Annotated in this window: 48 protein-coding genes and 1 other RNA gene (1 of these 49 running past the window's edge); 27 read left to right on the top strand and 22 right to left on the bottom strand. The window is 64.7% G+C overall.

Annotated features, from left to right (window positions below; all coding sequences use genetic code 11):
* A partial coding sequence (gene rbbA, locus JJ959_RS07500) for a ribosome-associated ATPase/putative transporter RbbA (RefSeq protein WP_292881608.1) occupies window positions 1-2,496 on the top strand: 2,496 nt, incomplete at its 5' end.
* A gap of 5 nt (window positions 2,497-2,501) precedes the next feature.
* Window positions 2,502-3,623 carry an ABC transporter permease gene (locus JJ959_RS07505; protein WP_292881610.1) on the top strand — a complete coding sequence of 374 codons (1,122 nt, stop codon included), beginning with the start codon at window positions 2,502-2,504 and terminating at the stop codon, window positions 3,621-3,623.
* Window positions 3,624-3,636: 13 nt separating this feature from the next.
* Here JJ959_RS07505 and JJ959_RS07510 read toward each other — a convergent pair whose 3' ends face one another.
* The 3 genes from JJ959_RS07510 to JJ959_RS07520 form a co-directional block, all read right to left on the bottom strand.
* Window positions 3,637-4,497: a carbon-nitrogen hydrolase family protein gene (locus tag JJ959_RS07510; RefSeq protein ID WP_292881612.1), complete on the bottom strand. Its 861-nt coding sequence runs from the start codon at window positions 4,495-4,497 to the stop codon at window positions 3,637-3,639.
* Window positions 4,498-4,520: 23 nt separating this feature from the next.
* Window positions 4,521-4,787 carry a glutaredoxin 3 gene (grxC, locus tag JJ959_RS07515; RefSeq protein WP_292881615.1) on the bottom strand — a complete coding sequence of 89 codons (267 nt, stop codon included), beginning with the start codon at window positions 4,785-4,787 and terminating at the stop codon, window positions 4,521-4,523.
* A gap of 92 nt (window positions 4,788-4,879) precedes the next feature.
* Window positions 4,880-5,620 carry a ComF family protein gene (locus JJ959_RS07520; RefSeq protein WP_292881616.1) on the bottom strand — a complete coding sequence of 247 codons (741 nt, stop codon included), beginning with the start codon at window positions 5,618-5,620 and terminating at the stop codon, window positions 4,880-4,882.
* A 91-nt stretch (window positions 5,621-5,711) separates the two neighbouring features.
* On the opposite strand from JJ959_RS07520, the gene JJ959_RS07525 reads away from it, so the two are divergent.
* A complete protein-coding gene (locus JJ959_RS07525) occupies window positions 5,712-6,656 on the top strand; it encodes a methyltransferase domain-containing protein (RefSeq protein WP_292881618.1) in 945 nt (314 codons plus the stop codon).
* On the opposite strand, the gene can is transcribed toward JJ959_RS07525, so the two are convergent.
* From can to JJ959_RS07555, 6 genes are all read right to left on the bottom strand, one after another.
* Window positions 6,653-7,303: a carbonate dehydratase gene (gene can, locus JJ959_RS07530; RefSeq protein ID WP_292881620.1), complete on the bottom strand. Its 651-nt coding sequence runs from the start codon at window positions 7,301-7,303 to the stop codon at window positions 6,653-6,655. The two genes, JJ959_RS07525 and can, sit on opposite strands and share 4 nt — an antisense overlap.
* A 79-nt stretch (window positions 7,304-7,382) precedes the next feature.
* Window positions 7,383-8,216 carry a sugar phosphate isomerase/epimerase family protein gene (locus JJ959_RS07535; RefSeq protein WP_292881621.1) on the bottom strand — a complete coding sequence of 278 codons (834 nt, stop codon included), beginning with the start codon at window positions 8,214-8,216 and terminating at the stop codon, window positions 7,383-7,385.
* A gap of 105 nt (window positions 8,217-8,321) precedes the next feature.
* On the bottom strand, window positions 8,322-9,887 hold the full coding sequence (locus JJ959_RS07540; protein ID WP_292881624.1) for a DUF3369 domain-containing protein: 1,566 nt from the start codon (window positions 9,885-9,887) through the stop codon (window positions 8,322-8,324).
* The gene (locus tag JJ959_RS07545) at window positions 9,880-12,498 is read right to left on the bottom strand and encodes a PAS domain S-box protein (RefSeq protein WP_292881626.1); all 2,619 of its coding nucleotides are present in this window, start codon (window positions 12,496-12,498) and stop codon (window positions 9,880-9,882) included. The genes JJ959_RS07540 and JJ959_RS07545 overlap by 8 nt, the downstream gene beginning before the upstream one ends.
* Window positions 12,499-12,781: 283 nt before the next feature.
* Window positions 12,782-13,351 (bottom strand): YceI family protein, encoded by a 570-nt coding sequence (locus tag JJ959_RS07550; protein WP_292881628.1) that lies wholly within the window; start codon window positions 13,349-13,351, stop codon window positions 12,782-12,784.
* Window positions 13,352-13,393: 42 nt separating this feature from the next.
* Window positions 13,394-13,951 carry a cytochrome b gene (locus JJ959_RS07555; RefSeq protein ID WP_292881631.1) on the bottom strand — a complete coding sequence of 186 codons (558 nt, stop codon included), beginning with the start codon at window positions 13,949-13,951 and terminating at the stop codon, window positions 13,394-13,396.
* 215 nt (window positions 13,952-14,166) lie between these two features.
* On the opposite strand from JJ959_RS07555, the gene JJ959_RS07560 reads away from it, so the two are divergent.
* The 6 genes from JJ959_RS07560 to JJ959_RS07585 all read left to right on the top strand — a co-directional run bounded on the left by JJ959_RS07560 (window position 14,167) and on the right by JJ959_RS07585 (window position 19,837).
* Window positions 14,167-14,922 (top strand): glucose 1-dehydrogenase, encoded by a 756-nt coding sequence (locus JJ959_RS07560; protein ID WP_292881633.1) that lies wholly within the window; start codon window positions 14,167-14,169, stop codon window positions 14,920-14,922.
* 29 nt (window positions 14,923-14,951) lie between these two features.
* Window positions 14,952-16,112, top strand: a complete 1,161-nt coding sequence (locus JJ959_RS07565; RefSeq protein ID WP_292881635.1) for a M20 family metallopeptidase — start codon at window positions 14,952-14,954, stop codon at window positions 16,110-16,112.
* A gap of 98 nt (window positions 16,113-16,210) precedes the next feature.
* The gene (locus JJ959_RS07570) at window positions 16,211-16,831 is read left to right on the top strand and encodes an NAD(P)H-dependent oxidoreductase (RefSeq protein WP_292881637.1); all 621 of its coding nucleotides are present in this window, start codon (window positions 16,211-16,213) and stop codon (window positions 16,829-16,831) included.
* Window positions 16,831-18,705 carry a monovalent cation:proton antiporter-2 (CPA2) family protein gene (locus JJ959_RS07575; protein ID WP_292881639.1) on the top strand — a complete coding sequence of 625 codons (1,875 nt, stop codon included), beginning with the start codon at window positions 16,831-16,833 and terminating at the stop codon, window positions 18,703-18,705. Before JJ959_RS07570 ends, JJ959_RS07575 begins: the two co-directional genes overlap by 1 nt.
* 98 nt (window positions 18,706-18,803) lie before the next feature.
* Window positions 18,804-19,376, top strand: a complete 573-nt coding sequence (locus JJ959_RS07580) for a nitroreductase (protein WP_292881641.1) — start codon at window positions 18,804-18,806, stop codon at window positions 19,374-19,376.
* Window positions 19,373-19,837, top strand: coding sequence for a GNAT family N-acetyltransferase (locus JJ959_RS07585; RefSeq protein WP_292881643.1), 465 nt, complete (start codon window positions 19,373-19,375; stop codon window positions 19,835-19,837). The genes JJ959_RS07580 and JJ959_RS07585 overlap by 4 nt, the downstream gene beginning before the upstream one ends.
* On the opposite strand, the gene JJ959_RS07590 is transcribed toward JJ959_RS07585, so the two are convergent.
* The gene (locus JJ959_RS07590; RefSeq protein WP_292881646.1) at window positions 19,825-20,733 is read right to left on the bottom strand and encodes a homocysteine S-methyltransferase family protein; all 909 of its coding nucleotides are present in this window, start codon (window positions 20,731-20,733) and stop codon (window positions 19,825-19,827) included. The genes JJ959_RS07585 and JJ959_RS07590 overlap by 13 nt on opposite strands.
* Window positions 20,734-20,881: 148 nt before the next feature.
* On the opposite strand from JJ959_RS07590, the gene JJ959_RS07595 reads away from it, so the two are divergent.
* The 3 genes from JJ959_RS07595 to JJ959_RS07605 all read left to right on the top strand — a co-directional run bounded on the left by JJ959_RS07595 (window position 20,882) and on the right by JJ959_RS07605 (window position 25,103).
* Complete coding sequence (locus JJ959_RS07595; RefSeq protein ID WP_292881648.1) at window positions 20,882-21,850, top strand: TAXI family TRAP transporter solute-binding subunit; 969 nt, start codon at window positions 20,882-20,884, stop codon at window positions 21,848-21,850.
* 64 nt (window positions 21,851-21,914) lie between these two features.
* Window positions 21,915-23,714 carry a TRAP transporter fused permease subunit gene (locus JJ959_RS07600; RefSeq protein ID WP_292881650.1) on the top strand — a complete coding sequence of 600 codons (1,800 nt, stop codon included), beginning with the start codon at window positions 21,915-21,917 and terminating at the stop codon, window positions 23,712-23,714.
* A gap of 39 nt (window positions 23,715-23,753) precedes the next feature.
* Window positions 23,754-25,103: an adenylosuccinate lyase family protein gene (locus JJ959_RS07605; protein WP_292881653.1), complete on the top strand. Its 1,350-nt coding sequence runs from the start codon at window positions 23,754-23,756 to the stop codon at window positions 25,101-25,103.
* Window positions 25,104-25,106: 3 nt separating this feature from the next.
* Here JJ959_RS07605 and JJ959_RS07610 read toward each other — a convergent pair whose 3' ends face one another.
* On the bottom strand, window positions 25,107-25,865 hold the full coding sequence (locus JJ959_RS07610; protein WP_292881655.1) for a phytanoyl-CoA dioxygenase family protein: 759 nt from the start codon (window positions 25,863-25,865) through the stop codon (window positions 25,107-25,109).
* 110 nt (window positions 25,866-25,975) lie between these two features.
* Between JJ959_RS07610 and JJ959_RS07615 the strand changes: the two genes are divergently transcribed.
* From JJ959_RS07615 to JJ959_RS07630, 4 genes are all read left to right on the top strand, one after another.
* Window positions 25,976-26,620 (top strand): bifunctional 4-hydroxy-2-oxoglutarate aldolase/2-dehydro-3-deoxy-phosphogluconate aldolase, encoded by a 645-nt coding sequence (locus tag JJ959_RS07615; protein ID WP_292881657.1) that lies wholly within the window; start codon window positions 25,976-25,978, stop codon window positions 26,618-26,620.
* Window positions 26,617-27,537: a sugar kinase gene (locus JJ959_RS07620; protein ID WP_292881659.1), complete on the top strand. Its 921-nt coding sequence runs from the start codon at window positions 26,617-26,619 to the stop codon at window positions 27,535-27,537. Before JJ959_RS07615 ends, JJ959_RS07620 begins: the two co-directional genes overlap by 4 nt.
* A gap of 110 nt (window positions 27,538-27,647) precedes the next feature.
* A complete protein-coding gene (locus JJ959_RS07625) occupies window positions 27,648-29,084 on the top strand; it encodes an inorganic phosphate transporter (RefSeq protein WP_292881661.1) in 1,437 nt (478 codons plus the stop codon).
* A gap of 82 nt (window positions 29,085-29,166) precedes the next feature.
* Entirely contained in the window at window positions 29,167-30,183 is a 1,017-nt protein-coding gene (locus JJ959_RS07630; RefSeq protein ID WP_292881662.1) for a hydroxyacid dehydrogenase, read from the top strand.
* A 6-nt stretch (window positions 30,184-30,189) separates the two neighbouring features.
* Here the strand turns inward: JJ959_RS07630 and JJ959_RS07635 are convergent, their stop codons facing one another.
* From JJ959_RS07635 to JJ959_RS07645, 3 genes are all read right to left on the bottom strand, one after another.
* Window positions 30,190-33,330, bottom strand: coding sequence for an efflux RND transporter permease subunit (locus JJ959_RS07635; RefSeq protein ID WP_292881663.1), 3,141 nt, complete (start codon window positions 33,328-33,330; stop codon window positions 30,190-30,192).
* The gene (locus tag JJ959_RS07640) at window positions 33,327-34,451 is read right to left on the bottom strand and encodes an efflux RND transporter periplasmic adaptor subunit (RefSeq protein ID WP_292881665.1); all 1,125 of its coding nucleotides are present in this window, start codon (window positions 34,449-34,451) and stop codon (window positions 33,327-33,329) included. The genes JJ959_RS07635 and JJ959_RS07640 overlap by 4 nt, the downstream gene beginning before the upstream one ends.
* A 131-nt stretch (window positions 34,452-34,582) precedes the next feature.
* Window positions 34,583-36,004, bottom strand: a complete 1,422-nt coding sequence (locus tag JJ959_RS07645; protein ID WP_292881669.1) for a M20 family metallopeptidase — start codon at window positions 36,002-36,004, stop codon at window positions 34,583-34,585.
* Between the two features lie 233 nt (window positions 36,005-36,237).
* Between JJ959_RS07645 and JJ959_RS07650 the strand changes: the two genes are divergently transcribed.
* Window positions 36,238-37,068 carry an isocitrate lyase/phosphoenolpyruvate mutase family protein gene (locus JJ959_RS07650; RefSeq protein WP_292881671.1) on the top strand — a complete coding sequence of 277 codons (831 nt, stop codon included), beginning with the start codon at window positions 36,238-36,240 and terminating at the stop codon, window positions 37,066-37,068.
* Between the two features lie 25 nt (window positions 37,069-37,093).
* Here the strand turns inward: JJ959_RS07650 and JJ959_RS07655 are convergent, their stop codons facing one another.
* From JJ959_RS07655 to JJ959_RS07675, 5 genes are all read right to left on the bottom strand, one after another.
* A complete protein-coding gene (locus tag JJ959_RS07655) occupies window positions 37,094-37,909 on the bottom strand; it encodes a TIGR00282 family metallophosphoesterase (protein ID WP_292881672.1) in 816 nt (271 codons plus the stop codon).
* A 3-nt stretch (window positions 37,910-37,912) separates the two neighbouring features.
* Window positions 37,913-38,530: a 5-formyltetrahydrofolate cyclo-ligase gene (locus JJ959_RS07660; RefSeq protein WP_292881674.1), complete on the bottom strand. Its 618-nt coding sequence runs from the start codon at window positions 38,528-38,530 to the stop codon at window positions 37,913-37,915.
* 28 nt (window positions 38,531-38,558) lie between these two features.
* Window positions 38,559-38,714: non-coding RNA, 6S RNA (gene ssrS, locus JJ959_RS07665), on the bottom strand.
* A gap of 13 nt (window positions 38,715-38,727) precedes the next feature.
* Window positions 38,728-39,060, bottom strand: a complete 333-nt coding sequence (locus JJ959_RS07670; protein WP_292881676.1) for a cell division protein ZapA — start codon at window positions 39,058-39,060, stop codon at window positions 38,728-38,730.
* A gap of 4 nt (window positions 39,061-39,064) precedes the next feature.
* Window positions 39,065-39,286, bottom strand: coding sequence for a hypothetical protein (locus tag JJ959_RS07675; RefSeq protein WP_292881679.1), 222 nt, complete (start codon window positions 39,284-39,286; stop codon window positions 39,065-39,067).
* Window positions 39,287-39,557: 271 nt separating this feature from the next.
* On the opposite strand from JJ959_RS07675, the gene tkt reads away from it, so the two are divergent.
* The 4 genes from tkt to thiE all read left to right on the top strand — a co-directional run bounded on the left by tkt (window position 39,558) and on the right by thiE (window position 44,312).
* Window positions 39,558-41,576, top strand: coding sequence for a transketolase (gene tkt / locus JJ959_RS07680; RefSeq protein ID WP_292881682.1), 2,019 nt, complete (start codon window positions 39,558-39,560; stop codon window positions 41,574-41,576).
* 66 nt (window positions 41,577-41,642) lie between these two features.
* Window positions 41,643-42,650, top strand: a complete 1,008-nt coding sequence (gap, locus tag JJ959_RS07685; RefSeq protein ID WP_292881685.1) for a type I glyceraldehyde-3-phosphate dehydrogenase — start codon at window positions 41,643-41,645, stop codon at window positions 42,648-42,650.
* 24 nt (window positions 42,651-42,674) lie between these two features.
* Window positions 42,675-43,604 carry a class I fructose-bisphosphate aldolase gene (locus JJ959_RS07690; RefSeq protein ID WP_292881688.1) on the top strand — a complete coding sequence of 310 codons (930 nt, stop codon included), beginning with the start codon at window positions 42,675-42,677 and terminating at the stop codon, window positions 43,602-43,604.
* A 72-nt stretch (window positions 43,605-43,676) separates the two neighbouring features.
* Window positions 43,677-44,312: a thiamine phosphate synthase gene (thiE, locus tag JJ959_RS07695; protein WP_292881691.1), complete on the top strand. Its 636-nt coding sequence runs from the start codon at window positions 43,677-43,679 to the stop codon at window positions 44,310-44,312.
* A 12-nt stretch (window positions 44,313-44,324) separates the two neighbouring features.
* On the opposite strand, the gene JJ959_RS07700 is transcribed toward thiE, so the two are convergent.
* The gene (locus tag JJ959_RS07700) at window positions 44,325-46,541 is read right to left on the bottom strand and encodes an EAL domain-containing protein (RefSeq protein WP_292881693.1); all 2,217 of its coding nucleotides are present in this window, start codon (window positions 46,539-46,541) and stop codon (window positions 44,325-44,327) included.
* Window positions 46,528-48,321 carry a sensor histidine kinase gene (locus JJ959_RS07705; RefSeq protein ID WP_292881695.1) on the bottom strand — a complete coding sequence of 598 codons (1,794 nt, stop codon included), beginning with the start codon at window positions 48,319-48,321 and terminating at the stop codon, window positions 46,528-46,530. The genes JJ959_RS07700 and JJ959_RS07705 overlap by 14 nt, the downstream gene beginning before the upstream one ends.
* Window positions 48,322-48,717: 396 nt before the next feature.
* Between JJ959_RS07705 and efp the strand changes: the two genes are divergently transcribed.
* From efp to JJ959_RS07735, 6 genes are all read left to right on the top strand, one after another.
* Window positions 48,718-49,284, top strand: a complete 567-nt coding sequence (gene efp / locus JJ959_RS07710; RefSeq protein WP_292881698.1) for an elongation factor P — start codon at window positions 48,718-48,720, stop codon at window positions 49,282-49,284.
* Window positions 49,285-49,343: 59 nt separating this feature from the next.
* A complete protein-coding gene (locus JJ959_RS07715; protein ID WP_292881701.1) occupies window positions 49,344-50,147 on the top strand; it encodes an inositol monophosphatase family protein in 804 nt (267 codons plus the stop codon).
* Window positions 50,148-50,333: 186 nt separating this feature from the next.
* Window positions 50,334-52,283, top strand: coding sequence for a methyl-accepting chemotaxis protein (locus tag JJ959_RS07720; protein ID WP_292881704.1), 1,950 nt, complete (start codon window positions 50,334-50,336; stop codon window positions 52,281-52,283).
* A gap of 105 nt (window positions 52,284-52,388) precedes the next feature.
* Window positions 52,389-53,480, top strand: coding sequence for an OmpA family protein (locus tag JJ959_RS07725; RefSeq protein ID WP_292881705.1), 1,092 nt, complete (start codon window positions 52,389-52,391; stop codon window positions 53,478-53,480).
* A 133-nt stretch (window positions 53,481-53,613) separates the two neighbouring features.
* Window positions 53,614-54,750, top strand: a complete 1,137-nt coding sequence (locus tag JJ959_RS07730) for a MotA/TolQ/ExbB proton channel family protein (RefSeq protein ID WP_292881708.1) — start codon at window positions 53,614-53,616, stop codon at window positions 54,748-54,750.
* A 12-nt stretch (window positions 54,751-54,762) separates the two neighbouring features.
* Window positions 54,763-56,355: a peptidoglycan -binding protein gene (locus JJ959_RS07735; protein ID WP_292881711.1), complete on the top strand. Its 1,593-nt coding sequence runs from the start codon at window positions 54,763-54,765 to the stop codon at window positions 56,353-56,355.
* Between the two features lie 124 nt (window positions 56,356-56,479).
* Here the strand turns inward: JJ959_RS07735 and JJ959_RS07740 are convergent, their stop codons facing one another.
* Window positions 56,480-57,671: the 3' portion of a hypothetical protein gene (locus JJ959_RS07740; protein ID WP_292881714.1), read on the bottom strand. It continues 398 nt past the right edge of the window; the window shows 1,192 of its 1,590 coding nt (coding positions 399-1,590); the start codon falls outside the window, past its right edge — the gene reads right to left on this strand; the stop codon is at window positions 56,480-56,482.

Here is a 57,671-nt window from a genome sequence, read left to right on the forward strand (position 1 = left end):
AGCCGCATCGCCTATATGCCGCAGGGCCTTGGTAAAAACCTCTATCCCACACTCTCCGTCGCCGAGAATCTCGACTTCTTCGCCCGCCTCTATGGTCAGGACGAGGGCGAACGGCAACGCCGGGCGGATGAGCTGCTCCGTGCGACCGGTCTCGCGCCCTTCCGCGATCGCCCGGCGGAGAAACTGTCCGGCGGCATGAAGCAGAAACTGGCGCTCTGCTGCGCCCTGGTCCACGACCCGGACCTGCTGATCCTCGACGAGCCGACGACAGGTGTCGATCCGCTCTCGCGGCGCCAGTTCTGGGAGCTTATCGACCGCATCCGGGGCCGCCGCCCCTGGATGACGGTCATCACCGCCACCGCCTACATGTCCGAGGCCGAGCATTTCGACCGCCTGATCGCACTCTATGACGGCGTGATCCTGGCCGACGGCACGGCAGCGGAGCTGAAACACCAGACCGGCACCGACGACATCGAGGACGCCTTCCTCGCCCTGCTTCCGGAAGGCCGGGACAAGACCCGGTTTACCCCGCGCCCGAAGCCGGATCGCGGAGCCTCGGAGGCGGATATCGCCGCGATCGAGGCCCACGGCCTGGTCATGCGCTTCGGCGACTTTACCGCGGTCGACGCCGTCGACTTCCGGATCGAGCGCGGGGAGATCTTCGGCTTTCTCGGCTCCAACGGCTGCGGCAAGACGACGACGATGAAGATGCTGACCGGCCTCCTCACCCCGAGCGAGGGCGAGGCCCGCATCTTCGGCGAACGGATGAACGGCGGCGGCATGGAGATGCGCCGCCGCGTCGGCTACATGTCCCAGTCCTTCTCGCTCTACTCGGAATTGACGGTCGGGCAGAACCTCGACCTGCATGCCGGCCTGTTCCGCATCGAGGGCGCCGCCAAGCGCGACCGTATCCGCGAGCTCGCGAACCGCTTTGAACTCGCCAGCGTCATGGACATGCGGCCGGATGCGCTGCCGCTCGGCATTCGTCAGCGCCTGCAGCTTGCGGTCGCGGTGCTCCACAGGCCGGAGATGCTGATCCTGGACGAGCCGACCAGCGGCGTCGATCCGGTCGCCCGCGACGGGTTCTGGAACCTGCTGACGGAGCTCTCGCGGGACGAGGGCGTCACGATCTTCATTTCCACCCACTTCATGAACGAGGCCGAGCGCTGCGACCGGATCTCGCTGATGCATGCCGGCAAGGTGCTGGCCATGGGTGAACCGGAAAGGCTCGTCGCCGACTCCGGCTGCGAAACTTTGGAAGAGACCTTCATCCGGCTCCTCGAGGAGAAGACGGAGAACGGCGTCGAGTCCCCGGCCGGGCGCACCCCGGCTCTCGACGGCAAGGCCGCCGCGATCGGCGCGCCGGCCTGGTTCTCGGCGGCACGACTCTGGGCCGTGGCACGGCGGGAGAGCTTCGAGCTGGTCCGCGACCCGATCCGTCTCGCCTTCGCCCTGTTCGGCCCCCTCATCCTCATGCTCGCGATGGGATACGGCATCACCTTCGACGTCGAAGACATGCGCTATGCCGCCTTCGACCAGGACCGCAGCCGGGAAAGCCGGGCGCTGCTGCGCCAGTTCGAAGGCTCGCGCTATTTCTCCGCGGCACCCGAGATTACAAGCATGTCCGCGCTGGAGCAGCGGATGCAGAAGGGAGAGATCGGCCTCGCGCTGGTGATTCCGCCCGGCTTCGGCCGCGATCTCGCCGCTGGACACCGCCCGGAACTGTCCGCCTGGCTCGACGGCGCCATGACCAGCCGCGCGGAGACGACGCGCGGCTATGTCGAGGGTGCCTTCCGGGCTTTCCTCGCGGAACTGGCAAGAGAGGAGGGCGCGCTGGAAAGCAGCCCCGTGCTGGCCGGGATCGAGACCCGCTTCCGCTACAACCAGGGCTTCACCTCGCTCGAGGCGATCCCGCCCGGCATCCTGATGATGCTGATGATCATGATCCCCTCGATGCTGACGGCGCTGGGCGTGGTGCGCGAGAAGGAGCTCGGCTCGATCACGAACCTGCACGCGGCCCCGGCCACGCGGTTCGAGTTCCTGGCCGGCAAGCAACTGCCCTATGTCGGCGTCGCCCTGGTCAGCTTCCTGACCATGCTGGCGATGATGATCCTGCTGTTCGGCCTGACGCCGAAAGCCAGCCTGCCGATGCTCTTCGTCGGGGCCGTGCTCTACGCGTGGGCCGCGACCGGCTTCGGACTGCTGGTCTCGACCGTCGTCACGTCGCAGGTTGCGGCGATCTTCGCGACCGCCATCATCGTTCTGATCCCGACCATCAACTTTTCGGGCATGCTGCATCCGGTTGCCACGCTCGACGCGACCGGGCGCACGATCGGCCGGTCCTTTCCCGGCGCCTATTTCCAGGAGATCAGCGCCGGTGTGTTCAACAAGGGCCTGAGCGCCGCCGATCTGCTTCCGAACCTGGGCGCGCTGGCGCTCTTCTGTCTCGTCTACTGGGCACTCTCCTCGGCCGCCCTGCCGAAACAGGCACGGTAGCTGCCATGCGCGCCCTGCTCATTATCCTCCGTCTCGGAATCAAGGAGATCTACAGCCTCGCCCGCGATCCGGTCCTGATGGGACTGATCGTCTACACCTTCAGCGTCAGCATCTACACGGTGGCGGACGGCGTGGAGACGGAGCTTCGCGACGCGGCGGTCGCCATCGTCGACGAGGACGATTCCGCGCTCTCCCACCGGCTGCGCGGCGCCTTTCTGCCGCCCTACTTCAAGCCGCCGGCGATCATCGGCATCGACGAGGTCGACCGGGCCCTCGACAAGGGGCTCTACACCTTCGTGGTCGACATCCCGGCGAATTTGGAGGCCGACATCCAGCGCAGGCGGGGACCGGTCATCCAGCTCAGCGTCGATGCGACGGCGATGTCCATCGCCGGCAACGGTGCGGGGTACATTTCCGAGATCCTGACCGAAGAGATCGCCAAATTCATGAGCCGCGGGGAACCGGACACGGAGCCGCCGGCGCTCCTCAAGGTGCGGGTGAAATACAATCCCAATCTGGAGGCCGTCCGCTTCAACGCAGTGATGGAGGTGATCAACAACATCGTCGTCATGGCCATTATCCTGACCGGCGCCGCGGTGATCAGGGAACGCGAGCACGGCACCATCGAGCACCTGCTGGTGATGCCGGTGAGCGCCGCCGAGATCATGATCTCGAAGATCTGGGCGAACGGCCTCGTGATCCTTTTGGCGGTCCTGCTCTCGCTCGAGTTCGTGGTCCGGCGCGGGCTCGGGGTGCCGCTCTACGGCTCGATGGAACTCTTCGCGGCCGGGGCCTGCATCTTTCTTTTCTGCGTCACCGCGCTCGGCATCATGCTGGCGACCTTCACGCACTCGATGCCGCAGTTTGCGCTGCTCTGCATCCCGGTCTTCGTCGTGATCAACCTGCTCTCCGGCGGGCACACGCCGCTCGAAAGCATGCCGGAGATCCTGCAGACGGTGATGCAGGTCTCCCCGTCGACGCACTTCATCCGCTTCTCGCAGGCGGTGATCTACCGAGACGCAACGCTCGGTGCCGTCTGGCCGGAACTGGCGATCATGCTGCTGATCGGCTGCGTCTTTTTCGCCTTTGCCTTCGTCCGGTTCCGGGCCTCGATGGCGGCCCGGTAAACGCTGCCGGGGATTACTCCCCGGCCTCGCGCATGGCGGCGCTGTAGAGGTTCGGTCCGGCGAAGTCCCGGTCATGGGTCAGCGACGGCACCTTGCCGCGCGCCTCGTCCACGAGGGCGAGATCGATCTCGGCGGTGATCACGCCCGGCTCCTCACCGGCATCCGCCAGCACCTCGCCCCAGGGCGCAACGATGACCGAGTGGCCGTAGGTCTGGCGGCCGCCCGCATGGGTGCCGCACTGCGCCGCCGAGATCACGAAACAGCCGTTCTCGATCGCCCGGGCGCGCTGCAGCACGTGCCAGTGCGCCTCACCCGTGACCTTGGTGAAGGCAGCCGGTGCGAACAGCACCTTGGCGCCCGCCTTGGCGAGCGAGCGGTAGAGGTAGGGGAAACGGATGTCGTAGCAGATCGTCAGCCCGAAGGTGCCCCACGGAGTCTCGGCAAGCACGCCTTCTTCGCCGGGCTTGTAGGAGGCCGATTCCCGGTAGGTCTGGCCGTCGCCGACCTGCACGTCGAACATGTGGATCTTGGTGTAGCGCGCGGCAATGGAGCCGTCCGGCGCAATCAGGAAGCTGCGGTTCGCCAGCCGCTCGTCGTCCGTCAGCTTGACCGAGAGCGAGCCGGCATGGAGCCAGACGCCGAGCTCCGCCGCGAGGCCGCGGAAAGCGATGAGCACCTCGTGCTCCTCCTCCACCTTCGCCTTTGCGCGGGCGGCCGGCTTGTCCGGCTCGAACATACCGACAATTTCCGGCGTGGTGATGAAATCGGCGCCGCGCGCCTTCGCCTCGCGGATCATCGGCGAGACCTCGGCGATGTTCACCTCGGGGTCCGGCTTCGAATTGGTCTGCACGCAGGCAACGGTGAATTTGCTCATCGATCGGATCCCCGGTCAGCTTGTCAGGAGGCTTGTGCGGCCAGCATTTCGTCGAGCTTACCACTCGCCTCCAGCGCCGCCAAATCATCCGAGCCGCCGATCCCGACGCCGTCTATGAAGATCTGCGGCACGGTGTAGCGTCCGTCGGCGCGCTCTTCCATGGCCGCCCGCTTGGAGCTGCTCATGGTGACGTCGATCTCGGTATAGGTGACGTTCTTGCTGTCGAGCAGCTTCTTCGCGCGCACGCAGAACGGGCAGAACATGGTTGTGTAGATTTCGACCTCGGCCATGGAGGCAACTCTCCCTCGATGCTGTATTGCCCATAGATGGTGCGCGACCGCCGCAAATCCAGCATGGTGCCGGAGCGGATGCAAGTCCCCGACTAGAGCACGCGCGCGAGTGTGAGCAGATCGACCTGCAACGCCCCCGCCTTGCGGCAGGCCCGGATGCAGGCATCCGCCGTCGCACCGGAGGTCCAGACATCGTCGACCAGAAGCAGATGCCGTCCCGCCAGCCGGTCCCGGCGGCCGCCCCTTACTCTGAAAGCGCCCCGGACATTGTCGCGCCGTGCGGCCTTTCCGAGACCGCCCTGGCTCGGGGTCCGGCGCGCGCGCTCCAGCGAGAGCGGGTCCCACGAAAGTCCGGACGTGCGCGCCAGATCCGAGGCGATCAGAGCCGACTGGTTGAAGCGCCGCTGCACCCGCCGCCAGGGATGCAACGGAACGGGCAGAATCAAAGGCCCGGACGCGAACAGTTCCTCTCCCGCCTGCACCATCCAGCGGGCGAAGAGACGGGAAAGACTCTCGTCGCCCCCATGCTTGAAACGCAGGATCATCTCGCGGCTGGCATCGTCATAGGCGAGCGCCGCCCGTGCACGGCCGAAGCGCGGCGGGTCGGCGATGCAGGCGCCGCAAAGCGCATCCGCGCCGACATCGAATTCGAACGGACGGCCGCAGCAGGCGCACCAGGGCGGTCCAAGAAAGGTCAGGGCAGTCCAGCAGGACCCGCAGAGCGCGTCGTCCGCGACCACCAGCGCGCCGCATTTCTTGCAGCGCGGCGGCAGGACGAGATCGAACAGCCGTCGTCCGCTCTCGAGGGCGAATGTTCCGATACCGCCGATCACGCCGCCGCCGCGCCTCCTCCGGTCAGGCCAGGTTCCAAGCCCCTGGCTTCGGGTCTATGGAACGGATTGGCGCTTTTCCCGGAGCGGCGCGATGGCATATACCAGCGCCATGATGGATCAGATGCTCGTCTTCGACCGAATGCAGGTGCGGCGTAACCGGGACCGCGCCGCTCCGGATTACGCGGCACACGATTTCCTGAAACGGGAGATTGCAGAGCGCGTCCTCGACCGGATGGGCGACATCCAGCGGCGCTTTCCGCGCCTGCTCGATCTCGGCAGCCACAGCGGATTGGATCCGCGTGAACTCGATCCGAAACTCGGCGTCGAGTGGATCGTCAGCCTCGACCCGTCAGAACGTTTCGCCGGGATGGCGGCGGCCATCGGACCCGCCATTGCCGCGGAAGAGGAACTGCTGCCCTTTGCACCGGCGAGCTTCGACGCGATCGTCAGCACGTTGTCACTGCATTGGGTGAACGACCTGCCGGGCGCGCTCGTTCAGGCGCGGCAGTGCCTGAAGCCGGACGGGCTCTTTCTCGGCGCCATGCTCGGCGGCGAGACTTTACACGAGCTGAGAGCGGCGCTGACCGCGGCTGAAACAGAAGTTCTGGGCGGTGCCGGACCGCGCGTCTCCCCGTTCGCCGAACTGCAGGACGCGGCAGGCCTGATGCAGCGGGCGGGATTCGCCCTGCCCGTCGTCGACAGCGATATTCTGACCGTCACCTACGAGAACGTCTTCCTGCTGATGCACGAACTCCGCGGCATGGGGGAAGGAAACGCCATCGCCGCCCGGCGCAAGGGCATGACGCCGAAATCGGTGTTCCTGCGCGCGGCGCAGATCTATCACGAGCGCCACGCGGGTCCGGACGGCCGCATTCCGGCGAGCTTCCAGATCCTCTATCTCACCGGCTGGGCGCCGCATGCCTCGCAGCAGAAACCGCTCCGGCCGGGCAGCGCAGCGCATCGGCTGGCAGACGCACTAGGCGCCACGGAACAGCCCGCAGGCGATCCCGCCGTGCCCGGGCGCAAGCCGCGCTAGAAGCCGATTTCGGTTCCGGGCAGCGCGACCCGCCGCGAGATCAGGCCTTCGGGGCCGCTGATGGTGCAGTCGAGATCGCGGATCCGGCCGTCCTCCAGACCGTAGGCCCAGCCGTGCAGCTGGAGCGACTTGCCGGCCTTCCAGGTGGTCTGCACGATCGGGGTGCGTCCCAGCGTCTGCACCTGCGAGCGGACATTCAGCTCGCAGAGTTTCTTGTGTCGCGCCTCGGGGTCGGTGCAGTCGTCCAGCTCGTGCCCGTAGCGTTCGGCGACGTCCCGGATCGGCTGCAGCCAGTGATCGACGATGCCGTGCTCCTCGCCGTCGACCGCCGCATGCACGCCGCCGCAGCCGTAATGGCCGCACACGATCACATGTTTCACGCCGAGGACCTCGATGGCGAATTCGAGCACCGACAGCATGTTGAGATCGCCCGGATGAACGAGGTTCGCGACATTGCGGTGCACGAAGACCTCGCCCGGCTCGAGCCCTGTGATCACATTCGCCGGCACCCGGCTGTCGGAGCAGCCGATCCAGAGGAACTCCGGCGACTGCAGTCCCGACAGCTTGTTGAAATAGGCAGGATCCTCGCGCAACTTGCCTTCCGCCCACGCCACATTGTGCCGCAGAAGACTTGATAGATCGCGCATCGCTTACCCCCCAATCCGTTCGTCGCCGGATCGGATCGGTATAGGAGCTTGCCGGACAAATCGAAAGAAAAAGCGCCGTCTAGCGGACCAGCCCGGCCTTCGTCAGAAACTCCACCGCGTCGAGAATCCGGCTGTGGTCCCTGATCTCGATGATCAGCCGCGGGTTAGAGCTCAAGGCCGAAAGCGCACGAAATACGGACGGCCAGCGCACCGTTCCCTCGCCGGGCACCCAGTGGCGGTCGGCATAGCCGTCCGCATCCTGCAGATGCACATGCTCCAGCATGTTTCCGGCCGCGACGACGTAATAGTCCACCGGCGGCGCACCGGTGGACCCGTGCGCATAGTGCGCGTGACCGGTGTCGATCGAGACCCGTACCCGCTCGCTGGCGAAGGACTCGGCGAGGCGGACGCGCCAGCGCGGATCGATATCCTCGATATTCTCGATCACCAAAGTCACGCCGACCTGTTCGGCGCGCGCGACCACGTCGTCGAGCGCGGCATGCACCTGGGCGAAAGCGTCTTCCAGATAGCCCGGCCTGTTGTCGAAGTTATTGTAGTCCCAGGTCGTGAAGGGGCTGTGCACCACCATCTGCGTCGCGCCGATTTCCTCGCAGACATCGAGCGCCTGCATCATGCGCTTGCGGACGATCTGGCGCACCTCGGGGTCGACGGTTGCAATACTGAAGCCCCAGAACGGACCGTGGATACCGAGCCGCCCCTTGTGCCCGTCGAGCTGTTTTCTGATCTCCGCCGCGAGCGGTTTCCAGTCGCCGTTCAGCACGTCCGCTTTGAAGAAATCCTGGAGCTCGAGATCGCGCCGCCCCTCGATCAGCCAGTCCCGATAGGTCTCCAGCATGCGGGCAGGCATCGCCGCCCCCAGAGTAGGCAGAGGCGTGGTTGCTGTTGTCGTCATCGGCGGAACTCCGGTTACAGGTCAGTCGGGAAATCGATCGGCCCGAGTGTGCCGCCGGCGGCGTTTCCGGAACAAAGAAATTTTCGAGAAACCGCTCCGGACCGGCTAGTCCTTGTATCGGTCCCGAACGTATGTGATCTCGCTCAGCTTCTCCATGAACAGCTCGACCCCGCGCGGATCAAAGTGACGGCCGCTTTCCCGCTGCATGTGCTCGACGATCCGGTCCATCGGCCAGGCCTTCTTGTAGACCCGGTCACTTCCGAGCGCGTCGAAAACATCGGCGATCGCGGTGAGGCGCCCGAAGATATGGATATCCTCGCCCGACTTGCCGTTCGGATACCCCGTGCCGTCCCACTTCTCGTGATGCTCGAGCGCAATGGTCGCGGCCACCTTGAGGATCTTCCGGTTCGATCCGGCCAGCATGTTATGGCCGAGCTCGGCATGGGACTTCATCACCACCCACTCGTCCGGCTCGAGCTTGCCCGGCTTGTTGAGGATCGCATCGGGAATGCCGATTTTTCCGATATCGTGCAGCGGCGACGCCAGCTTCACCAGTTCCACTTCCTCTGCATCAAGTCCATAGGCCTCGGCGAGGATCCGGCTGATTTCGGCTACGCGCTTCACGTGATTGCCGGTTTCCTGGGACCGGGTCTCCACCGCCTCGCCGAGCATGTAGACGATCTCGCGCTGGGTATCGGCGACGTCCTCGTGCAGCTGCGCGTTCTCGAATGCAATCGCGACATTCTGGATGAACATGTCCAGCAGGTGACGGTCGACGGGATCGATCACGCCGACACCCGACATATAGGTCAGGTTTGTCGCCCCGTGCCGGTCCTTGAAATACCCTACGAACTCGCCGTCCTCGAAAGAGCTCGCTCCGGCGGCTACCGCTTTGTCGAGGCGCGAAATCACCTGAGGCGGCAGGACTTGGCGGGCGTCGTCATCAGGGAGGTCATTGAAGATACCCGTTCCCGCAAGAACTCTGAGCTTATCGCCCGTATAGGTGGCCGCCAGACCGCTCCTCGCCGCACCGTCCTGCAGATAAACAGCGCTCGGGTCGAAATGCAGCAGCGCCGTCAGTTGCTCGAGCGTGCCCTTGGCGAACCTGTTCATGGATTTGAGCTCGAAGATGTTCGCAGACGCCTTGATCACCTGTTCCAAGCCACGACGATTCTGCTCGATGGTCACGATATCCCGGTAGGACCGGAGCGAGCTGCAGAGCAAAGTGTAAAGCTTGGTCGCCGTAAGGTCCGTCTTTTCCTTGTAATCGTTGATATCGTAGTCGGCGATGACCTGCCGTTCCGGCGCCTGCCCCGGCTGCCCGGTCCGGAGCACGATGCGCGACTGCCAGTTCTCAAGTTCCTCGCGGATATAGCGCGCGACCTCCAGACCGGCATGCTCGCTCTCCATCACCACATCCAGGATGATGAGGGCGGCATCGAGATGATCCGCCAGAACCTCGCGCGCCTCGGCGCCCGAATAGCAACTGATGAAACTGAGGCCGCGACCGGCGAATTCGAAGTCCGCCAGGGTCAGCTTGGTGACGTCGTGGATTCCCGGATCGTCGTCCACGATCACGATCTTCCACTTCGGCCTCGGAGCGCCGTCGCGCGAAGGCTCGATCTGGCCTTCGTCCTCCTCCGCGAACATCAGCTCATCATTCTCAATCATTTTCCGTCTCCGGGGTCATCGGGATCGTTATGTCGAAGCGCGTTCCCTGCCCGCGATTGCTGAAACAGCGAATTGTTCCGGAAAGCTGGGTCGTTACCAGATTGTACACGATGTGCATACCGAGACCGCTGCCGCCGGAACCGCGTTTGGTCGTGAAGAACGGTTCGAATATGCGGGTCCGGATGTCGGCGTCCATTCCGGCACCGTCGTCCTCGAAAGTGATTTTCACCTGTTCGTCCAGCGTCACGGTGCGGATCAGAATGGTTCCGCTCCTGTCCTGGCCAAACCCGTGTGCCAGCGCGTTGACGACGAGGTTGGAGAGAATCTGCGCGAAGGCACCGGGATAGCTGTTGATGGAAACATCGGCATCCATTTCCAGCTGCAGCTCGACTTTCGGGTAATGCTTGAGCTGCGGCATCAGACTGTCGACGGTTTCCCGGATATAGGCATCGATATTGAACCTCCGGCGCAGTTCGCTCGACTGGTCCACGGCGACCTGCTTGAAGCTGCGTATCAGCTGCGCCGCGCGGTGGAGATTGCTTTCGATGATCCGCGTGCCCTCGTCCGCCGCCGCGAGATAATTATCGAACTGCGAACGTTTCACCTCATTGCGGGCGAATGCCTCCCGGATTTTCACCGTCTCCTCACGGACATGACTGGCGGCCGTCACCGCGGTCCCGACGGGCGTATTGATCTCGTGCGCGACACCCGCGACGAGTCCCCCGAGGGAGGCCATTTTCTCGGATTGAACAAGTTCGTCCTGCGCCAGTTCCAGATCCCACAGCGCCTGCCGCAGGCGTTCCTCCCCTTCTTTCTGCTCCGTAACGTCGACCGCGACCGTCACCACGCTCCCGTCGCCGACTTCATGCCGGCGCACGCCGAAGACCCTTCCGGACACGGCACTGTATTCGTGAATTCCAGTGTTCGGATTACGCAGGGTATGAAGTGCGCGCTCGTATTTCTGCTCGATATCCCCGGAGCCGAAATCGCCGCGATCGGCCATATAGCGCAGCACGTCACCGTAGAACTCGCCGGGTTCGAGCATTTCACGAGGGACATCGAGGATGTCCCGGAGTTCCTCGTTGACCAGAACGATCTTCTGATCCTTGTCGGTCATAACGATGCCCGCGGGCGCGTTGTCGATGGTCGAGCGGAGCTGCGCCTCCTTCCGGGAGAGTTCCGCCTCGATCGCCTTTCGGTTGGAAATGTCGAGGTGCCAGACGATAGCCGCTTCCCTGCCGCCAAAAATGATCGGCCTGGAATAGTGAAGACACCACCATGTGGTACCGTCTCGTCGCCGGCGCAGCAGCTCCAGATCCGAGACAGGATTCTTGGCGAAACCTATACTGCGGACGAAGCCCAGCGTAGCGGGATCAGCGAAGGTTTCCGCAGCCCCCCATTCCGAGAGCGGTGTGTCTGGCGGAATCTTGAACATTCTGGCCATCGCCTCATTCGCGTACAGCCTGTTGTGGTCTTCCGGTTCGACGATCGTGATCCCGACCGGGCTGAGATCCAGCAACTGCTTGAGGTTGCGCTCGCTTTCCTCCAGACGCTCGGCCGTTTGCCTGAGCGCCAGTTCGGCCGCTTTCCGCTCGCTGATATCGCGCACGATCGCGCAGAAGAATTTCTGGCCGGGAACAGTCACCTCGTTGACGGACAGTTCGATCGGAAAGACTTCTCCGTCGGCCCGCTGTGCGGACAATTCGGTCGTGCTCCCCATAATCCGGCTCTTTCCGGTCAGGAGATAATTGCTGATGAAACGCTGATGTTCCGCGGCGACATCGCGTTCCATCAGGACGGCGACAGGCTCTCCCACGAGCGCTTCCGGCTCATAACCGAATATCGTCTGTACCGCCCTGTTCGCGGAGATGATCGTGCCGTCTGTATCGACCGTTACGATCGCTTCGGCCGCGCCGTCGACGATGTTCCGGTGCACCGCCTCGCTCAGTTCAAGCTCGGCCTGTACCGCTTTGCGCTTGGCGATCTCAGCCTCGAGTTCGGCTGTCCGGATCGCGACGAGTTCTTCCTGATGCGAACTCAGGGCCTGGATTTCGGCCAGCTGCTCGACGCGCTCGGTGACATCCCTCAGGGTGCCGAAGATCGCGGTCTTTTTGCCGCCTTCGAAAACAGGTCCCTCGCGGGCCTCCACCCAGCGGACCGTTCCGTCGGCCAGCATGATGCGACAGTCTGTTGCGTGTTCGTCATCGGTTTTCCATACGCGCCGGAACCATTTGTCCACCGCAGCGCGATCGTCCGGATGAACAATTCTTATGAATTCGGCCCATTTGGGTACGGTGTCGGATTGGCTGAGACCGAGGATTCGGAAGGCTTCTTCCGACCAGACGATCTCGTCGGTTTCGAGAATCCAGTACCAAGATCCGATCTGCCCGATCCGCTCCGCGTGGCGCTGGGCGATCTGGTCCGGCAGACTCTTGCGGACGCCCGTTCTGTCCGGTGGCGGCGCGGTTCCGTCCCTGGCGGATCCGAAAAAGACGACAAGCGGGGCAGCAAGCCCGACCGAAGCGCCGGCGATCCAGGCCTCGCCCCACGGCAGGTCCACGAAAACAGATGCGTGGTCCGGTGCGAACCAGAGAAAACAGACCAGACTCAAGCTAAGGGCCGTAGCCGCGCCGGCAAGCCCCAAACCCAATTTCCGCCAAAACCTCACGCCTGCCGCGCGTTGCATCCGATCTCAAATCCCCGAACGGCGCCGAAACCGGACGCTAACGGTCCGGTCGTTAAGAAGACGTAAAAGATAGGCGGGTCACAATGCCGAATGAATTGAAGGGACACGTTTTGAAAATAAAATATCCCGCCCTCGGTTCTGAGGGCGGGATTTTGTCCGGTCCTTTGATGTCAGGCTTCAGCACGCCCGCATATCTGCCGGTTTCCGGCTACTGACGGATACCCTCCACCTCAAGGACCAGATCCACCGGGTTCTGGGCGATCGGGTTCGGCATTCCGAAGTCGGACGGAGTGATGGTCGCGGTGCCGGTAAAGCCCTGGCGGAAGCCGCCCCACGGATCCTCTCCGCCGCCGACATGGCTGGCTTCGATATCGACCGTCTTGGTCACACCACGGATCGTGAGATCGCCGGTGATGATCGCGGTCTTCTGGCCGGTCAGTTTGATCGACTTGCTGACAAAGGTTGCTTTCGGGTGCGCCGATGCGTTGAAGAAATCATCGCTCCGCAAATGGTTGTCGCGCTCGGCATGGTTCGAATTGAGGCTGGCGACGTCAATCTCGACCGAAACCTTGCTCTCGGCCGGGTTGGCTTCGTTATATTCGAAGGTTCCCGAGAAGGTGTCGAACCGGCCGGTCAGCCAGGAAAACCCGAGATGGCTGGCCCTGAAGTTGATCGAGGCGTGCGCCCCCTTGGTGTCGATCACGTAGATATCTGCAATCGCCGGCGATGCGAGAAAACCGAAAACGGCAACGGCGAAAGCGGTCACAAGCTTTCTCATCTGGAATCTCCTTGGCTTGAGTCGTGGTTTGATTTTTGCGGATCAGGATTGGGAAGACGGAACGGAGCGCAGCATTTTCAGAAGCGTGGGGTCACGATCGACGATGTGGTGCTTTATGGCGGCAAGTCCGTGCAGCGCGGCCAACAGCATTGTCAGATAGGCGAGAATTTCATGAACGGACCCGGCGATCCGCTCAAGCCCAGGCTGCTTGAACAGTGCCGGCACCTGAAAAAGGCCGAAAACATCGATTGCCCTCCCGTCGGCCGTCGATATCAGGTAGCCGCTTGCCATTAAGGCGAGGAGAACCGGATAGAAGCCCCAATGCGCGATCTCGGCGCTGCGCCGCTCCAGCCGCGCAAGCGCGCTGCGATCCGGGTCGGGATTGACGAGACGCCACACAAAGCGGAACGCGAGCAGGATCAGCAGGACGATCCCGACACTGCGATGCAGGTCCGGCGCCGATTTGTAATAGGGGTTGTAGTAATCGAGTCCGACCATCCAGAAGCCAAGCGCGAACATAGCGACAATAGCCACCGCCATACCCCAGTGGAGCAGGCGGCTGACAAGGCCGTAGGAGCTGGTCGAATTCATGAGCGGCATGTAATTTTCCGGTCGGATGTCGGTACCGCTCCGATGTGAGGTTCATGCGCCGGTGATCAATTTGTCCACCGGCAACAGATTGTCCCCGGCGACGAACAATCTTCTGGCCTGCACCGCTCTCCTTCCGCAGCGGATATTGTACTTTGCGGCCGTCCCACTCAGAGTGTCCCGATCAACCGAATGGCCAGAGAACGAGCTTGGGGGCAGGGATGGGCATGTTTGATCTGAGCGGCCGGGTCGCCGCGGTGACCGGCGGTAACGGAGGTATTGGCCTGGCGATGGCGGAAGGTCTGGCCGCGTCCGGCGCCAGCATTCTGGTTATCGGACGCAATGCCGAAAAGAACCGGAACGCTGAAGAAACACTGAAGAAGCATGGGGTCGAGACCGCCTCTGTGGCCGCCGACGTCACCAGCGAGGAAGACTGCGCAGCGGCCATGGAAGCCGCGAAGGAGCGATTTGGCCGTCTCGACATCCTGGTGAACAATGCGGGCACCAACATCCGCAACGTGCCGCACAAACTCTCCCTCGCCGACTGGCAGACGGTGATCTCGACCAACCTCACCAGCGCCTTCATCTGCAGCAACGCCGCCTATCCGCTGCTCTCGGCCGACGGCGGCAAGATCATCAATATCGGCTCCATGCTCTCGATCTTCGGCTCGAGCTATGGCGCCGCCTATGCCGCCAGCAAGGGCGGCATCGTGCAGCTGACCAAGTCGCAGGCGATCGCCTGGGCGCCGGACAACATCCAGGCGAACGCGATCCTGCCGGGCTGGATCAATACCGACCTGACGCGCCAGGCCCGGATCGATGTCGAGGGCCTGCACGAGCGTATCGAGAGCCGCACGCCCGCAGGACGCTGGGGAAACCCGGAAGACCTCTCCGGCATCGCCGCCTTCCTCGCGAGCCCGGCCTCCGATTTCGTCACCGGCACGGCCATCCCGGTCGATGGCGGTTTCTCCGTGAACATCTGACCGTATTTTCCGTATCCCGAGGAACTGAAATGGCATCCAAGATTGACGAGGTCCTGAACTGGCTCGACGGCCAGCGCGAGGCGATGACCGACCTGCTGGAAGAGCTGGTGAACACCGAGTCCGGCTCCTACAACAAGGCCGGTGTGGACGCGGTCGGAGCGAAGATCGAGGCCCATCTGAATGCCGCCGGCATCAAGACCGAACGCGTCGGCGCGGACGATTTCGGCGACTGCATCCGGGCGGAGATCTCGGCCGCGCCGGGCGGCGCCAACCGTCACATCGTGCTGATGGGGCACCGCGACACCGTCTTTCCGGACGGCACCGTCGCCGACCGCCCCTTTACCCGGGACGGTGACATCGCCTACGGGCCGGGCGTGGCGGACATGAAGTCCGGCCTGGTGATGAACACCTTCATCATCGAGGCCTTCCACAAGTTCGGCGGCGCGCCCTTCCCGCTCGTCGCGCTCTATACCGGCGACGAGGAAATCGGCTCACCCTCGGGCCGCCCGGTGATCGAGGCGACGGCACGCGGCGCCCGTGCCGTGTTCAATGCCGAGCCCGGCCGCGAGACCGGTAATGTCGTGACCGGCCGCAAGGGCGCGTCCTTCTTCAAATTCGAGATCAAGGGGATCGCCGCACATTCCGGCGGTCAGCCGGAACGGGGCGTCAGCGCGATCGACGAGATGGCGCGCAAGATCCAGGCGCTGCATGCGCTGACCAATTTCGAGACCGGCGTCACCGTCAATGTCGGCCTGATCTCCGGCGGCAGTTCAGTCAATACCGTCGCCCCGCACTGCACGGCAGAGGTCGACGTGCGCTTCAAGACCATGGAGCAGCGCGAACAGGTCTGGAAGGACATCCAGGCGATCCTCGACACGACGCATCTCAAAGGGACCGAGACACGCGTGGTTCAGGAGCGCGGTTTCCTGCCGCTGACCATGTCCGGCGACAGTCAGGATATCTTCCAGCTTTATGTCGACGGCGCGGCCGAGCTCGGCATGAAGATCGACGGCGAATATTCCGGCGGCAGCGCGGACAGCGGCTTCACCGCCCAGGTGGGCACACCGACTCTCTGCTCCACCGGGCCCGTCGGCGGCGGCGCGCACAGCATCAAGGAATATTGCCGCCTCGATACCATGGTGCCGCGGGCGAAGGCCGTGGCTCTGGCGATTTCCCGGCTGAACGCCTGACCGGCCGGAAGCCAACCCTGGCGCGGGTTCGTCTGGACTTTCCCGGCCGCACACCGCATTTCTCTATAAGGGTTGGCTTATCGGGGGAGTTTTCGGTCATGGCGCACGTTTTGGTTCTCTTTGCGCATCCGAGAACCGATCGTTCCGTCGCCAACACCGCTCTGGTTGCGGCGGCACGGGCCATGGAAGGCGTCGAGCTCATCGATCTCTACGGCGAGTACCCCGATTTCGACATCGATATCGACCGGGAGCAGCAGCGTCTGATCGCGGCGGACTGCGTCGTGCTGCAGCACCCGGTCTACTGGTATTCCTGCCCGGCCCTGATGAAGGAATGGCAGGACCTCGTGCTTGAGTACGATTTCGCCTACGGCTCCGAGGGCACCGCGCTGGTCGACAAGCCGCTGCTGCAGATCGCCACCTGCGGCACCGCGCGCGAGGCCTACCGCAAGAAAGGCAAATACGAGAACGAGCTGCGCACGTTGTTCTCCCCCTTCGAGCAGACGGCAAAATTCTGCGGCATGCGCTATCTCGCTCCCTTCGGGGTCTTTTCCGCCGAGGATGCGGCAGAAGAAGGACGGCTCGACGCCATCGTCGCCGATTACCGGCGCCTCTTGAGCGCCTTGAGAGACGGCACGCTCGACCTGGAGAAGGCCGAAGCCGCGGTGCTCCTGAACGATGCTCTGGACGAGGCGATCGCCTCGGAAGCGGCGGCCGAATAATGGGTTTTTTCCAGGACGCATTCATCTATCTCCTCGCCGCCGTCGTCGCCGTCACCGCCTCGCACCGGCTCGGCCTCGGCTCGGTGCTCGGCTATCTCTTCGCCGGCATCGCGATCGGTCCGGTGCTCGGCTATGTCGGCGGCTCGGAAACGGAGTCGGTGAAGCATTTCGCCGAGTTCGGCGTGGTCATCATGCTGTTCCTGATCGGCCTCGAACTCGAACCCCAGATGATCTGGCGGATGCGCTGGCAGCTTCTCGGGCTTGGCGGGCTCCAGGTGGTCCTGACGACTGCGGCACTCACCGCCGCGGTGATGGCGATCGGGTTCTCCTGGCAGGCCGCGCTCGTCATCGGCATGACGCTGGCCCTCTCCTCGACCGCCATCGTGCTGCAGACGCTGAACGAGAAAGGCTGGATGCGCTCGAGAGGCGGGCAATCCTCGTTCTCCGTCCTGCTCTTCCAGGACATCGCCGTCATCCCGATGCTGGCCATCCTGCCGCTGCTCGCCGTCGGGGCGCCGGTCCCGGTCGACGGGACTGCGGCAGCCGGCGCGCATGGAAACATCCTCGACGGCTTCCCCGGCTGGTTCCAGACGCTCGTCATCGTCGCCACCATCGCCGCGATCATCCTCGCGGGACGGTTCCTCGTCAGGCCGGCCTTCCGCCTGATCGCGGCCGCCCGGATGCGCGAGCTCTTCACCGCCGCCGCCCTGCTGATCGTGGTCTCGACCGCCCTGCTCATGGATCTGGTCGGGGTCTCTGCCGCGCTCGGCGCGTTCCTCGCCGGCGTGGTGCTCTCGACCAGCGAATACCGCCACGCGATCGAGAGCGATATCGACCCGTTCAAGGGCCTGCTGCTCGGTCTCTTCTTCATCTCGGTCGGGGCCGGGATCGATTTCGGCCTGCTGTTCTCCGAGTTCTTCCTGATCATCGGCATCGCGCTCGGGATCATTCTCGTTAAATCGCTGGTGCTCCTCGCGCTCGCCGGGATCTTCCGCCTGCCGTGGCAGGATACCTGGATGTTCGGGCTCGGTCTCGCCCAGTCCGGAGAATTCGCCTTCGTGCTGTTCGGCTTCGCCGGTTCCAGCGGCGCGCTCGCGGGCAGCCTGGTCGAGATCCTGATCCTTGCGGTCTCCTTCACCATGCTGCTGACGCCGCTGCTCTTCATCCTGTTCGAGCGCTATGTCGTTCCAAGGACCGTCAGCTCCGTCTCGCGTCCGGCAGACGAGATCCCGGAACCGGGCACCGTGGTAATCGCCGGCGTCGGCCGTGTCGGCCAGATCATCGCCCGCCTGATGATGGCGGAGGGCTACAAGATCGTCGTCCTCGACCACGACCCTAACCTCGTCGACCGGATGCGGCAGACCGGCGTGCACAGCTATTACGGCGACGCCACCCGGCCCGACCTGCTCGAGGCCGCCGGCCTTGCGGAAGCGCAGGTCTTCGTCGCCGCGCTGGACGACCAGAACCAGCAGACCGCCATGGTCCGCCATGTGGCAGAGCATTATCCGAAATGCCGCATCGTCGCCCGCGCCTACGACCGCCATCACCTCTACGAGCTGGAAAAGGCGGGCGCGCATGCGATCGAGCGTGAAGCCTTCGAGGGCGCCCTCTCCCTCGGCAAGCGCACTTTGCGGGAACTCGGCCTGCACCCCTTCCGGGCGGAGCAGAAGGTCCGTGCCTTCCGCCGCCACGACATGCAGACCGTCGACGTGCTTCGGGACTACTGGACCGGAGGGATGGGCAAGAAATACCTGAACGCGGTGCGCGAGCGGCTCGACGAGCTCATGCAGGTCATGCGCTCGGACAGGATCGCGGGCCGGAACATGCCGGACCGGGAATGGACCCCGCCGCCGGCAGACGACTCCGAACGCTGAAACGGTATTTCTCTTCCTCAGAAGCCTTTTCAGCTTGCCCGAAATAAAATAGAACCAATCTGGTCTCTATTAAATCCACCCACTCAGAGGAATATCCCGTGGAAGCCATCGACCTTCTGCTGACCCGCCGTTCCGTTGTCGTCAAGGACATGGTCGGGCCGGGGCCCGATACGGCGGACCTGGAGAAAATCCTGACCGCCGGGATCCGGGTTCCGGATCACGGGAAGATCGGCCCGTGGCGCATCCAGGTGCTGCACGAAAAAGGTCAGGCAGCGCTCGGCGAGGTGTTCGCCAGCCGTTTCGCGGAGATCTGGGGCGAGGACGCGACCGAGAACATGATCGCCTTCGAGCGTGCCCGCCCGAGCCGCGCGCCGGTTCTCCTCGTTGTCACCGCAAACCTGCATCCGGACCACAAGGTGCCTCTGATCGAGCAACAGATGTCCGGCGGCGCGGTCTGCATGAACCTGCTGAACGCCGCCCACGCGCTCGGCTATGCTGCCCAGTGGCTCACCGAATGGCCGGCCTTCGACGCGGGCGTCAAGGAGGCTCTCGGCCACGCGCCGGAAACCGACATCATCGGCTTCATCTATATCGGCAGCGCCGCCGCGGCACCCCAGGAACGGGTGCGGCCCGACCTCGCGACCGTGGTCTCCGAGTGGACCGGAGCGTGAGCGATCTCAGTATCCGCACGGCTGAACCGGCTGACATCCCGCGCATCGCAGAGATCTACAGGGATGCCCGGCTGCTGGCCTATGGCGGCATCGTTCCCGACGCGGACGTGATCGCAAGCGCCGCTCCGGACCGACCGAAATGGCAGGAGCTGCTCGCCGATCCTGACGTTTCCTTCTTCGTCGCCGAGCGCGGCGGCCAGATCGTCGCGATGGCGATCATGGAGGGAACCAAGCTCGAATCCCTGCATGTCGACCCGGCAGCGCATGGCGGCGGCATCGGCCGCAGCTTCCTCGCCTTCTGCCGCCAGCATGCCGGCCCGGGCATGGAGCTCTATTGCCTCGCCGGCAACGACCGGGCAATCGGGTTCTACCGAAAGGCCGGGATGCGGCAGGCGGAGGATGTCGATCAGGTCATCTTCGGCAATGTCTACCCCGCCCACCGTTTCGTCTACGAGGACTGACCGGACGGCTTGAGTGCCCGGCGGAGCGCCGCGATATGGGCGCAGCCGATCCCGCAGCAGCCGCCGACGATGGCCGCGCCCAGCTCCCGCCAGCGCCGCGCCCATTCGGCATAGGCAGCGGGATCGAGGTCGTGGCGGATCTCGTCGACCCCGTCATTGGCCGGCACCTCGTCGGCGGGCTTCGTGAAGGCGTTCGCATAGACTCCGACCCGGACACCGTCCGGAACCGCGGCAACGGCCGCCCGCAACGCCGCCTCCATCACTTCGGGCGCGCTGCAGTTGAACAGCACCGCCTCCGCACCTTCCGCCACGGCAGCCTCGACCGCCGCGCGGACAGGCTCGCCGGAGCGCAGCTTCGGCGCCTGCGGATCCGGATTGTCGTCGTGCAGCGTGTAGGACACCCAGAGCGGTTTCGGCGCCGCAGAGGACGCCTTTGCCGCCGCTTTCATCTCCTCGATGCTGCTCGTCGTCTCGATCAGCCAGAGATCGGCATGCGGCGCGAGGCCGGCGACGATCGTCCCGAGCAGGGCGGGCGCACGGGCCGCATCGAAATCCTGCGGCAGGTAGGACCCGAAGACCGGCGGAATCGATCCCGCGACGCGGATTCCCTTCCTACGGTCCGCGGCCGACCGCGCCAACCGTCCCGACAGTTCGATCAGCCGGCGTCCGTCGGCGGCGAACCGTTCCTCCCCGATATGAAAGGGAACGACCGCATAATTGTTGGTCGTGATCACCTCGGCACCGGCCTCGATGAATTCGGCATGAACGCGCTCGACGATATCGGGCGTTTCGAACAGCGCGAGCGCCGACCATTCGGGCTGGCGGAACGGCGCGCCGAGCCGTTCCAGCTCGCGCGACATCCCGCCGTCGAGGATAACCATGTCCTCCTGCATCATGGGTAGTCTCCGCTGTCGTCGTATCGGACTGATCGGCCTTTCCGGCGCAGTCACCCGCGGCACGGCACCCATCCCGATAAGCCTATTGCCGGAAACCCGCAAGACGCTTACCACTCGACCGAACGAAGCTGATCTCCCGGGAGGAAAAATGACCAAATTCGGAAAGCTGCTCTGCTCCGGCCTGCTCGCCGCCGCGATCGTGTCGCCGGCCTTCTTCGCGCCGGAGGCCACGGCCGAAACCCGCGTGACCTACAAGTCCGCGAAATCGACCTCGTCCTATTACCAGATGGCGGTGCAGGTCGCCGAAGCGGTCAAGAAGGCGACCGGCGGCAACATGGTGCTGACCGTCGAGGAAAGCCAGGGCTCGGTGCAGAACGTCAAGGAAGCGGCACGCCGCCCGGGCAACTACGTCTTCACCACCCCGCCGGCGCTGGTCAAGCTGGCGATGGGCAACCAGAAGATGTTCGAGGGTGACGGCGATTATTCCGGCATCCGCGCGCTGTTCCCGATCCCGTCGCTGACCATGCATTTCGTCGTCCGCGCCGACAGCGGCGTCGAGAGCTTCGAAGGCCTCGACGGGAAGAGCTTCATCATCGGCAAGGGCAGCTTCGGCGCCAAGGAAGCGGCGGCGAACTTCGAGCAGTTCGGCCTGACAGGCAAGATCCAGCTGGTCGACGCGGAACTGAACTCCGCCGTCCCGGCCCTGAAGAACCGCCAGGTCGACGGTTTCGCCACCGCCGGATCCTACCCGGCGCCGAACGTGATCGAGGCCGCGGCGGGTACCGAGGTGCGCCTGCTTTCCATGACGGACGAGCAGGTCAAGATGACCAAGCGCACCAAGCTGGTGATACCGGCCGGGACCTATCCGGGCGTCGATTACGACGTCACCACCACCTCGCTGCCGGTGGTCGCCTACAGCACCACCAACATGAGCGACGACGATGCCTATGCCCTGACCAAGGCCTTCTGGGAAGCCAAGGCGGACATGAGCAAGAGCGCCAAATGGTGGAACGGCGTGAAGCCGGAAATGCTGGCCAACGTGATCGGCAAGCTGCATCCGGGCGCCGCGCGCTACTACGCCGAAGCCGGCATCGCGGTTCCCGACGCGATCAAGTAACACAATGGCGGAAGGCGCCCCGGCGCCTTCCGCCAACCGCCCCACCCGACCGGGTCCCCAGCAAATGTCCATGCCTGCAGACGACCGGAGCGCCGCGCCGCGCATCGCGACCGGCATCGTCACCCTGCTTGCCTTCCTCTCGGTCGGCTTTCACGTCACCCTGATCTTCACAGGCTTGCTGCCGAACCTCGTCGTGCGGCCGCTGCACCTCGCGCTCGCGCTGCCCTGGGTCTTCGTGATCGGCGCGCGCGGCAGCCTGTTCGAGCGGGCAAGCGGCTGGCTCTGCGCCGCAGCCGGCATCGCGATCTGCCTCTATATCGCGCTCCACGCGGACGCGCTCGGCGACCAGTACGGCTATACCGAGGGCTGGGTGCAGCGCCTCGGCGGCATCCTGATCCTCCTGATGGTTCTGGAAATGGCCCGCCGCGCGGTCAAGCTGGCGCTCCCGTCGCTGGCGGTGATAGCTCTGCTCTATGGCCTCTTCGGCCAGCATCTGCCGGGAGAGTTCGGCCATCCGGGCCTGCCGTTCGACAGCCTGCTCGGGACGCTGACCATCGCCGAAGGCGGGCTCTGGGGACCGCTCACCGGCGTCTCCGTCAACGTCGTCGCCGTCTTCATCGTGCTCGGCGCCGTGGTCGGCGCGGGGCACGGCGGCACCGGCTTCATGAATGTCGCGACACGGCTCGCCGGGCGCCTCAAGGGCGGCGCGGCGAAAGTCTCGGTCCTGGCTTCGGCCCTCTTCGGCTCGATCAGCGGCTCCGCCTCGGCCAACGTCGCCTCGACCGGCGCATTCACCATCCCGACCATGAAGCGGCTCGGCTATCCGCGCTCGCTCGCCGCCGCGGTCGAGGCCGTCGCCTCCTCCGGCGGACAGATCATGCCGCCGCTGATGGGTGCCGGTGCCTTCGTCATGGTCGAGCTGCTCTCGACCACCTACGATGTGATCGTTGCCGCCGCGATCCTGCCCGCCATCCTGTTCTTCCTCGCCGTCTGGTTCGGCATCGACTGGTTCGCCGCGCGCAACGGTCTGCGGCCGATGGACGCCTCGGAGATCCCGGACCGGCGTGCCGTGCTGACCACGCTGCCGTTCTTCGCCATCCCCTTCGGCGCCCTGCTGATCGTGCTCTTCGGCACCGGCTACACGCCGCAATATGCCGCCGGCATCGCGATCTTCGCCGCCACCGCCATGCTGCCGCTCAACACCGACGGGTTCGCCGGGCTCCGCGTCACGTGGGAGCGCGTCACCAGCGCCAGCATCGACGCCGCCCGGCAGATCGCCATGATCGCCTCGATCATCCTCTGCGCCGGGATCATCATCGGCGTGCTGAACATGACCGGGCTCGGCGTCAAGGTGACCTCGGCCATCCTCTCCTTCTCCGGCGGCCAGCTCTGGGCGGCGCTTCTGCTGACCGCGCTCGCCTGCCTGATCCTCGGCATGGAAGTGCCGACGACGGCGGCCTATGTGATCTGCATCTCGGTCGCAGGCCCGGCGCTGCAGGAACTCGGCCTGCCGCCGCTGACGGCGCATCTCTTCGTCTTCTGGTACGCCCTGCTCTCGACCATCACACCGCCGGTCTGCGGCACCGTCTTCATCGCCGCCGGGATGGCGGACGCGCCCTGGCTGAAGGTCGCCGGCCATTCCATGCGGCTCGGCATCGGGCTCTACATCGTCCCGCTCGGCATCGTCGCGAACCCGGCGCTGATCGCCCTGACCGAGACGCCGCTCTTCGCCCTAGGCGCGTTCGTCAAGCTCGGGGCCGGCCTTGCGCTGATGAGCTGGGGGCTCGTGAACATCAAGACCGGCCTCCGCGCCTTGCTGGCATTCGCGGCAGGCGTCGCGGTGGTCTTCGCCTTCGGTATCTGATCTAGTCTCGTCACCGTCCAAGCACACGGAGCGTTTCCCATGTCCTCGATCGTCGTGAAATCCGCCATCTACGGAGACATGTTCGGCACCGCCGACATGCGCGGCCTCTTCGCCGACAGCACCATTCTCGGCCTCTATCTCGACGTCGAGACCGCTCTGGCGCGGGCACAGGCGAAACTTGGCCTGATCCCGGAAAAGGCCGCGCAGGCGATCACGGAAGCCGCGGATGTCGACAGGATCGACATGGAACGGCTCTCCTCCCGCACCCAGATCGTCGGCTACCCGATCCTGCCGCTGGTCGAACAGCTCTCGAACTGGGCGCCGGACGGGCTCGGGCAGTATTGCCACTGGGGCGCGACAACGCAGGACATCATGGACACTGCCGACGTGCTGCAGGTCCGTGCCGGGCTCGACATCGTCGAGGAGTTCCTGGAGCGGATCGCGACCGCGCTGGCGAAACTCGCCGAGGCCCATGCGGAAACCCCGATGGCCGGGCGCACCCACCTGCAGCATGCGCTGCCCGTCAGCTTCGGCTTCAAGGCGGCGACCTGGCTCTCCGCCATCGACCGCCACCTGCAACGGCTGAAGGAGCTGCGTCCCCGGGTCGAGGTGGTGCAGTTCTCCGGCGCCGCCGGGACCCTCGCCTCGCTCTCCGGCAACGGACTGGCGACCCAGGCGGCGCTGGCAGAGGAGCTCGGCCTCGGCGTGCCGGACATCACCTGGCACACGATCCGCGACGGCCTCGCCGAGGTCACCGGCTTCCTCGCGCTCGTCACCGGCATCATCGGCAAGATCGGCTACGACATCATGCTGATGATGCAGACGGAAACGGGCGAGGTGCTGGAGCCCTTCGTCGCCGGGCGCGGCGCCTCCTCGACCATGCCGCAGAAACGCAACCCGATCTCCTCGGAGATGATGCTCGCCTCCTCCAAGATCGTACGCGAGCAGCACAGCGCCATGCTCGATGCGATGGTGCAGGATCATGAGCGCGCGACGGGCCAGTGGCATGTCGAGTGGCACGCCCTGCCGACCGCCTTCATCGTCGCCTCCGGCGGACTCGCCGCGGCGGCGGAAGTACTCGAAGGCCTCGAAGTGCGCCCGGACGCCATGCGCAAGGTGCTCGACACCACCAAGGGCCTGATTGTCGCCGAAGCTGTGATGATGGGCCTCGCCCCGCATATCGGCCGACAGGTCGCCCACGACGTGGTCTACGATTGCTGTCGCAAGGCGCTCGCCGGAGAGGCGATGTTCCTCGACGCACTGATGGAGGAGAAGGCGATCTCCGATACGCTCGACCGCGGCACGGTCGAGGCGCTGACGAAGCCGGAGAACTACCTCGGCGAGGCGCCGGAAATGGTGCGCCGCCTGCTGCTGAAACGGCGCGGCTGAGGCTCAGGCGTTCTCGAACAGGTTCCGGCCGGTCCGGTCGGAACCGCGCATCAGGAACACCTTCTGTTTCGACTGGTCGCGGATCTTCTGCGCCTCCGCCTTCTCTTTCGCGAGATCTCGGTCGAACAGGCTCGTCGTCGGCATGAAGCGCATGGTCATGCCGCGCCGCGGCTTGTCGGAATGGTTCGCCTCCGAGCCGTGCAGCAGATAAACATCGTGCAGCGAGATCTGCCCGGGCTCCAGCACCAGATCGACCGCTTCGGCCTCGTCATAGGTCGAGGGATCGAGTTCCTGGTTCAGCGTGACGTCCGTCGCGTCGGTCCGGTTGTGCGCCTTCAGCCGCTGGTCCTTGTGCGAGCCGCGGATGAATTTAAGGCAGCCGTTCTCCGGCGTCGCCGCATCCACCGCGAGCCAGACCGTGCAGGTCGCGAGCGGGCGGATCGGCCAGTATTCACCGTCCTGGTGCCAGGGCGTACGCTTGCCGCCATGGGCCGGCTTGGCGAAGAAGCTCATGTTCCAGAGCGCGATGTCGGGACCGATGACCTGAGAGATCATGTCGAGGATCTCCGGATCCTCGGCGAACTCCCGGAAGGCCGGCTCGTAATCCAGCAGAGCGTTGCAGTAGTCCCTGAATTCCGGATGGCGTTCCAGCAAGGCGCTGTGAAGCTGCTTGATCCGCTCCAGCTTGTCCGGCGAGAGCCGGAAATCCGGGATGACATAGCCATCCTCGTGGTAACGGTCGACCTGATCCGCGGTCAGCATGGCATCCTCCCCTGATACCTTTTTTCCGCAGCTTAGCGCGCGCCGCCATGCTTGTCCCGGCGCGCGGAATGGTGGAGAGTCTGCAGGGTTCGAGTGGGGGAACTTAAACAATGACGATTGATCGTGGCGAAGCGCTCCGGACGCGCCTCGCAGCCTTGAAGGTGGTGCCGGTGATCCGGACACCGACCGCAGATCTCGCGATCCGCGCCTGCGAATGGCTGCTGGACGCGGGCATGCAGACGCTGGAGCTGACCTTCACGACGCCAGATGCGCACCGCGTGATCGAGACCTTCGCCCGCACCGCGCCGAACGCCCTGATCGGTGCCGGCACGGTGCGCACGGCGGAACAGGCGAAAGCGGCGGCCGATGCCGGTGCCGCTTTCCTGGTTTCGCCGGGCGCCGCCGCCGGGGTCTCCGAAGCCGCCAAGGCGTTCGGCATTCCCTATCTGCCCGGCGCTGCCACGCCGAGCGAGGTCGAGGCACGCTGGGCAGAAGGGGCAACGGTGGTGAAGATCTTTCCGGCCAGGGAATGCGGAGGGCCCGGCTTCCTGAAGGCGGTGAAATCGGTCTATCCGGAGATCCCCCTCATGCCTACCGGCGGCGTCTCTCCCGAAACCGCGAAATCCTATCTCGAGGCAGGTGCGCTCTGCCTCGGCATGGGCGGCGAGCTGGTCTCGATCGCGGCCCTGAAGGCGAACGATCCCGCCCCGATCCGCGACGCCGTCGCCCGCGCTTTCGCCGCGGTCGCCTCATGAGCTCCTATCCGGACCTGCTCTGCCTCGGCGAGCCGATGCTGGAATTCAACCAGCAGCCGGACGGACGCTATCTCGCCGGCCACGGCGGCGACACCTCGAACGCAGCCATCGCGGCGGCCCGGCAGGGTGCTTCGGTCGGCTATCTCACTCGCATCGGGCGCGATCCCTTCGGCGAGAGCTTCCGGCAACTCTGGCAGGACGAAGGCATCGACATGCGCGGCGTCGAACTCACCGAGGATGGGCATACCGGGATCTATTTCGTCACCCACGGCCCCGCAGGGCACCAGTTCAGCTATTTCCGCGCCGGTTCCGCGGCCAGCCGCATGACTCCGGATTTCCTGCCACGCGAGATGATCCGCAGGGCGAAGATCCTGCACATGTCTGGAATAAGCCAGGCGATCTCCGCGAGCGCCGCCGACACCGTCTTCGCCGCCATCGCACTGGCGAAAGACGCCGGCGCGAAAGTCTCCTTCGACCCCAACCTGCGCCTGAAGCTCTGGCCGCTGGGCCGCGCCCGCGCGGTGATCCACGCGGCGATGGCCGAGGCTGACATCGCCCTGCCGGGGCTCGATGACGCGGAGGCCCTGACCGGCCGGAACGATCCCGATGCGATCGCGGATTTCTATCTCGAGCTCGGTGCCGGGATCGTCGCGCTGACGCTCGGCGCCGAAGGCTGTCTCGTCGCCACGGCAGACGAGCGGCAGCGGATCCCGGGACGCCCGGTCGCGGCGAGAGACGCGACCGGCGCGGGCGATACCTTCGACGGCAGCTTCCTCGCGGAGTACCTAAGCACCGGCGATCCTTTCCGCGCAGCGCTCTACGCCAACGCAGCGGCGGCGCTCGCAACCCAGGGATATGGCGCCGTCGAGCCGATGCCGCGGCGCGAGAAGGTCGAGGCCCTGCTCGACCAGCACTGAAACTTGTATAGACGATTAGGTCTACACGGCGCGGGTCCGCTTCCGCTACACTCTGATCCGATCACGCCCGCTTTGCGTTTGTTGATCGATACGCATCACGGATCATAGGCATGCAAAGCGACAGCACAGCGCCCGAAGCGCCTCCCGGACGGACGCTGCTTCTCGGCGGCCCACGTCACCCGCCCGTTCTCCCGCCGGTCCAGCTTTTCCTGGTCTCGCTCGCGCTGGCCTGCGTCGCGGCCCTACTCGGCTATCTGAACGGAACGCCTGAAGACGCTGTCCTCGCCGCCGCCGTCGCGCTGCTTGGCGGATACATGGCGGCCAATATCGGCGCCAACGACGTCGCCAATTCCGTCGCGCCGCTGGTTGGCGCGCGCGCCCTGCCCCTCGGCACCGCGTTGCTGCTCGCGGCCGGAGCCGAGATCGCCGGCGCCCTTTTCGCCGGTGACCATATCGTCGGCCGCATCGCCTTCCGGATCGTCGACCCGGAACAGGTGCGCGATCCGGTCGGCTTCGTGTACGGCATGGCAGCGGCGCTCGCCGGCGCAGCGCTCTGGGTCAATGCGGCGAATTTCATCCGGGCGCCGATTTCCACCACCCATGCGGTCATCGGCGGCATCGTCGGCGTCGGACTCTTCGCGCTCGGCGCCAGCGCCATCGCCTGGGGCGAGATTGCCGCCATCACGCTCGGCTGGTTCGTCTCGCCGGTGACGAGCGCGCTCGCCGCGATCGCCATCCTGGCTTTCCTTCAGCGCGAACTGCTGGACGTCCAGAACAAGGTCCGCGCCGCGCGGACCTGGATCCCGATCCTCGTCGCGGCGATGGCCGCGCTGTTTTCGTTCTTCCTCATAAACAAGGGGCTGGTGAATGTCTGGCACCCGACCACGCCCGTTCTGGCGACCACGGTCCTTGCGGCCTTTGTCGGCACTCTGGTTCTGGCCGGCCCCTATATCCGCCGCGCGTCGATGGGGCTCGCGAACCGCGCCCAGACCGTACGCAAGCTGTTCCGCGTGCCGCTCATCGCCGCCGGCGGCTTCCTCGCCTTCGCCCACGGCGCCAACGACATCGCCAATATCGCCGGGCCGGTCACCGCGATCCTGCATGTCCAGGCGACCGCGGACCTAGACCTTGCACCGGACATTCCGTTCTGGGTCTTCCTGCTCGGCGCGCTCGGGCTCGCGGCCGGTCTGACGCTTTTCGGCGGCGGCATGGTCCGGATGGTCGCGACACGCATCACCAAGATCAACCCGGTTCGCGCCTACGCCGTCGCCATGGCGACGGCGGCGACAGTAACCGCCGCCTCCTGGATCGGCCTGCCCGTCAGCACCACCCAGATCGCTGTCGGCGCGATCTTCGGCATCGGTTTCTACCGCGAGTTCCGCGCCCGCAAGGAGCAGGAGATCAAGGAGAATGCGGAACCGAAACGGCCGAGGCGCCTGATCCGCCGCGGCGACGCCCTGCGCATCGTCGTCGCCTGGACCATAACCTTCCCCGCATCAGCTATGATTTCAGGTCTGCTCTACTGGCTGATTGTTCACGTTCTCTGACCGCCCGCACCTTGCCGGGACGGGCGTTTCTGTCGATCATGTCTGCAGTCCTTCCTGCCGCGCGTCCCGGAGTTCCCAGACCATGCTGCCCAAAGTCCTTCTGATCGGCCACCTCTACCACCCCGATGGAGAGGCGCATCTCGCGTCGCGCGCGGACCTGACGGTGCTGCCGAAGCCGGAACGGGCGGAGCTGCTCGAAGCCGCGCGGACCGCGCAGGCGATCAGCCCGCGCTATCCGAACCTTACCGACGCCGAGGTTATCGACGCTGCCGAGGACCTGGTCATCATCCATACCTCCGGACGCGGCACAGATGCAGTCGATGTCGAAGCGGCGACCCGGCGCGGCGTGGTGGTCTGCAACAATCCGGGCTTCGGCAAGGTCCCTGTCTCGGAGCACGCGCTCTTCATGCTGCTCGGCCTCTCGCGGCACGGACGGGAGCACGATGCGATGATGCGTGCGGGGAAAGGCTGGCAGGAGCGACTGCAGAAGCACAACACGATCCGGGACCTGCAGGACGGCGTGCTCGGGATCGTCGGGCTCGGACAGATCGGCACCGAGATGGCCAGGAAATGCGCTGCCGCCTTCAACATGACGGTGCTGGCCTACGACCCCTATGTGTCGGAGGAGCATGCCGCCAGCGTCGGCGCCACGCTCTGCCCGACGCTGGAAGAGGTGCTGTCGCGTGCCGACTATGTCTCGGTCCATGCCGAACTCAACGACGAGACCCGGCACATGTTCAACGAGACGACGATCCGGCAGATGCAGCCGCATGCCTGCCTCGTGAACACAGCGCGTGGCAAGATCGTCTCCCAGGACGCCCTCCTGAAGGCACTGACCGAGGGCTGGATCCGCGCCGCTGCGCTGGATGTCTACGAGGTCGAGCCGGTCGGTTCGGACAATCCGCTGCTTGCGCTGGACAATCTTCTGCTCTCTCCGCATGTCGGCGGGCTGACACAGAGCTTCATGTCCGGCAGCGCCATGGCGGTGGCGACCAAGATGCTCCAGGCACTCTCCGGAGAGCGCCCGGAAGACATCGTGAACCCGGAAGCCTGGGAGCCGGCGAAACAGCGCGCCATGAGACTGCTCTCCGGCGGCTGACCCCAACTATTCGGCGGGCTGCTCCTCGGCCTCGGCGATGTCCGGGATGTGTTTCGCTTCGGACATTTCCTTCTCCAGCTTGCCGGCCGCATCCGCCCGGGCGGAGGAGAGCCGGGCAAGCACGACATAGAGAACCGGCGTCAGATAGAGCGTGAAGACCGCCGCCAGGCCCAGACCGCCAAACACAACCCAGCCGATCGCGCTTCGCGCCTCGGCGCCGGGACCGGAGCTGAGGATCAACGGCAGGCCGCCGAGGACGGTCGAGACCATGGTCATGGCGATCGGACGCAGGCGGACCAGTGCGGCGCGCTCCGCCGCCTGCCGGACGGAGAAACCGCGATCGCGCAGCTGGTCGGCGAACTCGACCATGAGAATGCCGTTCTTCGCCATCAGCCCGATCATCATCACGAGACCGATCTGGCTGTAGATATTTACCGAGGTGCCTGTCAGCAGCAGGGCATAGATCGCGGCAGCGATTCCGAAGGGAACGGTCAGCACCACGATGGCGGCGCTGGTCACGCTCTCGAACTGGGCGATCAGGACGAGGAAGACAACGATGATCGCGATGCCGTAGGTGATCGCGACCTCGTGGCTGGTCTCCTCCAGCGCTTCCGCCTCGCCGAGCAGGATCAGGCTGACGTCGCCGGGCAGGATCTCGTCGGCGAGCGCTTCTATATCGCGGACGGCGTCGCCAAGTGCCATGCCCGGCTTCAGGTCCGCGTCGATCTCCACCGCACGGCGCTGGACATGACGGTCGAGTTCCGCCGCGACGCCCTCTTCCTTCAGGGTGACGAGGCTGGAGATCGGGATCAGCTTTCCCCTGTCGGTGCGGACATAGAGATTGATCAGGTCGGTCGGATCGTTGATCGCCCCGCCGATCGCCTCCAGCCGGATCGGGATCGTCTCGTCGCGCACGTTCAGGTCGGCGACTTCGAGCCCGTCGATATTGACCTGCAGCACATCGGCCAGATCGTCGAGATTGACCCCGAGGTCCGAGGCCCGACGCCGGTCGATATTGACGGAGAGCTGCGGCTGGGTCGGCTGGTAGGAGATCCGGACATCGGACAGGTTCGGCAGGCGGTCCTCGATCGCCCGCGCCAGCTGTTTCGAAACCTCGAAGAGGCGCAGATAGTCGTTGCCGACCAGTGCGACCTCGACACCGCCGCCGGCGGACCGCAGGTTGAGGCTGTTCGGGCTGTAGACCCGCATCCGCATGCCGGGGATCTGGTTCAGTTTGCGCCGGATCTCCGACATGATTTCCTGCTGCGAGCGCGTGCGCTCTTCCCACGGCGCGAGCGGGGCAGAGATATAGACCCGGTTCAGGTCCCAGCGTCCGACAACAGTGTAGACCGAGGTGATTTCGCCGCTCTCGACATAAGGCTGCAGCACCGCCTCCATCAGGTCGGCCTGCTTGTTGCTGTATTCGAGGCCGACACCGTCCGGACCGGTGCCCATGATGTAGATCCGGCCCCGGTCTTCGGAGGGCAGCAGTTCCTGGTCGAGCGCCTTGAAGGTGAACCATGCACCGGCGGCGATCCCGAGAGACACCGCGATGACGATGACCGGAACGGACAGGGTCGCCCTGAGCGTGGCCCCGTAGAGCCGCGCCAACATGTCACCGATCCGTCCCATGAAGGTGCGCAGCCCGAGCCTGTCCTCCCCTCTCGCGGCAAGCCGGGCCGAAAGAGCGGGCACGAGGGTGAGGGCGACGAAGGACGAGATCAGTACCGCGATGGCGAGCACGAAACCGAATTCGCGGAACAGCCGCCCCGCCGTACTGGGCAGAAAGGAAATCGGCACGAAGACGGAAATCAGGGTCGCGGTGGTCGCGACGACGGCGAAGAACACCTGGCGGGTGCCGAGCACCGCCGCAGCACGGCCGCCGAGCCCCTGGGCCCGCCGTCGCTGGATGTTCTCCAGCACGACGATGCTGTCGTCGACGATCAGGCCGGTCGCAAGGACGAGGGCGAGCAGAGTCAGGATGTTGATCGAGAAGCCGAAGGCCCAGATCGCCGCGACGGAACCGATCAGCGCCACCGGAATGGCGATGCAAGGCACCAGGGTCGCCGCCGGCGACCCGAGAAAGACCCAGAGCGTGACGATCACGATGAGCACCGCCAGCAGCAGGGTGAACAGGACCTCAGAGACCGAGCCTTCGATGAACAGCGCATCGTCGGAGGTGACCATCACCTCGATCGTATCGAAGCGCTTGTTGAGGGCGGCGACCGCCTTGTGGACGGCCTTCGAGATCTCGATCGTGTTGGACTGCGCCTGCCGCACGATGCCGAGACCGATCGTCTCCTCACCATTGACGCGGACGAGGCTCTCCGGATCTTCCGGTCCAAAGAAGACCTGCGCCACGTCGCCGACACGGACGGCACCGCGGATGATGATATCCTCGACCTCCTTCGCCGATTCCACCGTTGCGTTGGCGCGTACCAGCAATTCCTGGTCGAGCGATGCGAAGCTGCCGGCCGGAATGTCGAAGGGCGCGTTCTCCAGCGCCCCGATGACATCGGCGATGGAGAGCGCGAAGGCGCTCAGACGCATCGGATCGAGCACCACGCGCAGCAGCCGCGCGCGTTCGCCGTAGAGGTTCACGTCGGCCACGCCGTCGATCGAGATCAGTTCCGGAATCACGTCGTTCTCGACGATCCGGGTCAGATCGTCATCCCTCAGACCATGTCCGGAGACCGCGAGCTGCATGATCGGGCTGGCATCCGCATCGGCCTTGATCACCGTCAGCTGCTCGACATTCTCCGGCAGTTCCCGCTGTACCCGGCTGACCGCCTCGCGCACGTCAGAGGCCGCGACGTCGAGATCGGCGGAGGGGCTGAATTCGGCATGCAGGCGGAAATTGTTCTCCTCGCTGGAGGAGCGGATGCGCTGCACCCCGTTGACCCGGGCGACCGCGCCCTCGACGAGGCTGGTCACCTCGCTGTCCATGGTCTCCGGGGAGGCGCCGTCGAGGATGCCCCGCACCGAGACGATCGGCCGGTCCACGTTCGGCAGCTCGCGCACCTCGACCGCCAGAATGGCGGCGACGCCGGCAAGCGCGATCAGCAGGTTCAGCACCAGCGCCAGCCACGGACGCCGGACACTGAGAGACGGGAGATCGTTCTCGGAACCGCCGCCGCCGGGAATCATGATGTGGTCGCGTCCTTGTGCGCCTTGACCGGAGCTCGGTCCGGGCCGTTATCGGGAAGGATCTCGACCTTGGTGCCCTGACGCATACGGTGCAGCCCCTGGGTCACGACTTTATCGCCTTCGGAGAAGCCCGCATCTACGAGGACTGTCGCGCCCTGCCGCTGCACGATCGAGACCGGCAGGCGCCGGGCGGTTCCGTCGGAGACGGCCCAGACGAAGGACCCGTCGCCGCCCCACTGGATCGCGACTTCGGGAATGCTGGCACGGGTCTGCCCCTCGACATCCAGCGTCACGCGGAAGCTCATGCCGGGCCGGAGACTGTCATCCGGGTTGGGAATGCGGGCGCGGACCACGAAGGTCCGGGTCTCCTCGTCGATCCGGCTGCCGATATCGTAGATCACGCCGCCTTCGATCGGCGCGGTGTCGCCGGTCCATAGCGCGAGCCTGACCGGATCGCCGACCTTGAGCCTGCCGAGCAGCCCCTCCGGCACTTCGAAGCGGACCAGGAGCGTCGAGCGGTCGTCGAGCACGGCGATTTCCGTGTTGGTATCGACCCGGTCGCCGATCTCGATATCGGTCATGCCGATCCGTCCCGAGAAAGGCGCGAGCAGGAAGCGGTCCTGCAGCGCGATCTCGGCCTGCTCCAGATCGATCTTCGCCGCGTCGAGCGCAGTGATCGCATCGTCGAGTGCGGCCTGTGTCGAGGCGCCGCTGCCGCGCAGCTTGCTTAAGCGTTCCGCGACCCGCTGGGCCGCCTCGAGCCGGACCCGCGCCAGCTCGACCGCCAGGGTTTCGCTCTTGCGCTCAAGCTCGAGCAGCACCTGCCCCTTGGAAACCTCGCCGTCGGTCTTGAGCGCGGTCGCGGTGACGCGTCCGTTGGCCACCGTGTGGAGTCGCGCCGACTGATAGGCGCGGGCCGTGCCCACCGCCTCGGTCCGCAGGCGCTCCTTCACGAATTCAACATCCGCCACCACGACGGCCGCGGCCTGCTCCCGCTTATTGCCGGAGGACGCCTCGCCCGCCTCGTTCGTCAAACCGAAATACGGCCCGAGATAAGTCCATCCGCCGACCAGCAGGACGGCGGCAAAGACCACCACAAGCAATTGACGCCAGATACTCATCGGCACGGCCCCGCACAAACTTCCGCTAAGAGTGGAAACGTTTGAAAGAGTGTAATCCGTCGCGGTTTAAAGTCTATCGGACGAAAAAATATTCGTGGAAAACCTTCGGGGCGCCGAAACCTGCGCGATCGTTACGCCGGGCGCGGCTGGATCGGCGGCTGGACATCGTCCGGGATCGGGCAACGATACGGCGTCTTCGCGGTCTTCGCGGCGTGATCCGCCTTGGCCGCTGCCATCAGCTCCGCGTCGCGCAGCAGGTCGACGGCGGTGCCCGCCATGACCTTGGCCGCATAAATCATTCCCTTGTGCGCCGCCGGCGCCATGCCCTGCGCCGTCATCTGCCAGGAATGACCCGGCGTGCCGATCGCCTGGGTCGCGACCCGCGCCTCGATCGTCGGCACCACCCAGCTGACGTCCGACACGTCGGTCGACCCCGGCATGGAGACGCCCTTGACCTCGAGCGGCACGATGAAGTCGCAGAGCGGCGTGTTCTCGCGCTCCTCGACCCCGGCCTTGCGGTATTCGTTGGCGATGTCCTGTTCGGTCAGGGTCGCCTGGATCTCGGCCGCGTATTTCCGGTCCTCGGCGTCGAACGGCACCGGCCCCAGGCGCTGCATGTTCTCGTAGAGCGCCTTCTCGAGCGGCGCGTTGGCGAGCATGTTCGAGACCGCGCTGACGATTTTCCAGGTCATCTTGGTCTCGGTCATCAAAGCCGCGCCTTCGGCGACCTTCTTCACCCGCTCGACCAGTTCCCGCATGCCGGCAAGATCGCGCGCCCGTACGGCGTGGCGCACCTTGGCGAAACCCTGCACCACGTTCGGCGCGACGCCGCCGCCGTCGAGCATCGCGTAGTGGATGCGCGCGTCGGACGGCATGTGCTCGCGCATGTAGTTGACGCCGATATTCATCAGCTCCACCGCGTCGAGCGCGCTGCGGCCGAGATGCGGCGCGCTGGAAGCGTGGCTGGAACGGCCGTGGAAGGAGAAGTCGATCCGCGTGTTGGCGAGCGAGTTGGCGAGCCCGACACGGGTGACACCGGCCGGGTGCCAGGTGACCGCCGCATCAACATCGTCGAAGGCGCCGGCGCGGACCATGAAGCCCTTCGCCGCCCCACCCTCTTCCGCCGGACAGCCGTAATAGCGCACGCGGCCGGGGGTGCCAGTCTTCTCCAGCCAGTCCTTCAGGCCGGCGGCGGCGAGCAAAGCGGCGGAACCGAGCAGATTGTGGCCGCAACCGTGGCCATGCCCGCCGGGCTCGACCTCTTTAGGCTCGGCGATATTGGCGACCTGGCTGAGGCCGGGCAGCGCATCGTACTCGCCGAGCACGGCGATCACCGGACCGCCCTCGCCCGCCTCGCCCATCACCGCCGTGGGGATGCCACCGACGTTCTCCGTCACGCGGAAGCCGTACTGCTCCAGCATCTTCCGGTGCTCCTCGACGGAGCGGTATTCGGTATAGGCGATCTCGGGCATGCCCCAGATCCGGTCCGACAGGCCGATGAAATCCTCGCGGTGCTCGTCGACAAGATCCCAGATCAGTTCGGCATTCGACATGGCGCTCTCTCTCCTGGACGCATTTTCTGACCGGCGCGGAAAAGGCGGGAACACGGAGGCCGCGCGGGGTGAGTAGGAAGGGCGGAAACGATGCGCCCGGCGATATGGGCGGTCAAGCGCAACGGGTCCGTCCCGGCCGGGAAGAGCGTCGTTCCCCGGGCGCGCTAATTTTACACGTTCCCACTTTGTTCCGAGTGCTAGAGTGCCCGCCTTGGTTTCGGGAGGCCGCAGAGATGCAAACACGCGAACAGAAATTCGAACGCTTCAAGGCCCTGCATGAACGGGACAGCGCATTTGTCATGCCGAACCCGTGGGATGCAGGAACCACGCGCCTGCTCGCCCATTGCGGCTTCGAGGCGCTGGCGACGACCAGCGCCGGTTACGCCTTCGCCGTCGGCAAGCGCGATTCCTTCGCCGGTCTCACCCGTGAAGAACTGCTGGAGAACGCGCGGATGATCGTCGAGGCGACCGACCTTCCGGTTTCGGCGGATCTGGAGGACGGTTTCGGCGCCGCGCCCGAAGCCTGCGCCGAAACCATCCGGCTCGCCTGCGAGGCGGGTCTGGTCGGCGGATCGATAGAAGATGCGACCGGAGACGACGACCGGCCGATCTTCGAAGTCGAGGAGGCTGCCGACCGTATCCGCGCGGCAACGGAAGCCGCGGCGGGACGATCGTTTCTTCTCACCGCGCGGGCCGAGAACTATTTCTGCGGCCGGCCCGGGCTCGGCGAGACGATCAAACGCCTTCAGGCCTATTCCGAGGCCGGCGCCGACGTGCTCTACGCCCCCGGCCTGCCGGGCCTGGAAGCGATCCGAACGGTCTGCCGCGAAGTCGACAAACCGGTGAACGTCCTGATGGGGCTGCAGGGCGCGACCTATACCGTCGCCGAGCTTTCGGAGGCCGGCGCCCGCCGGATCAGCGTCGGCGGATCCTTCGCCCGGGCGGCGCTCGGCGCGCTGAAAAGAGCCGCCGAGGAAGTGCTGCAGCGGGGAACCTTCACCTACGCGGCGGACGCCATTCCGAACCAGGAGATCACCGAACTCATGTCCGCGGAAAAGCGCTGACCAAGAGGCCGGAGGCGGCGGCGGATCAGATCTGCGGCACGGTTTCGGAAAGCAGGCCGCCGAGCCGTACCGGCGCGGCTGCCGTCGCAAGGCCGGTTGCATCGTCGCTGACCACCAGCAGGCCAGCGACCGTCGCCGGTCCGTCGGCAGGCTCGAGACGCGCACGCGCGGTCTTCGAGAGGAAGCGCTCCAACGGAGCCTCCTTCTTCATCCCGATCACGCTGTCGTAGCAGCCGCACATGCCGGCATCGGTCATGTAGGCGGTGCCTCCGGGCAGCACCATGTGATCCGCGGTCGGGATATGGGTGTGGGTACCGACGACCGCGCTCGCCCGGCCGTCGAGGAAATGTCCGAGCGCCAGTTTCTCTGACGTCGCCTCGCCGTGCATGTCGATGAAGATGAAGTCGGCGCCATAGCCGAGCGGACATTCCTCGACGATCTTCTCCGCGGCGAGGAAAGGGCATTCGGCGCTGTCCATGAACAGGCGCAGGGCGATATTGGCGACCAGCACGTGGCGGCCGTCCTGCGTCGCGTAGAGACCGCTGCCCTTGCCGTTCGTCTCCGGCGGATAGTTGGCCGGGCGCAGCAGGCGCGGCTCGGCGTCGAAATAGGTCAGGATCTCGCGCTTGTCGAAGGCATGGTTGCCCGTGGTGACGACATCGGCGCCGGCATCGAACAAAGCCTCGGCAATTTCCGGCGTGATGCCGAAGCCGCCGGCGGAATTCTCGCCGTTGACGATGACGAAATCCACCGCGAGCTGCTCGCGCAGTTCCGGAAGACGGTCCTGCACCGCCTCGCGCCCGGCGCGGCCCACGACATCTCCGAGAAAAAGTACGCGCAAGGTTCAGGCCTTTCCGAAATGGGTGACGCGGGCTTCGGTCAGCAAAGCGTCGAGCTGCTGGTCCGTCGCCTCGCGCGGGACCGCGGCGACGCGCTGTGCTTCATAGGCGAGGCCGATCGCGCGGACGGAGCTGGAGACCCGCAGTTTCTCGAGAGTCCGGTCATAGAACCCGCCGCCATAGCCGAGACGGTAGCCCGCCTCGTCAAAAGCCAGCATCGGGACGAGCAGGGTGTCCGGCTCGAGTTCCGGCGCGCCGATATCGGGCACCAGACCACCGAGGCCGTGCTTGACCAGATGCGCGCCCGGGCCCCAGAGCCGGAAGGCGAGCGGTGCGGCCTTCCGCACGACCACCGGCAGCACGATCCGGTGTCCCTTCGCATGCAGCGCGAGCATCAGAGGGCGCGGGTCGATCTCGGAGCGGAACGGCCAGTAGGCGGCGACAATGGAAGCCGGGGCAAGTTCGAAGCTTGTGAGGAAGCTGTCGCGGATGATTTCGCCCGCACAGTCCGAAAGCGCGGCATGCGCCTGCTGCCGGCGCTCCTCGATCGTCTTTCGCAAGGCCGCCTTTTCGGCGTCGATGCGGTCAGTCGATGTCGTGGCGTTCGGCGCGGGATTCGGCAATGGCCGTCTTTCGTCTGGAATAAAACTGGACGGCGCCGCCACGACCGTTGGCCGAGATAATCCTCTGTGGCCTGCAAAGCAGGTGGGCGCCGCATACCGGAACCACGGTCCCGGCAGAGACAGCTCCCGAAGGATCGTTTATAGCCCCAGGGATTGTGAGGCCTGACGCATCGCGCAGCTACCGTCCGAGGACATATCTAGGCGCGTTCAAGCTGGTCTGCAATGCTCTCGATTCGTCCGGCCATCGCATTCAGCGCGGCGGCGATCTTCTCCTCGCTCTCGCCGATCGGGCTCGCCCCGTTCTCGGACGCCATCTCGGCTTCGATCTCGCGCAGGTCGACAAGCTCGTCCGCGATCAGCAGCGAGGCCATGACGAGAAGGCGCGTGTCGCCGATCTGGCCGATCTGCTCGACCAGGTCCTTCACATGGGAATCCACCATGGCGGCGAGACTGGCGATCCGGCTCTCCTGCCCATCCTCGCAGGCGATGCGGTAGTTCTTGCCGTTGATGGTAATCTCGACCTGGGCCACCGGCTTATCCTTCCAGCACGAATTTCAGGCGGCCGATGGTCTTGTCCAGCTTCTCGCTGACCTCATCGGTGACCTTGGAGAGTTCGGCATATTCCTTCTTCGCCGCGTCGAGCTCCGCCTGAAGTTCGGCAGAACGGGAGCTGAGTTCGAGGGCCTTGTGCGCGGCATCGTCGAGCCGTTCGATCGCGGCTTCGAGGCGTGCGGCGGCGGAATCGAGTCGGGACATCCGGTCCTGTCCTTAAAAAACGCTTGATTTTCGGGCGTCCCGCGCCCGGCGGCGGAAGCATACAAACTGCAATATCAAGGCGTCAACGCGCGGCCTCGGCGGACCGCATCATCCGCCACCAACTCCGGAGTTGACTGCACGGGGGCAGGACGGCATTTTCACCCCGCCTTTCCGGGGTAGAGACCACCTTGTGCGCCCGCCCCGTTCATCAGATGCGGCCTCCCGTCCGGACCGGTCCGGGGAAGGGCGCCGCCGAACAGAATTGACGCCCATGAACACGACATCTTCTGCTGCAAGCGACGGTTCGGGAAGCGCCGTTTCGCACGACATGCTCGCGAACGCGATCCGCGCGCTTTCGATGGACGCGGTGGAGAAGGCCAAGTCCGGCCATCCCGGCATGCCGATGGGCATGGCCGACGTGGCCACCGTGCTGTTCTCGGAATTCCTGAACTACGATCCCAAGGCACCGGACTGGGCGGACCGCGACCGTTTCATCCTCTCCGCCGGCCACGGCTCGATGCTGATCTACTCGCTGCTGCATCTGACCGGCTATGACGACGTCACGCTCGACGAGATCAAGAATTTCCGACAGCTCGGGTCGAAGACCCCGGGCCATCCGGAATTCGGCCATACGCAGGGCGTCGAGACCACCACCGGCCCGCTCGGACAGGGCTTCGCCAATGCCGTCGGCATGGCGCTCGCCGAGCGCATGACCAATGCCCGCTTCGGCGACGACCTGGTCGACCATTACACCTACGTGATCGCCGGCGACGGCTGCCTGATGGAAGGCATCAGCCACGAGGCCGCCTCGATGGCCGGCCACCTGAAGCTCGGCAAGCTGATCGTGCTGTTCGACGATAACGGCATCTCGATCGACGGTTCGACCGACCTCTCGGTCTCCGACGACCAGCTGATGCGCTTCGAGGCCTACGGCTGGGACACCAGCCGGGTCGACGGCCACGATGCGGAAGCGATTTCCGCTGCGATCGAGGCCGCGCGGGCAGACGACCGCCCGTCCCTGATCGCCTGCCGCACCAAGATCGGTTTCGGTGCGCCGACCAAGGAAGGCAAGTCCTCCTCCCACGGCGCCCCGCTCGGTGCGGACGAGATCGCCGGCGCCCGCGAAAATCTCGGCTGGAGCGCAGGTCCGTTCGAAATCCCGGCCGAGGTGCTGGACGCCTGGCGCGCCATCGGCGCGGAGCGAGCCGGCGCGCATGTCGCCTGGACCGCGCGCTATGACAGCGCCGATGCGGCGACCCGCAAGGCGTTCGACGCGGCGATGTCCGGCAAGCTGCCGGAAGGCGCCGAAGAGGCGATCAAGGACCTGATTGCGAAACACGCCGCGGAAAAGCCGAAACTTGCCACCCGCGTCGCCTCGCAGAAGGCGCTGGAAGCGCTGCAGCCTGCGATCCCGGAACTGGTCGGCGGCTCGGCCGATCTCACCGGCTCGAACAATACGAAGGTCGGCGGCCAGGACGCGGTGAAGGCCGGCGACTACAGCGGACACTACATCTATTACGGCGTGCGCGAGCATGCGATGGCCGCCGCGATGAACGGCATGGCGCTGCATGGCGGGCTGATCCCCTATGGCGGCACCTTCCTCGTCTTCACCGACTATTGCCGCCCGTCGATCCGCCTCTCCGCGCTGATGGGGCTCCGCGTCATCTATGTCATGACGCACGATTCCATCGGCCTCGGCGAGGACGGTCCGACGCACCAGCCGGTCGAGCATGTCGCCGCGCTGCGCGCCATCCCGAACCTCAACGTGTTCCGCCCGGCGGACGCGATCGAGACGGCGGAATGCTGGCTCGCCGCGCTGCAGGACGAGCACCGGCCGTCGATCCTCGCGCTGACCCGCCAGGGCCTGCCGACGGTGCGGGACGGCGACACGTCGGAAAACCTCTCCGCCAAGGGCGGCTACGTCCTGGCAGACGCCTCGGGCGCCCGCAAGGTGACAATCCTCGCCACCGGTTCCGAGGTCGAGATCGCGCTCGCCGCGAAGGCCGCGCTCGACGCCGACGGCATCGCCACCGCCGTCGTCTCCATGCCCTCGATCGAGCGCTTCACCGCGCAGGACGCCGCCTACCGCAAGCAGGTGCTCGGCGCCAGCAGCCTCATGGTCGCGGTCGAGGCCGGTATCCGGCAGAGCTGGGACGGGCTGATCGGGCTCGACGGCATTTTCGTCGGCATGAACTCATTCGGCGCGTCCGCGCCTTACGACGACCTCTACAAGCATTTCGGCATCACCAGCGATGCCATTGTGGCCGAGGTCAAGAAGCGTCTGGGATGATCCCACCATCGCCGCCCCCGACGGGGCGGCGTTTTTGTACGAGCGTGAAAGTCAGGAGGAAATCTGATGAGCGTTAATGTTGCCATCAACGGGTTCGGGCGGATCGGCCGTCTGGTTCTGAGGGCACTCGCCGAGAGCGGTCGCGACGATATCAAGGTCGTTGCCATCAACGATCTGGGACCGGTCGCGACGAACGCACATCTGCTGAAATGGGACAGCAATCACGGCCGCTTCCCGTTCGACGTGAAGGTCGACGGTGACACCATCGATTACGGCAAGGGCCCGATCAAAGTGACCGCCGAGCGCGACCCGGCGAACCTGCCGCACAAGGATCTCAAGGTCGACATCGTGCTGGAATGCACCGGCCTCTTCACGAAGAAGGAAGATGCGGCGAAGCACATCTCCGCCGGCGCCAAGCGCGTGATCATCTCGGCCCCGGGCACCGGCGTCGACCTCACCGTCGTCTACGGCGTGAACCACGACCAGATCACCGCCGAGCATACGGTGATCTCGAACGCCTCCTGCACCACCAACTGCCTTGCTCCGGTCGCCTACGTGCTGAACCAGGCCATCGGCATCGAGCGTGGCTACATGACCACGATCCACGCCTACACGGGCGACCAGCCGACGCTGGACACCATGCACAAGGATCTCTACCGGGCCCGTTCCGCGGCGACCTCGATGATCCCGACGAGCACCGGTGCGGCCAAGGCGGTCGGGCTCGTGCTGCCGGAACTCGCCGGGAAGCTCGACGGCTCCTCCATCCGTGTGCCGACGGCAAATGTCAGCCTGATCGACCTGAAATTCACGCCGAAGCGCGACACCACCGTCGAAGAGGTCAACAAGGCGATCATCGATGCCGCCAACGGCAAGCTGAAGGGCGTCCTCGGCACCAATGACGAGCCGCTGGTCTCCATCGACTTCAATCACAATCCGAACAGCTCCACCTTCGACCTGAAGCAGACCCAGGTGATCGAGGGCAAGCTGGTGCGGGTGGTCAGCTGGTACGACAACGAATGGGGCTTCTCCAACCGCATGCTGGATACCACCGCAGCGGTCGCGGCGACGCTCTAACAAGCAAAGGGAAGGACAACGGCGATGAAAATCACCCAGCGCGTCAAGCGCATCCTCGACGGTTATGAGAGCGACTGCCCGGGCACCAAGGCGAACCTCGCCCGCATCCTGATGCAGGGCAAGCTCGGCGGCACCGGCAAGCTCGTGATCCTGCCGGTCGACCAGGGCTTCGAGCACGGTCCGGCCCGCAGCTTCGCGCCGAACCCGGACGCCTACGATCCGCACTACCACTTCAAGCTGGCGATCGATGCGGGTCTCTCGGCCTATGCCGCCCCGCTCGGCATGATTGAGGCCGGTGCCGACACCTTCGCGGGCCAGATCCCGACGATCCTGAAGGTGAACAGCTCGAACAGCCTCGCCCGCGACAAGGAAGGCCCGAGCCAGGCGCTGACCGGTTCGGTGCAGGAAGCGGTCCGTCTCGGCTGCTCCGCCATCGGCTTCACGATCTATCCGGGCTCGGACAACGCCTTCGAGATGATGGGGCAGATCCGCGAGATGACCGAGGAAGCCAAGGCCTACGGCCTCGCGGTCGTGGTCTGGTCCTATCCGCGCGGCGGCGACCTCACCAAGAAGGGCGAGACCGCGGTCGATATCTGCGCCTATGCCGCCCACATGGCCGCCCTGCTCGGCGCCCACATCATCAAGGTGAAGCCGCCGACCGAGCATCTCGAGCTGGAGGCTGCGAAAAAGTCCTACGAGGCCAACAAGATCGCCATCGGCACGCTGGCCGAGCGCATCGAGCATGTCGTGAAGTCCTGCTTCAACGGCCGCCGCATCGTCGTGTTCTCAGGCGGCGAGGCGAAGGATCTCGACGGTCTCTACAACGAGATCCGCGGCCTGCGCGACGGCGGTGCCAACGGCTCGATCATTGGCCGCAACACCTTCCAGCGTCCGCGCGAGGAAGCGATGGCCATGCTCAACACCATCATCGACATCTACAAGGGCAAGGCGTAAATCTACGCCTTGATCCTGCGTTTCGCGGCGCCCGCCTGACGCGGGCGCCGTTTTCGTCTGAAGAGCCGAAACATGCCCGATCCAAGCTGCGAGCTTTACCTTATCACCCCGCCGAAGATCGACCTCGACGCCTTCGCCGAAGATCTTGCGGCGGCGCTCGATGCCGGGCCGGTCGCCTGTCTGCAGCTTCGCCTGAAGGATGTCTCGGACGACGAGATCAAGCGCGCGGCGGAGACCCTGCTGCCGGTCTGCCATGCGCGCGGCGTGCCGCTGCTGATGAACGATCGCCCGGATCTCGCCCTGCTCGCCGGCTGCGACGGCGCCCATGTCGGCCAGAACGACACGCCCTACGTGGCGGCGCGCCGCGTTCTGGGCGACGAGGCGATGATCGGCGTGACCTGCCACAACTCGATCCATCTCGCGATGGAAGCGGCCGAGGCCGGCGCCGACTACGTCGCTTTCGGGGCCTTCTACCCGACCGAGACCAAGGAAATCCTGCACCACGCCGAGATCGAGACCCTGGAGGCCTGGGCCTCCTTCTCGACGGTCCCCTGCGTCGCCATCGGCGGGATCAATCTCGAGAACGCGAAACCTCTGATCGAGGCGGGGGCGGATTTCCTCGCCGTGATCACGGCGGTCTGGAAACACCCGGGCGGGCCGGCGGCGGGGGTGAAGGCGTTTAACGAGCTGTTCGAAGGCTCTGCCTGAAACGGTTCGCGATCAGGCGAACCTCGCGTCGAATTCCGCGATAGGTGTCGGGCGGCCGAGGAGGAAGCCCTGGCCGGTCTTGCAGCCGAGAAAGATCAGCGCCTGTTTCTGTTCTTCCGTCTCGATACCCTCGGCCACGCACCCCACGTCCAGGGTCTCGCTCATGCCGAGAACGATCGAAGCCATGCTGCGCCGGGCGTTCGGCGTATCCAGATCCTTCACGAAAGCGCGGTCGATCTTGATCGTGTCGATCGGCAGACGATCGAACTGGGCAAGGGACGAATAGCCTGTCCCGAAATCGTCAAGCGCGATCCGGAAACCTTTCTCCCTCAATGCCCCGACAAGAGACTGGGCCGACGCGTCGTGATGCATTGCGACGCCTTCGGTCACTTCGAAGGAGACCGTTTCGGGGGTCAGGCCCGTCCGCCGCACGGTCTCGAGGAGATGATCCAGGAAGCTCGAACGGTTCAGATCCTCCATCGAAAGATTGACCGATACCGGCAAGGCGGGGCCCGCCTTCCGACGGATTGACCAGGCACCGACCGTCTCTAGAACGAAATCGGTGAGGGAGCCCGTCAGCCCCGCGCTCTCGGCGATCGGGATGAATTCGCCAGGCGCGACCGCTTCGCCGTCCAGCGTCCAGCGCAACAGGGCTTCGGCGCTCTTCAGTTCCCCTGTCTGCAAATCGACGATCGGCTGGAGATGGACCTCGAATCCGTCGAAATTCCCTATGGCACGGCGCATTTCCGACTGCAGCATCACGCGGCGTTCCGCGTCGGCGCGCATCTTGAGGTCGTAGCGCACGGTCTTCCCGGCCTCGGCCTGCCGTACATGCAGGAGAGCCGATTTCGCCGCGCGCAAGACGGTTCCCGGATCCCGCTCGATATCGGCCAGATCGAGGATGGCAGAGGTCGCCGCAGTCGAAAACTCGATCGCATCGATCCGCCTTGGCTTCGTCAGGACGGCTTCCAGCCAGTCCGCGTCGAGCTTCTCGGTCTCCGCGAGAATCGCAAAAACACCGTCGTCCAGGCGGGCGACGACTCTTCCATCTGTGTTCAGGTCGCCGTAGATTTCCTTCAGAAATTTCTGGGTGGCGGCGAAGCCATAGGTCGCGGCCATCGTCCGATAGGACTCGATGTCGGCCAGCGCCACGCAGAGATTGCCGAGCGGCGATGTCTCGAAACGTTTCTCAAGCGCCCGTTCAAAAGCGTTCAGATTCGGCACGTTCAGAACCGTGTCGACATAGGCGAGATTGTCGAGCTTCTCGACCAGCGCCAAATTCTCGAAACTCAGCGAGATCTTGTTCGAGAAGAGCTTCAACAGGTCCAGATCGGGCTGGGAAATCTCGAGGTCCGTTTCGAGCAGGACGATCAGCCCGCGCCCGTCGTCGGTCGTGAAGTGCAGCGTCATATAGCCGTCCCGGACCAGCGGCCGGGCGTCCGGAACGGCGGTCTCGATCCGTTCCCGAAGAACGGGATCGGCAACCTCGGTGCTCAGCTTACCCATCAGATGGGCAAAATGACCCGTCGCACTGATCACCCTTCCCACCGTCTCCGACAAATCACCGGGCTCTTCGTCAAGGGGATAACTGATGACGATCCCGTGCGCCGCGATATCGAGCAGCCCGGCGACCTGCGTCAGCACGCCCTGGGAGAACAGTTCCAGATTGGTCCTGCGAAACAGCTGGTTCGAGCTTTCGATAATGAGCTCGAGCCCGTCCCGGCCCCGCTCGATGACCCGAAGATGCTCATAGGTACGGATGCAGGCCGTCAGCACCGTCACCAGACGACGTCGGGTGAGTTCGCCCTTGGTGCGGTAATCGTCGATCTCGTACTCGTCGATCACCGTGCGCTCCGGCGCATATCCCGGATGGCCGGTCCGGAGCACGATCCGAAGCTTGTCCAGCCCGGCGGCCCGCAGGTCCCTGACCAGTTCGAGCCCGGAATCGTGTTCTTCCATGACAACGTCAACCAGAGCCACCGCGACATCGCCGAGTTCGCCGATCATCGCGAGCGCGTCCTGTCGGGACCTTGCATGCAGCAATTCTACCGGACGGCCGAAAATCTCCATGTCGCGAAGCGCGAAGCGGGTGGCCTGATGCACGTCATCCTCGTCGTCGACGACAAGGACTTTCCAGGGACGCCCTTTCGGATTGGAGGGTCCTCCGCCCTCGTCATCGATCAGGTCGAACCTGTCATCATCCGGACTGGCGAAATCACCCGACATCATAGGTCCTTTCCATGGCTTCCCGGTTGCGCTCAGGAGCCTTGAGAGGCAGAGCGACGAGAACCGACGTGCCGTCACCGAGAGCGCTTTTTGCGCGGATGCTGCCACCAAGCGTTCCGGTCACGATATTGAACGCGATACTGAGGCCGAGGCCGCTGCCGCCCTGCCCCATTCTGGTGGTAAAGAACGGCTCGAAGATCCTCGCAAGCGTGTCCGGAGGCATCCCGACCCCGTCATCGCGCACCTCGATCTCCAGCATCTTCTCCGCTTTGTCGCGGGCGATCATCGTCACGGTGCCGGGCGCCCGGCCTTGGAAGGCATGCGCCCTGCAATTCTCAACTAGGACAATGAGCACCTGGGACAAGGCACCGGGGTAGCTGTCCAGAACGGCCTCGGTCTCGATCTCCGCATAGAGCGTGATCCCGTCGTGCCTCAGTTGGGATTTCAGCGAGGCGGCGACGCCGGCGATGATCTCCTGGAGCTGGAACTCCCTGCGCTGCTCGCTCGCCTGATCGACCGCGACCTGCTTGAAATGTCCGATCAGGCCGTGCGCGCGCTCCAGCCCGTCGAGAATGATGCGGGTCCCGTCTTTCAACTCACCGATGAACTTTGTGATGACGGAACGTCTGAGGCTTCCGCTGGCGACGTCTTTCTCGAAATCGTCCACCCGCTCCGCCAGAGTGCTGGCAACCGTTACCGCATTTCCAACGGGCGTGTTCAGTTCATGCGCCACCCCCGCGACCAGACGGCCGAGGCTCGCCATCCTCTCGGAGCGCTCCAGGTCCTCGGCCGCGCGCCGCTTGTCCGTCTCCGCTTCGTGACGAAGTGTCAGCGCCATCGAGAGGACATAGGCGAATAGTCCCACGACAATAAGGCCCGCGCCCGCGACGAGCGGATTGGCATGTCTCCACATCGCCCCGGCCGTCACGCCCGGAACGAAGGCGACGATCTTCCAATACTCGTCATCCTTGACGACCGCACCGTCCCGGCCGTCCTGAAACAGCGCGGATTCGGGGTAGAGGGTCCGAACGATCACCGTCCGGCCGTCGAATACGAACTCTCCGCCGTCGGCGCTTTCGATCCTGGACCAGAGTGCCGGCTCCTCGCCGGCAAGCGTGGTCTCCCGGCCGAACATGAAGCCCCACAGGCGATCACGCTCGACGCCGGCCAGCCAGTATCCGTCTGCGTTCAGGATCTGAAGCGGCGTATGTGACGTCAGCCCGCGGCGGTCGAAAGACTCAAGCATCCGGCTCAGCGCGACATTGACAATCACGATGCCAACGGTCGCGCCGCCGCGGTCGAAAACCGGGGTTGCAAGCCGGATCATGGGGCGCCAGGGCGTCTCGACGGCACCGAATTCCACATTCAGATCGATTGCGGAGATATAGATACCGTCGGCGGGAAGACCGATCGAGCTGCTGAAATAATAGCGTTCGGCCTTGTTCTGAAGGTCCGTTACGATCTCGACGTCCTGGGTATCGGGATTGCGGTCCACCCGCACTGTTTCCAAGCCGTCACGATCAATCAAACGGAGTTGGGCGATCAGCGGCTTTTCCCGCACGAAGATGGAGAAGTCGGCCATTACGGCACCGGAATCCCGAACATCGCCGTCAATGTATTCTCTCAGGCTTTGCAGCCCTGCCACCGCGCGCAGATCCGACGCGAAGTTCCGCAACGAATCTCCCATCAGGTTGCTCTCGGCACTGATCGCGGCGACTGCAGCATTGCGCTGCTCGGCGATATCGGCGCGGGTGACGAGATAGAGGGAGGCGAACCAGATCACGAGGAATATCCCGGTCAAACCGGGAAAAATCAGTGTGAAGTATCTGACAAAGACCGGAGAGAGAGCTCCCTGCGAAAGGCCAACCATTGCCATGCCATCATTCGCTCTAACTACTTGAGACAGATCTTCAGCTGTCTCGCAGCATCGAGCCAAATCCTTGACCAACGATTAACGCGTGATGGTTTCTCGCGTCAAACTCGCATTATAATTGCATCAAATGCAGAGTTTTTTCCATTGTTCATCGAAAGCATGAAGATCAGGCATGCGTTCCGGAGCGAGCGCGGCCGATAGACTTCACCGGCGCAACCTGATAAAAGCGCGCCGCACCCGATATTGCGTACGTTCGCGCGCTTTCCGCGCGACGTCGGCCACTATGATTGCTCGACGGACAAAGACATGAAAATCAACGGCAACGCCATCCGCATCGGAAACGTCATCGAACACAAGGACCGCCTCTGGGTCGCCGTGAAGACCCAGGCCGTGAAACCCGGCAAGGGCGGCGCCTTCAACCAGGTGGAACTGAAGGACATCCGCAACGGCACCAAGCTGAACGAGCGCTTCCGCGCCGACGAGCAGGTCGAGCGCGTGCGCCTCGAGCAGCGCCCGGCGCAGTTCCTCTTCGCCGAGGAAAATCTGCTGACCTTCATGGACAACGAGACCTACGAGCAGACCCAGATCTCTACCGACCTGATCGGCGAGAACGCGGTCTTCCTGCAGGACGGCATGGAAGTGCAGATCGAAAGCTACGAGGGCGAGCCGCTCTCGGTGCAGCTGCCGGAAACCGTGGTGCTGGAAATCGTCGAGGCCGACGCGGTGGTGAAGGGGCAGACCGCCTCTTCCTCCTACAAGCCGGCCGTGCTCGAGAACGGCGTGAAGATCCTCGTGCCGCCGCATGTCGAGGCCGGCACCCGCGTCGTGGTGCGGACCGAAGACAGCACCTATGTCGAGCGCGCCAAGGACTGATTGAGGACGCCGGCCCCCGGGCCGGTTTCTGCCAAGCCCTAAATCGAACTGGAGAGACCATGGCGACCCGCTCGCCCGCGATCAACGTTATGGTGAAAGCCGCCATGAAGGCGGCCCGGCAGCTGCTGCACGACTTCAACGAGGTCGAGCAGCTCCAGGTCTCCAAAAAGGGACCGGCGGACTTCGTGTCGACCGCCGACACCGCGGCCGAGAACACCATCACCAGCGAGCTGAAACGCGCGCGGCCGGACTACGGCTTCCTGCTCGAGGAAGGCAATGCGGTCGAGAGCAAGGATCCGCAGGGCCGGCGCTGGATCATCGATCCACTCGATGGCACCACGAACTTCCTGCACGGCATTCCCCATTTCGCGATCTCGATCGGGCTCGAGGAAGACGGCGAGATCGTCTCCGGGATCGTCTACGAGCCGACCCGGGACGAGATGTTCTGGGCGGAAAAGGGCAAGGGCGCCTACCTCAACGACCGCCGTCTGCGCGTCTCGGCCCGCCGCAACATGGAAGACAGCGTGTTCGCGACCGGCATCCCGACCCTGCGCGGCAACGATCACGGCACCTACCTGAAACATCTCGAGGCGGTGATGACCCGCTGCTCGTCCGTGCGCCGGTTCGGTGCCGCGGCGCTGGATCTCGCCTATGTCGCCGCCGGCCGCTACGACGGCTACTGGGAGCGCGGCCTCAGCGCCTGGGATATCGCGGCGGGCATGCTGCTGGTCAAGGAAGCCGGCGGCTACTGCACCGACTACAAGAACCGCGACAAGTGCATCGAGACCGGCGAGGTGGTTGCCGCGAACGACGCCGTCCACGGCAAACTCCTGAAAACGCTCCGGGATGCCACGAAGGCCTAAGTGCCCGTGACCCTCGCCAGAAGCGCCAGCCGCTGATTCAGCTACAATCTTTGTGTGTAATTTTTTGATTCAGGTCATGTTTTATTAACCTGAAACACTGAGGTTGGGCCTTTGCCACAGACCGGAACAGTCCTGCCACGCCTGCGGGCGTGGAGGGAGTGTTCCGTTTCGCTGTCGGAGAAGGCCATGAATCACCTTAGGATTTCCACACGCGTCCTGCTGATCAGCGCCATCGCCCTGATCGGCTTCATCGCTATCGGCGGCGTTATTCTCTGGCAGGATTCCGTTCGCTCCGCGAATGCTGAGCGGCAGCGACTTGCGCTGGCACGTTTCAACGACGTGCAGGATATGGAGATCCTGTTCCTGAACGCCCGGAGGCGCGAGAAGGACTTCCTGCTGCGCCTCGATGCCGACTACATCGGAAAGCACAAGGCGGTCTCCGAGCAAATCCTCCAGATCGCCGAGCGGCTGGCCACCGAGGTCGAGGGAAGCGACTTACAGCGCCTGGAGACCGTTCGCAGCGATTATCAGGCCTATGATCGCCAGTTCGACATGATCGCGGAAAACTGGATCACCATGGGCCTGGATGAGAATTCGGGTCTCCAGGGCAAGCTAAGGACAGCCGTGCAAGGCGCGGAGGAACTGATCGGACAGCATGCGACCGACGACCTCATGGTGAAGCTGCTGATGATGCGCCGCCACGAGAAGGACTTCATCCTCCGCCTCGATCCGAAATATGTCGGCCGGCTGGAAAAGCGCATCGAGGAGTTCACCGAAATCCTGAACGGCAAGGGAGATCTCGGAGCGACGATCAAGAGCGACATTCTCGCCGCTCTGGATATCTATGAGTCCACGTTCAGGAAATACACGTCATTGCGCCTTGGGATCGGCGAGCAGACCAATATCCTCTCGGACCTCTATGCCAAAGCCGAGCCTGTTCTGGACGAATTGCGCGACTCGATCCGCTCCGACTACGAGGCCGTCACTGCGGAGGTCGCGATTGCCAACCAGCAGTCCCTCATTCTGACGGGCGTATTGATCTTCATCATCGGCGCGACATGCGTCGTGATCGCCCAGATCGTCGGCCGCTCGATCAGCAGGCCGATCTCCGCGCTCTCGCAACAGATGTTGCGGCTTGCCGATGGCGACAAGTCGATCGAGGTCGATACCGGCGGCAAAGACGAAATCGCCGACATGGCGCGCATGGTTCAAACCTTCAAGGAGAACATGATCCGCAACGAGCAGCTGCAGGCGGAAGCGCAGGCCAAGCAGGAAGAGGAACTGCGCCGTGCGGCTCACGTGGACAGCCTGACCAGTTCGTTCGACAACGAAGTTCAGGCGCTCCTCGACAGCCTCAGCAAGTCAGCCTCGATGCTACAGAAAACCTCCGAGGACATGTCACGCAACGCGGAGGAATCCGGGGACCGGGCCACCAACGTCGCCAGCGCAACGGAGGAAACCACTGCAAACGTCCAGACCGTGGCGACCGCGACCACCGAGCTCTCCTCCTCGATCGCCGAGATATCCTCTCAGGTCTCGAATGCCACACGCGTCGCGAACGAGGCCGCAGGACAGGCCAGCGAAACCTCCGCAGCAATCGACGCGCTGAGCGAGACCGCCGACCGGATTGGCGAGATCGTGACCCTGATCCGCGAGATCGCCGAACAGACCAACTTGCTTGCGCTCAACGCGACGATCGAGTCGGCCCGGGCCGGCGAAGCGGGCAAAGGGTTCGCCGTCGTCGCCTCGGAGGTCAAGAATCTCGCCGGACAGACCGGCAAGGCAACAGAAGAGATCGCGGCCCAGATCGGTGCCATCCAGTCCAGAACCGCCGGAGCGGTCGCCGCCATCCGGTCGATCGTCGCAAAGGTGGAGGAGATGGAAAACATCACCAGCTCGATTGCGGCAGCGGTCGAAGAACAGAATGCCGCGACGCAGGACATCTCCCGCAATATCGAGGACGTTGCCGCGGCGGCGCAGGACGTCAGCAGCAATGTCAGCTTTGTCGGTCAGGCGTCGCAAAACACCAGCCGCATGGCGGGCGAGGTTCTGAATGCATCCAGTGAGGTGGGCGAGCGTTCCGCCACGCTCGGCGAGCGGATACAGAAGTTCCTCACGTCCGTTCGCGCCGCATGACGCGCTGCGGGTAGAGCCCGCCACACGCCCTTAGGCTGTTGTCGCCAAAAGCCGTGATGGGATAAGGTCTTCCGACGACCGATTCTCCCATTGAGGACGCGCTGCATGGCCGCAACACGATATCCGGGCCGACGCCCCGCCCTACTTCTTCTCGCAGGCCTGCTCGCCTTGCCGGCAGGCGCCGCACTCGGCGAGGAAACCGTCTATATCGGCGGCACCGGCGAGCAGGTCGAAATCAATCTCGATGTGCTCGAGGCGCTCGGCACCCCGCCGAACGTCGCCGGCCTGTTGCGCGCCGACATCCGGCGCAGCCAGGTTCAGAACGGCATGCCGTTGCCGCTTCCGGGCGAAGTCCGACAGCCGGTGACCCAAGGCGCCCCGATGCCGCCGCCGAGCCGTCCGGCGCAGATGACGCGGCGCCTGACCGCTGCGCCGCAGCCAGCGGCCGCCATCGCCCCCGTGGCGCCGAGACCGCCGGCGGCCGCGCTTCCGACGGCCCGCCGCATCGCTCCGGAACCCTCCGCCCCGACACGGACGGCAGCCGTCCCGGCGGCGCCGCGCGTTGCCACACCGGCACCGAGTGCGCCGAAAGTCGCATCTACTCCGGCACCGACGGTCGCCGCGCCGGCGAGGGTCGCGATTCCCGCACCGACGCCCCCGGCACCGCAGGCCTCCAGCGGAACAGCGGCCAAGAGTCCCGCCATCGAAGTCCCGGCGCCGCCCGCCTCCAGCACCCGCACGGCGGCCGTCGCACCGCCGCCACCGCCAGCGGTGATCGCGGAGACGCCGAAAGCTCCGCCCGCCGCCAAGACGCCGGAACCAGCAACTCAGGTCGCGTCCGCCCCCGCCGCTCCGAAAACACCGGCTCCCGCCGCATCGGCGAACAGCGCCGCCATCAGCGTGATTTTCGAGACAGACAGCCAGGAGCTGCCGGGAGATGCTTCCAGCACGCTCGGAAGCATCGCCGCGAGAATGAAGGCGAACAGCGAGCTCCGGGTCCAGCTCATGGCCTATGCGACCTCCGGCGACCGGTCCGAAGCGAAGGCGCGGCGCCTTTCGCTCTCCCGCGCGCTCGAGGTCCGGTCCTTCCTGATCCGCGAGGGCATCGCCAGCACCCGCATGGATGTGCGGGCGCTCGGCGACAGGGCTCCCGGAGCGCCGGGCGACCGGGTCGATCTGACCCTGGTCGAACGCTGACGGAGACGACGCGCCGACGGGCGCGGGAAGCGGACCGAATATCGCCGCATTTCCCGTCCATACATCCGGACTCGAAACCGGAGCACACTATCCAGGGCCGCTCCGCGCGGCCCGAGTTCAGGGGATCGATCAGGTGACCAGACCAACGCGTTTTCTCGTCCGCATGGCGATATTCCTGTTGCTCGTCGTGGCGGTCGCAGTGCTGCTCTTCGCCCCCCTGTTCGACGCCTTCATGGCCAACGCGGCGCTGAACGGGATGATCCTGGCGACGCTCGCCATCGGCATCCTCTACATTGTCCGCCAGGTTGTCTCGCTCGGCCCGGAGGTCTCCTGGATCGAATCCTACCGGACCTCCCAGCCCGGCCTCTCGATGCAGCAGGCGCCAACCCTCCTGGCGCCGGTCGCGACCATGCTCGGCGAGCGGCGGGACGAACGGGTCAGCCTCTCGGCCATGTCTCTGCGCTCGCTGCTCGATTCGATCGATGCGCGCCTCGACGAAAGCCGGGACATCTCGCGCTACATCATCGGCCTGCTGATCTTCCTCGGCCTGCTCGGCACCTTCTGGGGCCTGCTGCAGACGGTCGGCGCGGTCGGCGACGTGATCAACAGCCTCAGCGTCGGGAGCGGCGATCTCGGCACCGTCTTCGACGATCTGAAGTCCGGCCTCGAAAGCCCGCTCGGCGGCATGGCGACGGCCTTCAGTTCCTCGCTCTTCGGCTTGGCCGGCTCGCTCATCCTCGGCTTCATGGAGCTGCAGCTCGGCCAGGCACAGAACCGCTTCTACAACGACCTGGAGGAATGGCTTTCCGGCCTGACCCGGCTCAGCTCCGGCGGCGGCGTGCTGGCGGACGGGGAGCATTCGGCCAGCGCCTACCAGACCGCGCTCTGGGAGCAGACGGCGGACAGTCTCGACAAGCTGCAGCGCGTCATCCTCCGGAGCGAGGACGATCGCCGGCAGGCCAACGCCAACCTGATGGCCCTCAACGAGAAGCTCGGCACCCTGGTCGACCAGATGCGGGCCGAGCAGGATCTGATGGTGAAGCTCGGCGAGGCCCAGCTGGAGATCCGGCCGGTGCTGGCCAAGATCGCCGAAGGCCAGACCGGCGGACGGGACGAACTGATGCGCACCCATCTGCGCAATATCGAGGCCTATGTCGCGCGCCTCGTTGAGGAAGCCTCCGAGGGCCGCAACCGCACCGTGGAGGAGATCCGTCAGGAGATCCGGCTGGTCGCGCGGACCATCGCGGCGCTCGCAGAGGAAGAACGCTAGGGGAGCGCGGCCATGTCCGCCCGCAGCCGCGCCGCGAGGCGCGACACCAATATCTGGCCCGGCTTCGTCGACGCGCTCGCCACGCTTCTGATGGTGATCATCTTCGTGCTGATGGTCTTCATCGTCTCGCAGTTCTATCTGACCCAGGCGCTCTCCGGGCGCGACGAGGCGCTGAAGAACCTGCAGGCCGAGATCGCGCAGCTCTCGGACCTGCTCAATCTCGAGCGCGAGACCAATGCCGAGCTGCGCCTCAACGTCGCCCAGCTCTCGACCGAGCTGCAGGCCTCCATCGCCCGCCGCGACGCGCTCTCCCAGCAGGTCACCCAGCTGATATCGCAGCGCGACCAGCTCGAGGACAGGCTGGCGGAATCGGTGCGCGACAAGGCGAACATGCAGCAGCGGCTCTCCGAACTGGAAAACAGCCAGGCCGGGCTCGACCAGCGCCTCTCCGAGGTGCTGAGCGAACGCGACGCCCTGCTCTCCAAGCTGCGCTCGGTCGAGAGCGAGATGGCCGTGGTCAAGGCGGAACGGGACGAGGTCAGCGCGGGGCTCGAGGACGCCTTCAAGGTAATCTCGGCGGACCGCGAGACGATCAAGACGCAGCTGGCGGAACTGGAAAGCCTGCGCCGCGATCTGCTCGCCCTGAAGGAAGCACGCGAGCGGCTGGAAGGCGAGGTCGCCGAGCTGGCAGCGCTCAAGCAGACGCTCGAAAGCGATCTCGGCGAGACCCGGGACCAGCTCGACGCCGCGAAGATGACGGCGGAGGAGCGGCAGGCCCGGATCGAGGAACTGCGGGCGGAAATGAGCGCCCTGCGCGACCGCTCGAAGGAACTGACGGCCCAGCTCTCCAGCAGCGAGGAACGCACCCTCCTGCAGCAGCAGGAGATCGAGGCGCGGGATATCCGGCTTGCCGAACTGACCGCCAATTTCAGCGAGACCGCCGCGGCGCTCGGCGCCGAGAAGGAACTCTCCGCCAAGGCGCAGGAAGAGGTCGCTTTGCTGAACCGGCAGATGCGGGCGCTGCGCGAACAGCTCCTCGCCCTGCAGGAGGCGATGGACGCGCTGGAGGCGGTGAACAAGGAGCAGAAGGTCGAGATCGTCGATCTCGGTGCCAAGCTGAACCGCGCGCTCGCCACCAAGGTGCAGGAGCTGGCAAAGTTCCGCTCCGAGTTCTTCGGCCGCCTGCGCGAGGTGCTGAGCGGGCGCGAGGGTATCCGCATCGTCGGCGACCGCTTCGTCTTCCAATCCGAGGTGCTGTTCGACAGCGGCTCCGACCAGATCGGTCCGCGCGGCGAGATTCAGCTCCGCCAGTTCGCCGACCAGCTGAAGGACATCGCCTCGAAGATCCCGACCGAGATCGACTGGATCCTCCAGGTCGAGGGTCACACCGATCCGGTGCCGATCTTCAACGAGCGCTTCAAGAACAACTGGGACCTCTCCGCCGCCCGCGCGATCTCGGTCGTGCAGACCCTGATCGCGGAAGGGATCCCGGCGAGCCGACTCTCCGCCACCGGCTACGGCGAGTTCCAGCCGATCGACGAACGCAAGGACGAGATCGGCAACCGCCGCAACCGCCGCATCGAGATGAAGCTGACGCAACGGTAAATCTCTCCCAGGTCGTCATTCCCGCGAAAGCGGGGACCCAGAGATCGTAGAACTCGGCCCGTCTTCCCTGGGTCCCCACTTGCGTGGGGATGACGAAAAGTGATCGCGATTTGCCCTGCTATCTCTATCCGCCGCTTGCCGCCTTCGCGGCGGAATCCAGCATTTTGAGCGCAAATTGAACCCATCCATACTCGGCCGGAAGTGCTGTTGCCAGTTCCTTCAGCCCTCCAAGCATGAGCAAAGTGACGCTGATTTTAAAAACCAGCTCGACACCTTGAAGTGAACCATCTCGCGCGCACTTCACCGGTTCCTTGAAGAGTGTCGAGAGTGCATTGCTAACAACCAGTATCAAGTCCTTCTCGATCTCCGGGGGCGGACGGCGCTCAGCTGGGTCCGCGCGGAGATCTAAAATGGATCCAGCACTGGCAGCCACCGCAACATCTGTCAGATCTGTCTTGACCTCGTCATCAGCCAAATCGTCAGCATGTGCAATATTCAAGGCTACTCTCGCCGCAGAGTTTACAGCATCCTCAGGAAACTGTTCGCGCGCATCAGCACGCCATTCGTTCCAAGCGTCGAACTGAGGCATGAACATTCCATGGGACGCCGCCAAAGCAACGACCTCGGCAGCTGCGTCTTCCATCAGAATTGAATCTGCCCGTTCGGCTACAGCGGAGATACGAGTTCCATGCACTCCAAGTGCGATGACGTTCAGCTCTTCATATGTATCGCCCATCGCTCTTCGATAGGCTTTGAGCGCGCTCTCCAATGCGGTTGAGTTTCTTCCCGGATTTAGGATTTCGACGGACTTTAGGATGTCCTCGTGAGCCTTCCACGCGTCCCGGAGCCTCTTTTCCTGAGCGGCTGTCCGTGCAGCAGGCGAAACACCAAAACTGCGGTGAAGGATGCCGTCTTCTCCAAGCTCAAACGCTTGGCTTGCAGGCATCTGTTCTGGCACCTGTACGCGATATTTTGCTTCAATATCCGCAATTAAAGCATTCACATGCTTAGGGCCATTTGCCCAGTCTTGATCTGAAATGCAGATTCGGTCCACTTCGAGATCAGCTATAAATTGGCGGCTTCTCTTATTTGTTAGACCGAATAATCTGTCCTCGTACCACTCGGTCCAAACAGACCAGTTGGAGTCCAAAGAAATGAGCGTCTCTTTGAGGTCCCTCCAAGAATCTAGGAATAGCTTAGGTACTTCCTGTTCCCAAAGCGGTCGTCGAAGCAGAGCTTCATGCCTAACCCCGGCTCCGAGAGCGAGGATATCTGCATGAATTTCATGGTCATCTATGGAACTAGCTAGGAAAACC

Source organism: Nisaea sp. (assembly GCF_017640745.1).
Taxonomy (GTDB): domain Bacteria; phylum Pseudomonadota; class Alphaproteobacteria; order Thalassobaculales; family Thalassobaculaceae; genus Nisaea.

Coding starts and splice junctions, on each gene's coding strand:
- JJ959_RS07560 (WP_292881633.1), top strand. CDS start 14,167: ATGTTTGATCTGAGCGGCCGGGTCGCCGCGGTGACCGGCGGTAACGGA.
- JJ959_RS07720 (WP_292881704.1), top strand. CDS start 50,334: ATGAATCACCTTAGGATTTCCACACGCGTCCTGCTGATCAGCGCCATC.
- JJ959_RS07725 (WP_292881705.1), top strand. CDS start 52,389: ATGGCCGCAACACGATATCCGGGCCGACGCCCCGCCCTACTTCTTCTC.
- JJ959_RS07535 (WP_292881621.1), bottom strand. CDS start 8,216: ATGACGACAACAGCAACCACGCCTCTGCCTACTCTGGGGGCGGCGATG.
- JJ959_RS07540 (WP_292881624.1), bottom strand. CDS start 9,887: ATGATTGAGAATGATGAGCTGATGTTCGCGGAGGAGGACGAAGGCCAG.
- gap (WP_292881685.1), top strand. CDS start 41,643: ATGAGCGTTAATGTTGCCATCAACGGGTTCGGGCGGATCGGCCGTCTG.
- JJ959_RS07605 (WP_292881653.1), top strand. CDS start 23,754: ATGTCCTCGATCGTCGTGAAATCCGCCATCTACGGAGACATGTTCGGC.
- JJ959_RS07550 (WP_292881628.1), bottom strand. CDS start 13,351: ATGAGAAAGCTTGTGACCGCTTTCGCCGTTGCCGTTTTCGGTTTTCTC.
- JJ959_RS07625 (WP_292881661.1), top strand. CDS start 27,648: ATGCAAAGCGACAGCACAGCGCCCGAAGCGCCTCCCGGACGGACGCTG.
- grxC (WP_292881615.1), bottom strand. CDS start 4,787: ATGGCCGAGGTCGAAATCTACACAACCATGTTCTGCCCGTTCTGCGTG.
- JJ959_RS07715 (WP_292881701.1), top strand. CDS start 49,344: ATGGCGACCCGCTCGCCCGCGATCAACGTTATGGTGAAAGCCGCCATG.
- JJ959_RS07735 (WP_292881711.1), top strand. CDS start 54,763: ATGTCCGCCCGCAGCCGCGCCGCGAGGCGCGACACCAATATCTGGCCC.
- JJ959_RS07675 (WP_292881679.1), bottom strand. CDS start 39,286: ATGTCCCGACTCGATTCCGCCGCCGCACGCCTCGAAGCCGCGATCGAA.
- can (WP_292881620.1), bottom strand. CDS start 7,303: ATGCGCGATCTATCAAGTCTTCTGCGGCACAATGTGGCGTGGGCGGAA.
- JJ959_RS07630 (WP_292881662.1), top strand. CDS start 29,167: ATGCTGCCCAAAGTCCTTCTGATCGGCCACCTCTACCACCCCGATGGA.
- JJ959_RS07570 (WP_292881637.1), top strand. CDS start 16,211: ATGGCGCACGTTTTGGTTCTCTTTGCGCATCCGAGAACCGATCGTTCC.
- JJ959_RS07600 (WP_292881650.1), top strand. CDS start 21,915: ATGTCCATGCCTGCAGACGACCGGAGCGCCGCGCCGCGCATCGCGACC.
- JJ959_RS07525 (WP_292881618.1), top strand. CDS start 5,712: ATGGCATATACCAGCGCCATGATGGATCAGATGCTCGTCTTCGACCGA.
- JJ959_RS07700 (WP_292881693.1), bottom strand. CDS start 46,541: ATGATGTCGGGTGATTTCGCCAGTCCGGATGATGACAGGTTCGACCTG.
- JJ959_RS07645 (WP_292881669.1), bottom strand. CDS start 36,004: ATGTCGAATGCCGAACTGATCTGGGATCTTGTCGACGAGCACCGCGAG.
- JJ959_RS07555 (WP_292881631.1), bottom strand. CDS start 13,951: ATGCCGCTCATGAATTCGACCAGCTCCTACGGCCTTGTCAGCCGCCTG.
- JJ959_RS07595 (WP_292881648.1), top strand. CDS start 20,882: ATGACCAAATTCGGAAAGCTGCTCTGCTCCGGCCTGCTCGCCGCCGCG.
- JJ959_RS07505 (WP_292881610.1), top strand. CDS start 2,502: ATGCGCGCCCTGCTCATTATCCTCCGTCTCGGAATCAAGGAGATCTAC.
- JJ959_RS07565 (WP_292881635.1), top strand. CDS start 14,952: ATGGCATCCAAGATTGACGAGGTCCTGAACTGGCTCGACGGCCAGCGC.
- JJ959_RS07690 (WP_292881688.1), top strand. CDS start 42,675: ATGAAAATCACCCAGCGCGTCAAGCGCATCCTCGACGGTTATGAGAGC.
- JJ959_RS07640 (WP_292881665.1), bottom strand. CDS start 34,451: ATGAGTATCTGGCGTCAATTGCTTGTGGTGGTCTTTGCCGCCGTCCTG.
- JJ959_RS07610 (WP_292881655.1), bottom strand. CDS start 25,865: ATGCTGACCGCGGATCAGGTCGACCGTTACCACGAGGATGGCTATGTC.
- JJ959_RS07635 (WP_292881663.1), bottom strand. CDS start 33,330: ATGATTCCCGGCGGCGGCGGTTCCGAGAACGATCTCCCGTCTCTCAGT.
- JJ959_RS07620 (WP_292881659.1), top strand. CDS start 26,617: ATGAGCTCCTATCCGGACCTGCTCTGCCTCGGCGAGCCGATGCTGGAA.
- thiE (WP_292881691.1), top strand. CDS start 43,677: ATGCCCGATCCAAGCTGCGAGCTTTACCTTATCACCCCGCCGAAGATC.
- JJ959_RS07650 (WP_292881671.1), top strand. CDS start 36,238: ATGCAAACACGCGAACAGAAATTCGAACGCTTCAAGGCCCTGCATGAA.
- JJ959_RS07590 (WP_292881646.1), bottom strand. CDS start 20,733: ATGATGCAGGAGGACATGGTTATCCTCGACGGCGGGATGTCGCGCGAG.
- tkt (WP_292881682.1), top strand. CDS start 39,558: ATGAACACGACATCTTCTGCTGCAAGCGACGGTTCGGGAAGCGCCGTT.
- JJ959_RS07510 (WP_292881612.1), bottom strand. CDS start 4,497: ATGAGCAAATTCACCGTTGCCTGCGTGCAGACCAATTCGAAGCCGGAC.
- efp (WP_292881698.1), top strand. CDS start 48,718: ATGAAAATCAACGGCAACGCCATCCGCATCGGAAACGTCATCGAACAC.
- JJ959_RS07615 (WP_292881657.1), top strand. CDS start 25,976: ATGACGATTGATCGTGGCGAAGCGCTCCGGACGCGCCTCGCAGCCTTG.
- JJ959_RS07575 (WP_292881639.1), top strand. CDS start 16,831: ATGGGTTTTTTCCAGGACGCATTCATCTATCTCCTCGCCGCCGTCGTC.